Source organism: Actinoplanes awajinensis subsp. mycoplanecinus (assembly GCF_001509495.1).
GTDB lineage: Bacteria > Actinomycetota > Actinomycetes > Mycobacteriales > Micromonosporaceae > Actinoplanes > Actinoplanes palleronii.
In genome coordinates, this window is sequence record NZ_LLZH01000319.1 from 1 (window position 1) to 50,693 (window position 50,693).

The following is a 50,693-nucleotide window of genomic DNA, read 5'->3' on the forward strand; positions in this document are numbered from 1 at the left end:
GCGAAGTCCGCGAAGTCCCGCAGGTAGACCCCGACCCGGACGGCGTCGTCCAGGCTGGCACCGGCTGCCTCGGCGACCGCCGCCAGATTGCGGAACGCGGCGTGGGCCTGCTCGGCGAAGCTCCCGGTCACCCAGGAGCCGTCCGGCAGGGCCGGGACCGCGCCGGCCAGATAGATGGTGTCGCCGGCCACGACCGCGTGCGAATACGGGCCGCCGGCCGGCGCCGCCTTGTCGGTTGTCACAGCGCGCTTCGGCATCAGGAACTCCTCGGTTGCTCTCGTGGAATCGGTCGGTCTCGGGGGAACTGCTCGTCCAGCCCGTCCACTCCCACCAGCGGAGTGGCGAGCAGGTCACGGAGGTGGCGCGCCCGGCTGTCCAGAGCGGCGCGCTGTGTGTCGGTGAGCGGGATCCACGGCGCCGGCGGGGACGGCAGGCGTGGAGCGAGCAACCGCCCGCCCACGTAGGTCGCCTCGTTGACCAGCCGTACCGGCGAGACACGGACCTGCCGGTGTGCGTCGGCGACCGGGAACTCTTCCGCTCGTACCTCAAAGATCGCCAAGTCGGCCGGAGCGCCCACCGCAAGCGTTCCGGCGGTCAGGCCCAACGCCCGGGCCGGATGTGTGGTGACCGCCGCGATCACCTCGGCCAGCGGGACGCCGACGGCCAGCAGCTTGGCCATGGTCGTGGGCAGGTCGAAGACCGGCCCGTGCAGGGACCGGGCGTGCAGATCGGTGGAGATCGTGTGGGGCCGCAATCCCGCCCCCAGCTGTGCCTCGAGCACGTCGAAGGCGAACCCGCCGGAACCGTGCCCGAGATCCAGCAGCACCCCTCGTTCGGCCGCCGCGTGCACCGCCGGGCCGGTCGGGACGGCTATCCCGCTCGCGCAGTGCGTGATGATGTCGCCGGGCCGCAGCAGGTCGAGCACGTCGTCGAGCTCCGGCGGGGCGGACCCGATGTGGACCATGACCGGCACCCCGCAGGCCGCTGCGGCGGCCAGACCCCGGCGCAGGGGCTCGACCCCGTTGTCGCCGACCGTCTCGCGGTCGATGCGGACCTTGACGCCGTGGATCAGCTCGCGGTTGGCCTGGATCGTGTCGATAGCCAGCGCGACGTCGCAGTTGTCCAGATCCCGGCTCTCGCCGGTGCGCCCGGCCAGACCGATCGCGGAGATGTTCAGCAGCGCGGGCACCCGGACGGCCGCCGCGGCGGCGACCCGGCGCAGGCCGTCCAGCGTGTACGCCCCGGCGGACCCGGCGTCGACCCACGTGGTCACCCCGGAGTGCCAGGCCACCGGGTCGGGGTCGATGCCCCAGTAACCGGGGCCGACGTGGGTGTGCAGGTCGATCAGACCCGGCGTGACCAGGCGTCCGGCGACGTCCACCACCCGGCGCGCGTCGCGGGGCAGATCCGGCCCGACCGCGGCGATCCGCCCGTCACGGACCGCGACATCCGCAAGCCGTCCGGCGGACGGTCCCGCGCCGGAATCGCCGCCGCTGGACGGCCTGGTGCCCGAGTCACCGCCGCTGGACGGCCTGGTGCCCGAGTCGCCGCCGGCCGGCGGTCTGGTCCCGGCGCCGGCGGACCGCCCGGTGCTGGAATGTCCGCCGGTCAGGAGCCGGCCGCCGGTCAGCAACAGGTCGAAGGTCATCGGTTGTCGGCTGTCGTCAGGGCGGTGTGGATCGCCAGCCGGTAGAGGCGGGTGGGGCGGCCCTTGTGATGCGGCTGGGCGCTGCCCTCGTCGGCGACCAGCCCGGCGTCGCTGAGTTTCCTGATCAGGCGGCGCCCGCTCGGATCGGTGATCCCGAGGGCCCGGGCCAGCTCTCCCGGGGTGATCGGCCGCCCGGTCAGCGACCGCTCCAGGGCGGCGAGCCGGGACATCGTGGCGGCGCTCAGCCCGGCCCGGCCGGCGAGGTCTTCGAGGCCGCCGTGCCCCCGGTAGGTATAGGTCAGCGGCGGACCGGCCACGCCGATCGGGCCGATCATCACGCCGTCATCGGTGATCAGGTAGCCGGCCGTGGCGCCGTCCCGCTCGGCGCGGTCTGCGGCCTGCTCGGCCAGCGCCACACTGCCCCGCGCGGACGTGCCGATGCCGAAGCCGATCGCCGCGTCACCCATCGCCGCGGGCGCCCGCTGGTCGTCCGGTCCGGAGATCTCCTCGTCGATCAGGGCGCCGGTGGTGGGGGCGCCGTGGAAGCCGGTGATCCCGTCGACCGGCAGGCTGACCCAGTGCCGGGTCATGGTCTCGAACACGGCCGCCGGTGCGAAAGCGATCACCGCGCGTGGCCCGTGCTCGTCGATCCACGCGTCGGCCAGCTCGGGAACCGCGGACAGCGCCTCACGCAGGGCGGCCCTGGCGCCGGACTCGGGGGCCCGGAAAACCGCGGCGGCGAACCGCTGCCCGTCGGCCTGCCGCCCGCGCACCCGCAGGACCAGCTCATGCAGGTCGGCCCGGATCGTGCCGGGAGTGGGCAGCGCCGGCAGCACCGCCGTCCGCCCGTCCAGCGCGGCGGCCACGCCGGTACGCGCGGTGATCACGTAGGGCGAACCCGTCCGGTCCAGGTGCTCCCGGTGGAACGCGACCACCTCGGCGATCGGCTGCTCGGGCCGGAACGGCAGGGTGGCGATCGCCGAGCGGTCGAGGCCGAGCGCGGCGGCCACCTCGGCGACCGTCTCGTCGGGGAAGGTGTCGATGCTGACCGGGGTGGCCGGCCAGCCGTTGCCGCGGGCTCGCGCCCAGGCGAGGGCGAGGTCGAGCGCGGCCGAGCGGGTGATCGCGACGGGCAGGCCCTGTGGCAGCAGGTCACGGGCCCGCGCATACGGAACCAGCCCCAGCAGCAGGCCGGTCAGCGTGCCGCCGGCGAGCAGGTCGGTGACCCGGTCGCGGATCTCCTCCTCCCGCTCGTAGACCGCCCAGGAGAAGGAGACGCCGGTCAGCGTGCGTGCCGCCTCGGCGAACCGGCCACGTTGACCGGAGTGGACCACGACTCCGATGACCATCTCGCCTCCTCTGGTGGTTCGTATGTGGTTCGTAGTAGCCTCCTGGAAAACGCCTGCCAGGTCAAGGAGGCAAGATGAGCGAGCTACTTACGAACCTTATCCCTCGGCCCGTACGGGTGGTGGCGGGCGGCGACGGCTTTCCCCTCGGCCCGGCGACCGCACTGGACGCGGCTCCCGGCCTCACCGAGGTGGCTGCCGTGCTGCGTGGCGCGCTGGGCCCGGCCACCGGATGCGACTTCCCACCCGGGCCCGGCGGCATCCGCCTGCGGATCGCCCCGGAGCTTCCGGCGGAGGGCTACCAGCTGGACATCCGCCCCAGCGGCGTCAACATCCGGGGCGGGTCCGCGGCCGGTGCCTTCTATGCCGTGCAGACCCTGCGGCAGCTGCTGCCACCGGCCACGTTACGCCGCGCCCGGCTGCCCGGCGGCCCGTGGACGCTGCCCGGCATCCGGATCGAGGACGCGCCACGATTCGGCTGGCGCGGCGTGATGCTCGACGTCGCCCGGCACTTCATGCCGGTCTCCGACGTGCTGCGCCTGCTCGACCTGATCGCCTTCCACAAGCTCAACGTGCTGCATCTGCACCTCACGGACGACCAGGGCTGGCGGCTCGACGTGCCGGGCCGGCCCCGGCTCACCTCGATCGGCGCCTGGCGGCCGGCCACCATGCTCGGCTCCCGCCAGCACGAGCGTTATGACGAGCGCCCGCACGGTGGCTTCTACTCCGACGACGACCTGCGGGAGATCGTGGCCTATGCGGCTCAGCGCCACATCACCGTCGTCCCCGAGGTCGACATGCCAGGGCACATGCAGGCCGCGATCGCGGCCTACCCGGAGCTCGGCAACGGGTTCGCCGGCCCGGTCCGGAGCTCGTGGGGCATCTCGCCACACGTGCTCAACCTGGGGCCGGAGGCGCTCCAGTTCTGTCGCGACGTGCTCGATCACCTCTGTGACCTGTTCCCCAGTGAGCTGATCGGGATCGGCGGCGACGAGTGCCCGTCCGTCGAGTGGCGGGACAGCCCGGTCGCGCAGGCCCGCATCCGCGACGAGGGCCTGGCCGGCCCGCACCGCCTGCAGTCCTGGTTCACCGCCCGGCTGGCCGAGCACCTGGCCGGCCGCGGCCGCCGGGTCTTCGGGTGGGACGAGATCCTGGCCGGCGGGGCGCCACCCGGCGCGGTGATCGCCGCCTGGCGTGGCGCCGGGCCGGCCGCCCACGCGGCCCGGGCCGGTCACGCGGTGGTGTCCTGCCCGGACACCTCGGTCTATCTGGACTACCGCCAGTCCGACGACCCCGGCGAGCCGACCCCGGTGGGCACCTGCCTCACGCTCGCCGACGTCTACGCGTTCGACCCGGTCCCGCCGGGCCTCACCCCGGCCGAGGCGGGCCTGGTCCTCGGCGGGCAGGCCAATCTCTGGACCGAGCACATGGAGTCCGCGCGGCAGGTCGACTACCAGGCGTTCCCCCGGCTCTGCGGGTTCGCCGAAACGGTCTGGGGCCCGCCCGGGCGTGACTTCGACGCATTCGCCGCGCGACTCCCGGCCCATCTGACCCGGCTGGACGCGCTCGGCGTCAACTACCGGCCGATGACCGGGCCGCGGCCGTGGGATGCCCGGCCGGACGCGCCCGGCAACCCTCGTACGATCGAGGATCGTCTCGCCGAACTGCGCGAGATGACCGCGGACCTGGACCAGGCATCGGCATGATCGCCGCAGGCCGTGACAGCGAGCGGCGGGAGCGCCCCGGCTCAGGCCAGCCGGGGCAGCAGCAGGTGCGCCAGGCGCAACGGCCGCCCGGCGACGAGACCGTCACCGCCGGCGTTCCACACCTCGGAGAGCACCGCCTGCACGAACCCCCAGGCCACCACCCGCTCGATCGGCAGGCCCAGGCCGTCCGCGAGCTGCTCGATCCGGGCGGGAACCAGGGCCAGCACGGTGTCGTCGTCACCCATCGGGTCCGGGTTGTAGAGCATCGCCCCGATCTCGTAACCGGGATCGCCCACCACGCCGTGCGGGTCGATCGCCAGCCACGGTTCCCGGCCGGCGGTGAGCACGTTGTCGTGGTGCAGGTCGCCGTGCAGCACGACCCGCTCGGTCGCGGTCACGCACAGCTCGGTGAGCAGCTCCGCGGCCCGCTCGACCAGGCGCCGGGGGAGCGGATCGTCGCCCGGGAAACGACGCAGGTGCTCGTCGAAGGAGGCGCGTCGAGCGGCCAGTTCGGGGAGCGCGACGCCGGGTGGCGCCGGCCGGTGCAGGCGGCGGATCACCCCGATCAGGGCGGCCGTGGCGGCCTCGTCCCGCTCCGGCACCTGCGAGCGGGCCGGAACGCCCGGGTGGGCCTGCTCCAGCAACAGGGCGCCGCGCGCGGTGTCACGGGCGAGCACCGAGATCGCGCCGTGCCCGCCGAAGTGATCCAGCGCGGCGGCCTCCTGCACGAGGTGCTCCGATTCCGGCACACCCATCTTCAGCACCGCGGCGCAGCCGTCCGCCCGGCGGACCCGGGTCACCCAGTTCAGGCTCAGCGGATAGGCCCGGTCCAGGCGGAGATCCCACTCCCGCAGCACCTGTCCCGCGGTCTCCGGCAGTCCGGCCACCCACCGGGTCCCGGCGGCTCCCCAGACCTCCGTCACGTGCTCGGCGAAAGCGTCCGGCACCGCGATCTCCACCATGTGTGCAGTCTGGCAATCGGCGACAAGAGCGGAACCGAGGGAGGCCGGGAATGACGATCGACTGGCGCAGCAAGGGTTTCTGGCTGCCGGAGGCGGCCCGGACCTCCGAGCAGTTCGCCGCCGACCCGCCGAGCATCTTCGCCGGTGGCTTCACCTGGCCGCTGCTGACCGTGCGGCGTGTGGCGGTGGAGGCGAACATCGCCACCATGGCCGCCTACTGCCGGCGGCACGGTTTCGACTTCGCCCCGCACGCCAAGACGGCCATGGCGCCCGGCCTGGTCGAGGCGCAACTGCGGGCCGGCGCCTGGGGGATGACCGTGGCCACGCCCAACCAGGCCCTGGTGATGCGGCGCTTGGGCGTGCCACGGGTGCTGATCGCGAACCAGGTGCTCGATCACACGGCGCTGCGCTGGCTGGCCGCGCAGAGCGCTGCCGGGTGGGAGGTGTATTTCCAGGTCGACTCGGTGGCCGGAGTGCGGGCGGCGGCCGCGGCGGGCGGCGCCCGGGTCCTGGTCGAGCTCGGCCACCCCGGTGGCCGGACCGGGGTGCGGACCCTGGACCAGTTGGAGGAGGTGGCCCGAGCCGCGGTCGCCGCTTCCGGGGTCGACCTCGCCGGCCTGACCGGTTACGAGGGTCAGCTCGCCGACCAGCCCGGTGTGGACGCCTACCTGGACCTGCTGGTCGAGGGGTTCGAGCGGTTGTCGCGCGCCGGACTGCTGCCCGATCAGCCGCTCGTCTCGGCCGGCGGCAGCGCCTGGTTCGACCGGGTGACCGACCGGCTCGCCGGGTTGGGCTCCCGGGCGCGGCTTCTCCTGCGCAGCGGGGCCTCGGTCACCCACGACGACGGGTTCTACCGCGAGCGGACACCGTTCACCCGGGTGCCCGACGAGGGACCGCTCGCCGCGGCCCTGGAGATCTGGGCGCAGGTGCTGTCGACGCCGGAACCCGGGCTGGCGCTGGCCGGGATGGGCAAGCGGGACGCTCCGTTCGACGAGGGTCTGCCGGTGCCGCTGGAGGTCCGGCGCACCGACGGTTCCCCGGTATCGGCCGAGGGACTGCGGGTGACCCGGCTCAACGATCACCACACATATCTCGAGGTGGCCGACGGGTTCGTCGTCGAGCCCGGTGACCTGATCCGATTCGGCATTTCGCACCCGTGCACCGCCTTCGACAAGTGGCGGGACATCCCGGTGGTGGACGAGGAACGGCGCGTGGTGGACGTGTTGCACACCTATTTCTGAGCCGGCTCCGGCGCGAGAGAAAGTGTCGTACCCGTGCGGGAAGGTGAGGGCATGGCGGGATTCCGGTTGGTGGAGTGGGACGCACGAGGGCTGGCCTTCGAACGGCGCGCCAACGCTCCGGAGATGCAGACGTTCCTCGGCGGGGTCGAGCCCGACGAGGCGACAGTGGCCCGGCACGAGCGGATCAGCCAGGGCATCCGCGACGGGACCACCAGCATGTTCCTGATCCTGGTCGAGGAGCAGCCCGACCCGGTCGGCTCGGTCGGCTTCTGGGAGAAACAGTGGCGCGGTGAGCCGGTGTTCGAGCTGGGCTGGAAGGTGCTTCCCGGGTTCCAGGGGCGCGGCCTCGCGGGCGGCGCCGTCACCGAGGCGCTGTCCCGGGCCGCTGCGACCGGGCGGCGCCGGTGGGGTCACGCCTACCCGCGAATCGACAACACCGGGTCGAACGCGGTGTGCCGCAGAACCGGGTTCGAGTTGCTCGGCGAGGTGGACTTCGAGTATCCGAAGGGCAACCCGATCCGCTGCAACGACTGGCGCTTCGACCTGTCAGCTCATCCCGACGCCGGTTCGCTTGACGCCGGTTGGGCTGACGCCGGTCCGGCCGGCCCTGGTCAGCTCGCTGCCGGTTGCGCCGGCCCCGGTCAGTTCGGCGCCGGTTCGCCCGACTCCGGTTCGACCAGCAGGCGGGCGTAATTCGCCATGGACCGCTGGTAGCGGGGCAGGTGCCGGGCGAGAGCGCCGACCGCGATGGCGACGGCCTCGCGCTCCCGGCCCACGTCGGTCAGCGCCAGGGCGAGCACTGTGGTCACCGCGTCGTCGAGATGGTCGGAGCCGGTCTGCAGTTCGGCGGTGAGCAGGGTGACGCTCTCCGGTGAGCGGCCCAGGTTCCGCAGCGAGCTGGCCATCTGGATCACCGCGCGACGGCGGCGTTCCCCGGTCAGGCCGGCGGCGAGGGCCTCCTGGTAGAGCGGCACCGCGAGATCGGACCTGCCGGTGGAGTCGAGGGAGGCGGCTCGCTCGAAGGTCCCGTCCGGGTCGCCGGCGGGGAGTTCCGCGGCGAGGGCGGCGATCGCCTGGCGGAAATCGGCGGGCTCCCGCTCGTCGATGGAGGCCCAGGCTGCGGCCAGTCGCGTGTCCCACTCCGATGTGCTCATCGGCCGAGCCTCGCACAGTCGCTCATGAGCACGGCGATACCCCTCTCGGCTTCCACGAACGCCGCCGCGACCATGTGCGGTGGACCCGGACCCGGACCCGGACCCGGACCCGGACCCGGACCCGGACCCGGACCCGGACCCGGACCCGGACCCGGACCCGGTTTCGGTTTCGGGCGAACGGCCGTGACAACCGGCGAAATCGGGGCGACCAGGGATCGCAGCGACGAGAAATCGGGCGACGAGAGGAGTTGATGTTGAAAGACTGCGCGGCATGACAGAGACGCTGACGCTGTGGCGGCCGACCGGGCCGACCGAGCTCGCGCTGGTGGAGGCCTCAGGATGGCGGCGATGGCCACCCCGGCTGCCGGACCAGCCGATCTTCTATCCGGTGCTCAACGAGGACTACGCGATCCGGATCGCCCGGGACTGGAACGTGCCGGCGTCCGGCGCGGGCTTCGTGACCCGGTTCGAGGTGGACGCGGCGTTCGCGGCCCGGTATCCGGTGCGGCAGGCCGGCGGGGACACGATCCTGGAGCTCTGGGTGCCGGCCGAGGAACTGGACGAGTTCAACGACCATATCGTCGGCGTCATCGAGGTAGTCCGCGAGTTCCGGTGACCGCGGCCTGACAGCCACGGTGGACTGGCCGCCGGCTGATGGCCACAGTGAAGTGACCGCGGCCTGACGACCAGGGTGAATTGGCCGCCGGCTGACGGCCACAGTGAGGGGTGACGGGGTGAAGCGGGTGTTCGGGCAGGAGCGGTACGCGGCGCGGTTCGAGTGGGGCCCGTCGGGAGCTGACGCGGTCGCGCCCGGTGCGGCGTTCGTGGCGGTGGTGGACGTCCTGTCGTTCACCACGGCGCTGAGCGTCGCTGTGGAGAACGACATCGCGGTGCTGCCCTACCCATGGCGGGACGGCACCGAGGTGGCGACGGCCGCACGGTACGGCGCCGAACTGGCGGTGGGGCGGTCGGCGGCCGGCCCGGACGAGATCAGCTTGTCGCCGGCGACCATCCGGCGGGTGGCAGCCGGACGCCGGATCGAGCGGCTGGTGCTGCCCTCGCCCAACGGCTCGGCCATCTGCGCGCGCCTCTCGGCAGCCAGTGGCCCCCGGCCGGCCGGTGATGCGGCGCACGGCGGCCCCCGGCCGGGCGATGATGCGGCGGCTGGCGGCCTCCGACCGGCCAGGGACACGGCAGTCAGCGGCACTCGACCGCCCGGCGATGGGGTGACCGTGCTCGGGGTCTGCCTGCGCAACGCGGCGCTCGCGGGGGAGTGGGTGCGAGCCCGGCTCGCCGGTCGGCCGGTCGCGGTGGTCGCGGCGGGGGAACGGTGGCCGGACGGTTCGCTCCGGCCGGCCGTGGAGGACCTCTGGGGTGCGGGAGCGTTTTTGGCCGGGTTCACCGACCTGTCCCCGGAGGCGGAGTCGGCGGTGGCCGCCTATCAGGCGGTGGCGAATCGCGTGCCTGCCGCCCTCGCCGCGACGGCCTCGGGTCGTGAGCTGGCCGCCCTCACCGCCCCGGCTCCGGGCCGAGAGCTGGCCGCCTTCACCGGCCCGGCTTCAGCCCGGGAACTGGCCGCTCTGGATCACCCCGGCACCGCGGCTCGTAGCTTCGCCGAGGATGTCGCGATCGCCGCCGAGGTCGACGCTTCCACGGCTGTTCCGGTGTTGCGGGACGGCTGGTTCCGCCGAGCCGAGCCCACCCCAACGGGTTGATCGCGGCGACAGATTCGCGCTGGTTGAGGCACGTCGCGAGCGGCACGGAAGTCGGCGATCACCGACGGACCACTGAAACGATCGCCAAACGGAACGACCGCGTTCGCGGCCCGGAACGACCGCGTTCGCCGACCGGGAAAACCGCGTTCGCCGACCGGAACGCCCGCGTTCGCGGCCCGGAACGACCGCGTTCGCCGACCGAGACGATCACCGACCGAACTGATCGCCGCGCCGCCCCGGAACCGGGCGGCGAGCGGCCCCACTGGCCCGTGACACGCGGCGCGCGGCGCTCCTGACAGAATGTCGGGTGCGCCCCGCGAACTCTGTTAGGAGACATTTCCGTGATCAGGACCCATGACGCCGGCAGTCTGCGTGCGAGCGACGCCGGCACGACGGTGACGCTCGCCGGGTGGGTGGCCCGCCGGCGCGACCACGGCGGTGTCATCTTCGTCGACCTGCGGGACGGCTCGGGCGTGGTGCAGGTGGTCTTCCGCGAGGAGGACGCGCACGCGCTGCGCAACGAGTTCTGCGTGAAGGTCGTCGGCGAGGTCAACGCCCGCCCGGCCGGCAACGAGAACCCGGATCTCGCCACCGGTGCGATCGAGGTCGTCGCCAGCGAGCTGACCGTGCTCTCCGAGGCGGCCCCGCTGCCGCTGCCGATCGACGACGCGGTCACCGCGTCCGACGACATCCGGCTCAAGTACCGCTACCTCGACCTGCGCCGTTCCGGCCCGTCGAAGGCGCTGCGCCTGCGCAGCCGGGCCAACCAGATCGCCCGCGAGGTGCTGCACGCCCGCGACTTCAACGAGATCGAGACGCCGACCCTGACCCGGTCGACGCCGGAGGGCGCGCGCGACTTCCTGGTCCCGGTTCGCCTGCAGCCCGGCGCCTGGTACGCGCTGCCGCAGTCCCCGCAGCTGTTCAAGCAGCTGCTGATGGTGGCCGGCATGGAGCGGTATTACCAGATCGCCCGCTGCTACCGCGACGAGGACTTCCGCGCCGACCGGCAGCCGGAGTTCACCCAGCTCGACATCGAGATGTCGTTCGTGACGCAGGACGACATCATCGCGCTCGGCGAGGAGATCGTCAGCAAGCTCTGGAGCGAGCTCGCCGACTACCAGGTGCAGCTGCCGATCCCGCGTATCACCTGGACCGACGCGATGAACCGCTACGGTTCCGACAAGCCCGACCTGCGCTACGGGGTCGAGCTGGTCGAGCTCACCGATTACCTGCGCGGCACGGCGTTCCGCGTCTTCGCCGGTGCGATCGACGCCGGTGGTTACGTCGGCGCGGTCGTGATGCCGGGCGGCGCCGCGCAGACCCGCAAGGAGCTGGACGGCTGGCAGGACTGGGCGAAGGCCCGGGGCGCCCGCGGCCTGGCCTACGTCGTCCTCGACGCCGAGACCGGCGAGCCGAAGGGCCCGGTGGCGAAGAACCTGTCGCCCGAGCACCTGTCCGGCCTGGCCGACGCGGTCGGCGCCAAGCCGGGTGACGCGGTCTTCTTCGCCGCGGCCAACGAGCGCCGGGACGCGCAGGAGCTGCTCGGCGCCGCGCGTATCGAGATCGCCAAGCGGGCCAAGCTGATCGACGAGTCGGCCTGGGCGTTCTGCTGGGTGGTCGACGCACCGATGTTCGAACGGACCTCGAATGAGGATGGGACAGCGGGCGGCTGGACCGCGGTCCATCACCCGTTCACCTCGCCGAACGACGAGTGGCTCGACAACTTCGAGTCCGCTCCGGACAAGGCGCTGGCGTACGCGTACGACATCGTCGTGAACGGCAACGAGATCGGCGGCGGCTCGGTCCGTATCCACCGCGGTGACGTGCAGAGCCGGGTCTTCGACCTGCTCGGCATCACCCCGGACGAGGCGCAGGACAAGTTCGGCTTCCTGCTCGAGGCGTTCAAGTACGGCCCGCCGCCGCACGCCGGCATCGCGCTGGGCTGGGACCGGACCTGCATGCTGCTCGGCGGGTTCGACTCGATCCGCGAGGTCATCTCGTTCCCGAAGAGCCGCGGCGGTTTCGACCCGCTGACCGGCGCGCCGACGCCGATCACCGCGCAGCAGCGTCTGGAGGCGGGCGTCGACGCCAAGCCGAAGGCCGCCGCCGGCACGCCCGGCACCGACGGCCAGGCCGCCCCGGTGGAACGCTCGAACTGATCCGGTCGCGCCGCCCGGCCGGGCTCCGTTCCGGCCGGGCGTGCGCGGGCGCGCTGTTCCTGTGAGACTGGTCGGCGTGGAGCCGACCATCGTCCAGTGCGCCGAGCAGCTCTATGTCGGCCGCCGCGAATCGATCACTATGACCGAGTTCGCCCGCATCGCCGACCACCTGCCGACCATGTTCTCCGGTCTGGCCCAGCGCGGCGTGGCCACCACCGGTGCGCCGTTCTTCCGCTACCGCATGATCGACATGGCGGCGGAGATGGTGGTCGAGGCCGGCATCCCGATCGCCGGCCCGGTCCCGGTCGACGCGCCCGACTTCCTCGACCGCCTCCCGGCCGGCCGCTACGCCACGGTCAGCCACGTCGGCCACCCCGATCAATTGATGAGCATCACCGCGCGCCTGCTCGACTGGGCCCAGCGCAACGGCCTGATCTGGGACATGACCCCGACCCCGACCGGCGAACTGTGGAACGCCCGCGTCGAGATGCTGATGACCAACCCCGCCGAGCAACCCGACATGCACAAATGGCAAACGGTGCTGCTCTTCAAACTCGCCGACTGACCGATTCCCATCACCGCCCGCCTTTCGCCGCCGGGCCGCGCATCACGATCCACCCCATCTGGTACGACTACGGAGCGCCCGTCCGCAGGCTACGAGCCGAGTCCCGCCCGTGAGGCCGCCGCGACACCGCGCCACCCCGGACCGCGGCCGCGCCACCAGCCCGCGCCACCAGCCCGCGCCACTCACCGCGCAAGGCCGTCACCACCCCGGACCGCAGCGCGCCTCGCGGTGGTTGGCTGGTCGTCAGGGGTGTCTCCGCGACGCGGAGACACCCCTGACAGCCAGCCGAAGACCTGGAGCGCGGCGGCGACCGTGATCCGGGACCGCCGGGCGCCCGCGTTCAGGAGGCGGGGCCGATCAGGCCGGTGGTGTGCACCGAAGCCGCCAGCAGCGCCGGATCACCGAACGCCTGCCAGGCCTCGACGGCAGCATCCGCAAACTTGATCGCATGCGCGTCCCCCGACACCACCGCCCGATCGAACACCTCCGCCGGATCGAGCGCGGAGGCCGGTTCGAGCCTGGCGGTCGGGTCGGGGGTGGTGGGGGAATAGGCCGCGGTCACCGCCGCCGCGGCGGCCCAGGCTGCGGCCAGGCTCGGACCGGCCAACGACGGCGGCAACGCGGGCAGCGTTCGCAGCACGGCGGCCGGTGCGGTCGCGGCGTGCACGAGCATGACCGGGTTGCCGTATCCGTACCGAAGATGGTGCCGGACCGCTGCCGCGACGATCTCTCGCAGGCGGTCCTCGGCCGCATCGCTCCCCGGCACCGCGCCGGCCGCCTGTGGCCACGTGGGCAGGTCGGCGAGCTGAGCGAGCCGGTTCCGGATGCCGAACCGCTGATCCGGCACCCGCGGCACGGCGTCCAGCGCGCTCCGCGGGTCGCTCGCCGGATACGCCCCGTGCCCGGCCGGCGCGAGCGGCTGCCACCGCGCGGCCCAGTATGCGAGCCCCTGACCGAGCTCCGCCACCCGCTCCGGCGTCTCCCGGTCGAGCAGCGCCCGCACCGCGTGCCCGACCCTGATCACCCCGTGCGTGGCACCCGCGGCGATACCCGGCAGCAGCCGCGGCCACCAGGTCGCCAGCACCGCCCGCCACGGCCCGGACCGGGTCTCCCGTTCGAAGAAGCCCAGCCAGTCCCCGGTTCGGGTCGGGTCGCCGAGGGGATCCCGCCAGCCCTCGGCGGAGATCGGCGCGATGCCGCGCGGCGCCTCGTCCAGACGATCCCGGTAGGCGTCGATCCACCGGTGCACATCGTCTGCGTGTCCGTTCCTGATCAACGCCTCGGTCGCCATCGGCGCGTGGTTGGAGAGCCAGCCGTCGTGCTCCGGCCCGGTCCCGTGGAGCCGGACCAGCGCTTCGTCAAGCGTGTCGTTTTCCATGCTCACGAGCCTGCAACTTCAACCTGGCTTGACCTCAAGTCCCGGAAGGCCCAGCTCACGGCACGTCGGCGACGGTGATACACAATTGCTTTGCATAACTTCTGTGCACAGTTATTGTGGATGCATGGCCGACGAACTCACACAGGTCCACCTCACCGGGGAGCAGATCCGCGCCCTGGCCCACCCGCTGCGGCTCCGGCTGCTCGGCCAGCTGCGGCTGGCCGGCCCGGCCACGGCCACCTCGCTCGCCACCGCCCTGGCCACCAACACCGGCGCGACCAGTTATCACCTGCGTCAGCTCGCCGAGGCCGGCCTGGTCATCGAGGAGCAGCGCGCGGGCAGTGGCCGGCAGCGCTGGTGGCGGGCCGCGCACGACATGTCCAGCTTCCGGCGCAGCTACTACGACGGCGACCCGGAGGCCACCGCGGCCGCCGAGTGGCTGCAGAAGCAACAGGTCAGCCGCTTCGCCGAGCTGGCGGAGAACTGGCGTCGTGCGCTGCCCGGCGAGACACCGGCCTGGCAGGACACCGCCGAGATCTCCGACTACATGCTCGAGCTGGGCTCGGCGCAGACCCAGGCGATGATGCGCGACATCGAGGACGTCATCGAGCGCTATCGCAAGCTCGGCCTGGACGAGCCCGCGCCGGACGCGCGCTCGGTCGCCCTCTACACGTCCGCCCTGCCCCGCATCGAAGGCGTGATGGAAGGCGGCGAAGGCGGGACCGGGGAAGACGACGCGACCGGGGACGAGGCTGACCGATGATGACGCTCTCCGTGCGGCAGGTCCGGTTCCGCTTCCTGCTCCTCATCACGCTGCGCTGGTTCCCGGTCGGCCTGACCATCCCGATGCTCGTGCTGCTCCCGCTCGAGCGCGGCCTCACCATCGCCCAGGCCGGCACGGTCGCCGCGGTGCAGGGTTTCACCGTGCTGGTCCTCGAGCTGCCCACCGGCGGGTTCGCCGACGCGTTCGGCCGGCGCCCGCTGCTGCTGATCGCCGGGGTGGTCAACGTTGCCGCGCTGGCCGTGATGAGTTTCGCCGACACGTTCGCGCTCTTCGCCCTGGCCTGGCTGCTGCAGGGGGTGTTCCGGGCGCTGGACAGCGGCCCGCTGGACTCCTGGTTCGTCGACGAGTCACTGGCCGCGGACGAGCACGCCGACATCGAGACCGGGCTGAGCCACGGTTCGGTCGCGCTCAGCCTCGGCATCGCGGGCGGGGCCCTGGTCAGCGGGGGACTGGTCTGGCTCGGGCCGGTCGGCCGGGTGAGCGCGCTGACCGTACCCATGCTTGTCGCTCTTGGTTTGAGCATGGTGAGCACGCTGGCGGTGGCGCTGCTGATGCATGAGGCCCGCCCGGCTCGCGGATGGGCGGCCGTGGCCGCCTCGCTCCGCGGCGTGCCGGTCGCGATCGGCTCCGCGCTGGGCCTGGCCCGCCGGTCCCGGGTGGTGTTCGCGTTGATCATGGTGGAGCTGCTGTGGAGCTTCGGCATGGTCACCTTCGAGAAGCTGATGCCGATCCGGCTCAGCGAGGTGCTGGCCGACAAAGACGGTGCGGCGGCGCTGATGGGCCCGGTCAGCTCGGTGGGATGGGCGGCCTCGGCGGCCGGCGCCGCGCTGGTGCCGCTGCTCATCCGGCGGGTCGGCGCGCCCTGGGCCGGTTTCACCCTGCGGATCGTGCAGGGTCTGACGATCGTCGCGATGGGCCTGCTGGCCGGCCCGGCCGGGGTGATCACCGGGTTCCTGCTGACCTACGCGGCGCACGGCGCGGCCAACCCGGTGCACGCCGGGCTGCTGCACCGGCAGGCCGAGGGGGAGTACCGCACCAGCCTGCTCTCGCTCAACTCGATGGTCGGCCAGCCGGGCTTCGCGATCGGGGCGATCGTGCTGACCGCGTTCGCGCAGAGTGCCGGCGTCAGTGCGGCCATGGTGGCGGGCGCCGTGGTGCTCGCCGCGGCCGCTCCGCTCTATCTGGTGAAACCCAAGTTTCGGGAACCCATTGATGTGGGTACTCCTTCAGCATCGGCTCTCACCCCCGGAGGAACCTGATGCTTGCGATCGCCGCAGCTGTCGTTTTCGGTATCTACCTGCTCGCTGACCTGCTCAATACGAACTTCGGCGCGCCCGACCTGTTCAACTTCTCCACGATGGCGTCGCTCGGCCTGCTGCTGCTCTCGCTCTACCTGGCCGGCGTGGGTCGTGGCCCGTCCACCGGTACCGGCAGTGGCCGTCGGTTCGCCGGCCGTCGCCCCGGCCGCGGCTGATCCACCTCGCTCCTCCGCCGGCCCGCGCGTGCACGCACAGTAGTGCCGCACTCGCGGGCCGGGAGCGTGTCCACACGTGGTGACGTGGCATTTCGGATCGGCCCCGGCGGGCCGGTACTGTCGGTTGTGATGGACACCGACGGGCTCTTCTCTCTCGCGCAACCGGGCTTCGGGCCAGCCGCCCCGAGCGGTCCGGCGGGTGTCGAGACCGCCGGATTCGGTGCGGCCGCGGCCGACGCCCCGCTCCCGGTCCGGATGCGCCCGGCGAGCCTGGACGAGTTGGTCGGGCAGCAGCATCTGCTCGCCCCCGGCGCCCCGTTGCGGCAGTTGGTGACGGGTTCCAGCCCGATGTCGGTGATCCTCTGGGGTCCGCCCGGCACCGGCAAGACCACCATCGCGCACCTGGTCGCGCACGCCACCGACCGCAAGTTCGTGGCGATGTCCGCGCTGACCGCCGGCGTGAAGGACGTCCGCGCCGTGATCGAGACGGCCCGCCGTGCCCGCCGCTCCGGCGGACCACCCACCGTGCTGTTCATCGACGAGGTGCACCGCTTCAGCAAGACCCAGCAGGACTCGCTGCTCGCCGCGGTCGAGGACCGCACCGTCACGCTGCTCGCCGCGACGACCGAGAACCCGTATTTCTCGGTGATCTCACCGCTGCTCTCCCGTTGCGTGCTGCTGACCCTGCAAGCCCTGCAGGAGGAGGACGTGCGCGGCCTGATCCGCCGGGCCGTCGCCGATCACCGCGGGCTGGGCGGCGCGGTGTCGCTGTCGCCCGAGGCGGAGACCCATCTGGTACGGCTGGCAGCCGGCGACGTGCGCAAGGCGCTGACCGCACTCGAAGCCGCCGCGGGGTCCGCGACCGCCCAGGGCGCGAAAGTGATCGACCTGGCCACCGCCGAGCGCGCGGTCGACGTGGCGGCGGTCCGCTACGACCGCGACGGCGACGCGCACTACGACGTGACGAGCGCGTTCATCAAGAGCATGCGGGGCAGCGACCCGGACGCCGCACTGCACTACCTGGCCCGGATGCTGGTGGCCGGCGAGGACCCGCGGTTCATCGCCCGGCGCATCGTGATCTTCTCGAGCGAGGACGTCGGGATGGCCGACCCGCAGGCGCTGCTGGTGGCGACCGCGGCGGCCCAGGCGGTGCAGCTCATCGGCATGCCCGAGGCCCAGCTCAACCTGGCCCAGGCGGTCGTGCACATGGCCACCGCCCCCAAGTCGAACAGCGTCACCACGGCGATCGGTGCCGCGATCGCCGACGTCCGGGCCGGTCGGGGCGGCGCCGTCCCCTCGCCGTTGCGCGACGCGCACTACTCGGGCTCACGTGGCCTTGGTCACGGTCTGGGCTATCGGTACCCGCATGACGACCCGAGAGGCGTTGTACGTCAGCAGTACGTTCCCGACGATCTCGTGGGCACCGACTACTATCGGCCGTCCGAACACGGGGCCGAGCGCGCCGTCGGCGAGCGGGTGCCGCGCCTGCGCCGGATCGTCCGGGGCCTCGGCGCCCGGCCCGGCGAATCGCGGCCGGTCGCCGCTTCGGCGAGCGGTGCGAACCGCGCGGCGGGTGGTGCGGCGGCCTCCGATGCGTCACAGTCGTCGGCGGACTTGGAACAGACGGGCACCACCGGCTCCGGACCGCAGGGTTCGGGGCCCGTCGAGCCGGCGGCATCCGGCGAGGCGGGGACACCGGCTGGTGAGCCGGGCAGGGTGGTGGAGACGGCGGATGAGGGCGTCCCGGACACGGCCGCGGACCATCCGGTAACGGTGACGGGATCGGGTACGGCGGCGGCCGGACCGGATGCCGAGGACGACGTGATGCGGTCAGAGCGGTCAGACAAGAGCGGCGTCGCAGCCGGGAAGGAACAGCCGTGACAGCGCGCGGTGCCGATCGGCCCGACGACGACCCCGGTCAGAGCGGCGGCAAGAAGGGCCGTCGTTTCGGGCGCGGCCGTGCCGAGCAGCCGGCCGAACCGGTCGAGGTCCCGCGCGAGGAGACCGGCTGGCTCGACGACCTGCGGACGGCGAAGCAGTCGGCTGTCGCGATCGGGCCCGGTACGGCGCCCGGCGAGGGCCGGACCAGCAAGTCCGGCCGTCGTGCGCCCACCGCCGAGGACCGTCCGGACGACGACGGCCCGGTCTTCGGCGGCGGTGAGCCCGCCGGTGACGGCCCGGCCGCCCGGCCCGCCGGTGCGCCCGCGCCCGGCTGGCAGGGTCCCTCGGGTGAGTTCTCCCCGGGACGCCCCGGTGCGCAGCAGCCCGGACCGGCCGCGGCCGGTCCCGGGCAGGCGCCGCCGGTCCGGCGGCCCGGTCAGGGTCCGCAGGGTGCTGCGCAGGCGCCCGGCCAGATGCCGCCCGGCCAAGGTCCCGGCCCCGGTATGTCCGGGCAGGGCCAGCGGTCCGGTCCGATCGCTCCCGGTCAGATGCCGCCCGGTGCGGTTCCGCCCGGTCAGCGCGGCGGGCCGCCTCCCGGTGCTCAGCCCGCCGGTCAGATGCCGCCCGGTCAGCGTGGCGGGCCGCCTCCCGGCGCTCAGCCCGCCGGTCCGGTCGCTCCCGGTCAGATGCCGCGCGGCGTCCCGGCCGGTCCGCGTGACGGTCAGGCGCCAGGTCAGATGCCGCGCGACGGTCAGCAGCAGCCCGGCCAGATGCCGCGTGGTGGTCAGCCGCCCGCCGGTCAGATGCCGCGCGGCATGGCGACCGGCCAGATTCCGCCGGGTGCCGCACCGGGCCGGGCGGTTCCGCCCGGTCAGCGTGGTGGCCCCGGCGGTCAGCCGGCCCCCAACCCGGTCTCGCCCGGTCAGGTGGGCGCGGGACCGGCCCGGCGTGGTGGGCCCGGCGCGCCGGTCTCCCCGCCCGGTCGTCCCGGCATGCCGCCCGAGCCGGGCAGCGGCCGCCGTCAGATCGACTCCGCCGCGCCGGGCTATCCGGAGCAGGGCGTTCCGCGGTCCGGCAACCCGCCGGAGATCCCCGGCGGGCGGGCCGTCGGCCCGGACCCGCGGGGCATGACGTCGGGCGTGCGCCCGGTCTCGCCTGGTGTCCGCCCGACCTCACCGGCCGGTCCGGCCCGGGACAGGTTCCGCGCCGAGGGCGGTCCGGCGCGCGCCGACGCACAGCAGTCCGGTCCGATCCCGCCGGCGGTCTACCAGACCGGCCCGATCCCGAACGGTGGCGCGGGCTTCGCCGCGGAGACCGTGCCGCCGATCGTCTACCAGGCCGACCCGGTGTCGCCGGCCGTCTACCAGACCGGCCCCGTGCCGGCCGCCGACGAACGTGGCGGCCGCGGCCGCCGGTCCCGCGCCGACGGCGCCGAGCCGGTCGACGGCTCACACTCCGCGCCGGACGGCGGCCGCGGGCCTCGTCCGGTCTCCGGTGTGCCGACACATGCCGCGCCGGACGGCGGCCGCGGGCCTCGTCCGGTCTCCGGTGTGCCCACACATGCCGCGCCGGACGGCTCCTACGGCGGTCGCGGGCCGCGCCCGGTCTCCGGTGCGCCCACGCACGCCGCGGCTGACGACGGCTACGGCTCGCACGCGACCGGTCCGGACGCGATGCGCGGCGGGTCGGCGCGACCGACGTCCGGAGCGCACGCGCAGCCGGAGGACCGGTTCGGACTGAGCACCGGAGCGCTGGACGGCTCGGCCGGTCGCCGTGCCGGGCACGCGGCCGCTCCGGATCCGCGCGAGCAGGGTACGGGCCGGCACGGGGCGCCGGACGGCGCCCCGGGCGGCGCCACCGGCCGTGGCGCCGGTCAGCGTGCCGCGGGTGGTCCCGGCAACGGTCAGCGTGGTCCTGGCGGCATGCCGGGTGGTCCGGGCGAGGGAACTGGCGCCGTGCAGCGCGGCCCGGGCAACGGTCCCGGCGGCCGGGACGGTGTGCCGAGTGTTCCCGGACCGCGCCGGGTCGGACCCGGTGACGGGCGGCCGGTCCGGGCTTCCGCGGCCGTGGTGCCGCCGGTCGTACCGGGCCGTCAGGGTGTGCGTGCTCCGGCGATACCCGGCCGGGCCGGTGCGATGGCGGACAGCCCCTCGGGTGTCATTCAGCGCCCGCCGCCGCGGGGCGGCAACGGTCAGCTCGCGCCGGACGAGGACGGTTTCACCACCGACCGGCGTTCGCAGGACGGTGGCCAGACCGGTGGTGTGACGCCGCCCGGCCAGGGGACTCGTGGCCCCGGTGGCGGCGTCTCGGTGCCCGGTCAGGCCGGTCCGGGTCGACGGGGGCGCGGCGAGGAGCAGGGCGTCCGGATCGCGGCCGACTCGCCGTTCGCCGACCTGGTCGGCGCGCAGCTCGAACCGGGCGCCGGCGAGCAGACCGCCGGTGAGCCGGGTCGTCCCGGTGAACCCGGTCGTGGCGGACGCCGCGCCGAGGGTGGTGGCCCGGCCCGAGCCGCGGGCGGGCGCCGCGCGCCGGTTCCGGAGCAGAGCCAGGCCTTCCCGGCCGGTATGGGCCACCCCGACCAGAGCCAGGGCTTCCGCGCGGGCACGGGTGGTCCCGACCAGAGCCAGGGCTTCCGCGCGGGTGCGGGCGGCCCGGAGCAGAGCCAGGGTTTCCGGGCAGGTGCGGGGAACCCGGAGCAGAGCCAGGGTTTCCGCGCGGGTATGGGCAGTCCGGACCAGAGCCAGGGTTTCCCGGCCGGTATGGGCCACCCCGACCAGAGCCAGGGTTTCCCGGCCGGTATGGGCGGCCCGGATCAGAGCCAGGGTTTCGCGGCCGGGACCGGTGGGCCGGACGCCAGCCAGGGTTTCCCGGCCGGCATGGGCGGACCGGAGCCGACCTCGCGGGGTCGCCGGCGTCGCGCCGCTCCGGACCAGGACCGTGGACCGGCCGATCAGGGCCGTGGCCCGGCCGGTCCGGAGCAGAGCCAGGGTTTCCCGGCCGGTGAGCAGGGGCCGCGAGGCCGCCGCCCGGCCGGTCCCGATCAGAGTCAGGGCTTCGCGGCCGGAACCGGCCAGCCGGAGCACGGCACGCCCAGCGGACCGGTCTCGCCGGCGCCGGGCCAGCGTGGCGGCGGGCCTAGGCCCCGTGGTGCCGGACCGGCCCGCGGTGGCGCGTCGGTACCCGGTTCGGCCGGTTCGGCCCGAGTGCCGGGCACCGGTTCTGCCAGCGTGCCCGGAAACGGTCCGAGCGGTCCCGGTGGCCCGGGTGGTCCCGGACGTCCCGGCGGGCCCGGTGGTCCGAACGGTCCCGGTGGTCCGAATGGTCCCGGTGGTCCGAATGGTCCCGGTGGTCCGAATGGTCCCGGTGGTCCGAATGGTCCCGGTGGTCCGAACGGGCCCGGTGGACCGGGTGGCCCCGGACGCGGAGCGGCATCGGTAGCGATGCCCGGAAACGGCCCCAACGGCCCCAACGGCCCCAACGGCCCCAACGGCCCCAACGGCCCCAACGGACAGGGCGGCCCGAGTGGCCTGCCCCGCGGCGCCGGTTCCGCCAGCGTGCCCGGGAACTCCCTTGAGCTGAGCGGCCCGCCCCGTGGCGCGGCCGGTGTCACCGGGAACGGCCCGGAAGCCGGCGGCCCGAGTGGCCTGCCGCGCGGCGCCGCCTCGGTAGCCGTGCCCGGCAACGGGCCCGGCGGTCCGGGACGTGGCGCTGCCGCGGTGCCCGGCAACGGGCCCGGTGGTCCGGGGCGTGGTGCTGCCGGTGTGCCCGGCAACGGCCCGGGACGCGGCACGGCCGGCGTCCCCGGCAACGGCACCAGGGCACCCGGCAACGGCAACGGCCCCGGAGGACCCGGCGGCCCCGGCAACGGCGGCCCGGGTAACGGCAACGGGCCGGGCGGACCCGGCACCGGCACCGGCACCGGGCAGGGTGGCCAGGCGCGGGGCACGGGAGCAGTCCAGGTGTCCGGAAACGCCGGTTCTGCGGCTGTCGGCGGGCGTGGCACGGGCTCGGCCTCGGTGCCGGGCACCGCATCCGTGCCGGGCACCGGCTCCGGGGACGGTCCGGGTGGCGGTGCCGGTGGACCCGGTGGGGCCAAGGGCAGCGCCGCGGCGGGATCCGCGGTCGTCCCGGTCGGTGCCGGGACCGGTAACGGCACGGGCACCGTCGTGGTGGCACGGGCCGGCGCGGCTTCCTCCGTACTATCGGGGTCTGTGCCCGGTGCGAAGAAAACCGGGAGTGGATCGCGGGCCGAGGGCGATGGCGCAGCCGAGCCGGAAGGTGGTCTGGCCGCCGAGTTGCGGCAGAAGCTGCGCACCCAGCGGCGGCTGCGAGTGATCACGCTGTCCACGCTGGCGACCGTGGTGCTGCTCCTGCTGCCGGCGTTCTTCGGGCTGCGGGCGATGAGCAGCGACCCGGTCTTCACGTCGCTGAACGCGCTGAACGTGCCGTCCTGGGCGGATCAGAAGCCGGACGACAAGGCCAGCAACAGCCGCTGGTGCTTCCTGGAGTGCCGGTTCTGGGAACGGACCGCCGAGTCGGGCGAGTCGTTCAAGGAGACCTCGCAGACCTACGTGACCGCGCTCAAGGAGGCCGGCTGGGCACCGTGGAAGGTCGCCGGCTGCCCGGAGAACAAGATCGACGCGGAGAACGGGATCTACACCTGCTGGACGCGGGACGAGTTCACTCTGGACCTGTTCGTCAGCCTGCCCGGTTGTGCGGTGGACCAGGTGGCGCAGGAAGCCGTGCCGCAAGCCGGCACACCGGAGGCCGAAGCCGGCGAGAGCGGCGCGAGGACGTGCGAGGGCTCGACGGTCAGCATCAAGGTGCGCACCGCGATCGCCGATGAACGCGGCAAGACCGACAAGAACCCGGGACCGGTCGGTGTGACGCCGGATCCGACGCTGGACCCGGATGAAATCCTCTTGGAGCCGACACCAGAGGCGTCGTGACGCGCGTAGTGGTCACGGACGGTAGGGTCTGCACGTTGTCCCAGCCGTACCGTGACCACCCGTAGAGGAGACGCGCAACATGAACGCCGGAGAAATCGCTGGTCTGATCGCGGCGGGCGCCTTCCTGATGCTCGTTCTGGTGCTCGCCGTGCCGATCCTGAAGCTGGGCCGCACCGTCGACGCCGCCACGCGCGCGATCAACGAGGTGACCGACCGCACCGGACCGTTGCTCGGCAACGTGAACACCACGGTGGAGAACGTGAACACCGCGCTCGGCCAGGTTCAGGTCTCTTTGGACGGCGTGAACCTGCAGCTGGCCAAGGTCGACACGATGACCGAGCACGCGCAGAACGTCACCGCGAACGTCGCGAACCTGGTCACCGTGGTCTCCGCCGCGGCCGCGAACCCGCTGGTCAAGGTGGCCTCGTTCGGGTACGGCCTGCGCAAGGCCGCCGCCGCGCGCCGCAGTGCCGAGGAGGACCGTGAGGTCCGCACCACGATCAAGCAGCGCCGCAAGGCCGGTCGCTGAGCATCCTGGGGAAGAGGGAATCGCCGTCATGAAACGCCTGCTCTGGCTCGGTGTCGGCCTGGCCGTCGGCGCCATCGTGGTCCGCAAGCTGACCCGTAAGGCCGAGGAGTTCACCCCGACCGGTATCGCCACCTCGCTCTCGCAATCCGCTGGCGGGCTGGTCGAGTCGATGCGTAGCTTCGTGGAGGACGTCCGCGACGGCATGGCCGAGCGGGAACAGCAGATCCACGAGGCATTCGCCGCCGGGGAGCTGTACGAGGACAAATTCGCCGAGCTGCGCGAGGACACGCAGCCCGGTTCGCAGGAGGAGAATCGATGAAGACCGCGGAGATCAAGCGGCGCTATCTGGCGCATTTCGAGGCGAACGGGCACACGGTGGTCCCGAGTGCCCCGCTGCCGGCCATCGAGGACCCGAACCTGCTGTTCATCAACGCCGGCATGGTGCAGTTCGTGCCGTATTTCCTGGGTCAGCAGACGCCGGCGTTCTCACGGGCGGTCAGCGTGCAGAAGTGTCTGCGCACGCCGGACATCGACGAGGTCGGCAAGACCAGCCGGCACGGCACGTTCTTCCAGATGAACGGCAACTTCTCGTTCGGCGACTACTTCAAGGAAGGCGCGATCAACCTCGCCTGGGAGCTGTCGACGAAGTCGGTGGCCGACGGAGGTTTCGGGCTGGACCCGTCGCGGATCTGGCCGACCGTCTACCTGGACGACGACGAGGCGTTCGAGCTGTGGCGCCGGATCGGTGTGCCGGTCGAGCACATCGTGCGCCGGGGCAAGAAGGACAACTACTGGTCGATGGGCATCCCGGGTCCGGCCGGCCCGTGCTCGGAGCTGTTCTACGACCGTGGCCCGGAGTACGGCAAGGACGGCGGCCCCGAGGCCGACGAGGACCGGTTCATGGAGTACTGGAACCTGGTCTTCATGCAGTACGAGATCACGAACGTGACCTCGAAGGAAGACTTCACGATCGTCGGGCCGCTGCCGAAGCAGAACATCGACACCGGCATGGGCCTGGAGCGCATCGCGTCGATCCTGCAGGGTGTCGACAACCTGTACGAGATCGACGAGGTCCGTCCGATCCTGGCCCGCGCGGCCGAGATGACCGGCAAGAAGTACGGCGTGCACTCCGGGCACGTCGCGGGTGAGTCGCACCCCGACGACGTACGCCTGCGGGTGATCGCCGACCACGTGCGGACCGCGCTGATGCTGATCGGTGACGGCGTGGTCCCGGCGAACGACGGCCGGGGTTACGTGCTGCGCCGGATCATGCGCCGGGCGATCCGGGCGATGCGCCTGCTCGGCTGGCAGGAGGCCGCGCTGCCGGAGCTGCTGCCGATCGCGCGCGACTGCATGGCCCCGTCCTACCCCGAGCTGGCCAAGGAGTTCGGCCGGATCTCCACGTACGCGTACGCGGAGGAGGACGCGTTCCTCGCCACGCTGCGCTCGGGCACCACGATCCTGGACACCGCGATCACCGAGACCAAGTCGTCCGGTGGACGGCAGCTGTCCGGTTCGCAGGCGTTCAAGCTGCACGACACGTACGGCTTCCCGATCGACCTGACCCTGGAGATCGCGCAGGAGCAGGGCCTCGAGGTCGACCAGACCGGGTTCCGCCGGCTGATGGCCGACCAGAAGAACGCGGCGAAGGCGGACGCGAAGGCGCGCAAGACCGGCCACGCGGACCTGTCGGCGTACCGGTCGGCGCTGGACGCCGGCGGCGCTGTCGAGTTCACCGGCTATCAGGAGGTCACCCGGGAGTCCCGGGTCCGTGCGCTGATCGGGGAGAAGGGCCGGATCGAGGTGGCCGGCGAGGGCGACTTCGTCGAGCTGGTCCTGGACACCACCCCGTTCTACGCCGAGGGCGGCGGCCAGCAGGCCGACACCGGCCTGATCAACGTGGGTGACGGCCGCGTCGAGGTGGTCGACGTGCAGCAGCCGATCCCCGGCCTGATCGTGCACAAGGTGCGGGTGGTCCGCGGCGAGGTGCGCGCCGGCGAGTCCGCCCTGGCCGAGATCGACGTGACCCGACGCAAGGCGATCTCCCGGTCGCACACCGCGACCCACCTGGTCCACCAGACCATGCGCAACTTCCTCGGCGAGTCGGCCACCCAGGCGGGTTCGCTGAACGCGCCGGGCCGGCTGCGGTTCGACTTCCACACCCCGGGCGCGGTCTCGCCGGCGGTGCTGCACGACGTCGAGCAGCAGATCAACGAGGTGCTGCTGCGCGACCTCGAGGTCAACGCGTTCATCACCTCGCAGGAGGAGGCGCGCCGGCTCGGTGCCATGGCGCTCTTCGGCGAGAAGTACGGCGACGAGGTCCGGGTCGTCGAGGTCGGGGACTACGCCCGCGAGCTGTGCGGTGGCACCCACGTGGCCCGTTCCGGTCAGCTCGGGCTCGTGAAGATCCTGGCCGAGGCGTCGATCGGCTCCGGCGTGCGCCGGGTCGAGGCGCTGGTCGGCATCGACGCGTTCAGCTTCCTGGCCAAGGAGCACCTGCTGGTGTCCCGCCTGGCCGACATGTTCCGGGTGCCCGGCGACCAGGTCGCCGACCGGGTCGAGCAGACCGTCTCGGCGCTGCGCGACGCGGAGAAGGAGCTGGAGAAGCTCAAGGCGCAGATGGTGATGGGCGGCGCGAGCGCGCTCGCCGACGGCGCCAAGGATCTGCGCGGCGTGGCCTACGTGGGGACCGAGGCGCCGGAGGGCGCGGCGGTCAACGACGTGCGCACGCTGGCCCAGGAGATCCGGGGCCGGATCGACCAGGCGCGTCCCGCGGTGGTCGCGGTGACCTCCCGGGCCAACGGCAAGGCGTCGCTGATCGTGGCGGTGAACGCGGCCGCGAAGAGCCGGGGCCTGTCCGCGCAGGATCTGGTCAAGGGTGCGCTCTCCGGCCGGGGTGGCGGCAACGCCGATCTGGCGCAGGGCGGCGGCGTTCCGGCGGCCGAGGCCGCGAACCTGCTGGCGTCGATCGAGAAGTCGCTCGCCGAGGCGAACTGACGGTAATGGTGATGGCCGCTCCGGGTATCCGGAGCGGCCGGATTGGTAACGGATCCGTCGCCCACCGCGACGGATCCTTTTGTTTTCCTTGGGTACGCCTAGCTCGTGCACAGGGGGGCGTCGTTTTGGCGGGCGAAGCGGTTAAGCTTTGCGCGCGATCGAGATCCGGTATCGATATTTCTTGATATCGGCTCTCTTCGCCTTTCGAAACGGCTTGTTCGCAGGACTTGGAGAAGCGGCTTGCTGGTGTGCAGGGAGAGAGCGTGACACACGGCTTCACCCGAGGGGTGCGCCTCGGGGTGGACGTCGGCCAGGTGCGCGTCGGGGTCGCCAAGTGCGACCCGGACGGGATCCTGGCCAGCCCGGTGGTGACCGTGGCACGGGATCAGCTGGCCGGCGAGGACAAGGTCCCCGCCGACATCGCCGAGCTGGCCCGGCTGGCGGAGGAGCACGAGGCCGTCGAGGTCGTCGTGGGGCTCCCGGTTGCCCTGAACGGGCGCGAGGGCGTGGCGGCCGGCCACGTCCGGGCGTACGTGGAACGGCTGAGCGCGGCTGTCGCGCCTCGGCCGGTCGTGCTCTCCGACGAGCGGATGTCGACCGTGGTAGCCAGCCGTAGGCTGAGTGAGCGGGGCGTTCGCGGGCGTCGGCAGCGTGCCGTCGTCGACCAGGCGGCCGCCGTGGAGATCCTGCAGTGCTGGCTGGACGCGCAGCGGAGGCAGACTTAATTGAACGACGACGACGACCTGGATCTTTCGTTCGAGGGAGCCGAGGACCGAGGCCGGTGGAAACATCGCAAGAAGGAGGGCAGCGGTCGCACGCTGATGGCCTTCGCCATGGTCATTCTGCTGCTCGGCGCACTCGGCGGCGGTGTTTACGTCGGCTACGACAAGGTGAAGGGCTACTTCAGCGCTGAGGACTTCCCCGGTCCGGGCGCCGGTGAGGCCGTCATCGAGGTCAAGTCCGGCAACACCGCGACCGACATCGCCAACACCCTGTTCAAAGCGGGTGTGGTGAAGAGCGCCGCGGCGTTCGTCGACGCTGCCAAGGACAACCCGAAGAGCACCGAGGTGCAGGTCGGGTCGTATCTCCTGAAGAAGGAGATGAAGGCCAGCGAGGCGCTGACCATGCTGCTGGACCTGAAGAACAAGAACGTCAACAAGGTGACCATCCCCGAGGGGATCATCTCGCTGCAGATCTTCGACCGGCTGTCGAAGGCGTCCGGCATCCCGGTCGCCGAGTTCAAGAAGGCCGCTCGGGACCCGCAGAAGCTCGGGGTGCCGGCGCTCTGGTTCACCCGTCTGGACGGCAAGAAGGTCGTCAAGACGGACATCGAGGGCTTCCTCTACCCGGCGACGTACGAGATCCCGAAGAAGAGCACCGCCACCGACATCCTCAAGATGATCATTGCGAACTTCAACGCCGAGATGGACAAGCTCGACTTCGTCGCGAAGGTGAAGAAGCTCGACGTCAAGATCTCGCCGTACGAGGCGCTGGTGGCCGCGTCGATCGCTCAGGTCGAGGGGTTGCTCGCGGTGGACATGGGTCCGATCGCGCGGGTGCTGTACAACCGCTCGTACACCGGCGAGTTCCCGTGCGGCTGTCTGCAGCTGGACAGCACGGTCAACTACTGGCTGCGGATCAGTGGAAAGGACGCGAAGGCGTCCGAGAAGCTGCTCGCCAAGGAGTTGCACGACCCGAAGAACCCGTACAACTACGACGTCAAGGGTATGGCGGTCGGGCCGATCAGCAGCCCCGGAGAAGTCGCCCTCAAGGGTGCTATCAATCCCCCGAAGAGCAATTACTACTTCTTTGTGACGATCGACCAAAAGGGCACGACGGCGTACGGCGTGACCAACGACGACCATGAGAAGAACAAGCTGACGGCCTGCAAGAACGGCATTCCGATCTGCGGGTGATCACCAGTGGCCGGTCGGTTTCCACACCGGCCGGCCACTGAGGTGAGGTAGCGCCGATTGTCGATCCGTGGCACCCTCCCTTTCGTGGTTCCGGCCGGGGGCTTGGTGGCTGGACGGGTAGCGGAGGCGGTCATGCTCGACGATCTGGACGCGGTACTGGAGGAAGAGGATCAGCCGGCGAAGTCCGATTCGCCACGGCTGAGCCCACGCGGGCGGGGTGGCCGCTCGGCCATCGCCCTCTTCCTCACCCTGCTGCTGTTCGGCCTGCTGGCCGGGGGCGGGTGGTACGGGTACACCAAGGTCAAGGGCCTGTTCACCGACGAGGACTATTCCGGTCCCGGCGGCGCCGAGGCGATCGTGCAGATCAAGACCGGTCAGTCGGCCACCGAGATCGGCACCATGCTGTTCGGCCAGAAGGTCGTCGCCTCGCCGGACGCGTTCGTGGCGGCCGCCAAGGAGAACGCGCGCAGTAAGAACATCCAGGCCGGCTGGTACAAGCTCAAGGTCGAGATGAAGGCGAGCGACGCGCTCACTCTGCTGCTCGACCCGAAGAGCCGCTGGGTCACCAAGGTCACCCTGCCCGAGGGCCTCACCTACCAGCAGACCTTCCAGGCGCTGTCGAAAGCCACCAAGATCCCGGTGGCCGCGTTCGAGAAGGCCGGCAAGAACCCGGTCGGGCTCGGGATCGACGCGTCCTGGTTCACCCGCAGCGACGGCAAGAAGATCGACAAGACCGACATCGAGGGCTTCCTCTACCCGGCGACGTACGAGCTGTCGCCGAAGGCGGACGCCACCGAGGTGCTCAAGACGATCGTCGCGAACTTCAACACGCAGATGGAGCAGATGGAGTTCGCCGCCACCGTGCGCAAGTCGCGGGGCGGGGTCACGCCGTACGAGGCCCTGATCGTGGCGTCGATCGCGCAGGCCGAGGCGCTCAAGGACGTCGACATGGCGAAGGTGTCCCGGGTGATCTACAACCGGGCGTACGGCGACTTCGACTGCAAGTGCCTGGGCCTGGACAGCACGGTCAACTACTGGCTCCGGATCACCGGCAAGGGCTCGAAGGCGTCCGAGCACCTGACGAACGCGGATCTGCACAATCCGAAGAACCCGTACAACACGCACGACAAGAAGGGCCTGCCGCCCGGCCCGATCGGCAACCCCGGCCAGGTTGCGATCAAGGGCGCCATGAACCCGACGAACAACTTCCCGTACTACTACTTCATCAGCGTCGACACGGCCGGGACGATGGCCTACGGCAAAACCGGCGAGGACCACGCCAAGAACGTCCTGATCGCCTGCCAGAACGGCATTCCGCTCTGCTGACGTCGTCCCCTGTGGGCGGACTCCGTAAAATACGACGGCGACCCTTCGCCGACGACAAGGACGGACCGCTGTGCAGACGAACAGCTCGCGACGGGCGGCCGTCCTCGGCAAGCCGATCGCCCACTCGCTCTCCCCGGTGATCCATCGTGCCGGGTTCGCCGCCGCCGGCCTGACCGGCTGGAGCTACGAGGCGATCGAGTGCGCCGAGTCGGAGCTTCCCGCCCTGGTGGCCGGCTTCGGCCCGGAGTGGGCCGGCCTGTCGCTGACCATGCCGCTCAAGGAGGCCGCGCTCAAGCTGGCCGCCGTGGCGACACCGGCCGCGCTCGCCGTCGGTGTCGCGAACACTCTGGTCCGCCAGCCGGACGGCGCCTGGCACGCCGACAACACCGACATCTCCGGCATGGTCCGGGTGCTGCGCGAGGCCGGTCTGGGCCGTGGCACCGGCCGGCACGCCGTCCCGGAGGCGCCGCCGCGGGTGACCATTCTCGGTAACGGCGGGACCGCCCGCGCCGCACTGGCCACCGCGGCCGAGCTGGGCGCCGAGGTGGTCACGCTGATCACCCGCCGCCCCGAGGCCCGCGACGAGCTGGAACCGATCGCCGGCGAGCTCGGCATCAAGCTGGACGGCGTGGCCTGGGCCGACGCCCCGTCCGCGTTCGACGCCGACGCGGTGATCGCCACGGTGCCCAAGGGTGCCGCCGACGAGCTGGCCGCCGTGGCCACCTGGCGGCCCGGGACGGTGCTCTTCGACGCGCTCTACGACCCGTGGCCGACACCGCTCGCCGCGTCGGCGTCCGCGGCCGGGCTGGCCGTGGTCTCCGGGCTGGACCTGCTGCTGGCCCAGGCGCTGAGCCAGTTCGAGCAGTTCACCGGGGTGCCCGACGCCCCGGAGGCGGAGATGCGGGCCGCTCTCGACGAGGCGGTCCGCGCCCGCTCGGCCTAGTTCTTCGGCGAGGCGGGGGCCGCGCGGGTCAGGACCGCTGTCACGATCAGGGCCGCTGCGGCAAAACCGAAAATCACCACCGCCATCGGTACGCCGTGACCGGCCGCGCCCAGTCCCACCAGCGGCGCGGCCACCGCGCCGATCACCGACTGGACCCCGCCGAGCAGCGCGGCGGCCGCCCCGGCGTGCGCCGGATAGCGGTCCAGGGCCAGCGCGGCGGTGTTCGGCAGGATCAGTCCCATCGCCGTGACCAGCAGGAACAGCCCCGCGAGGAGCACCAGCAGGCTCTGCAGCCCGGCGCCGAGCAGGGCCAGCGCGCCCGCGACGGTCAGCAGCACCAGCCCGGCGCCGAGCATGGTGCGCAGGCTCCACCGGCCCAGCAGCGCGCCGTTGGCCTGGCTCAGCACGGTCAGGCCGATCGCGTTCGCGCCGAAGAGCAGGCTGAACACGGTGGGGGACAGGCCGTACCCGTCCTGCAGCACAAAACTCGACCCGGAGATGTAGGCGAACAGGGCGGCGAACGCGAACGCCTGGGCCAGCGCGTACCCGAGGAAGACCCGATCGGTGAAGAGCGTCCGCGCGATGCCGGCCAGCGAACCCAGCCCGCCCGCGCTGCGCCGCTCCGGCGGCAGCGTCTCCGGCAGGCCGACCAGCACCAGCAGGGTGAGCAGCAGGCCGATCACGCCGAGCGCCACGAAGATCCCCTGCCAGGAGGCGGCCCGCAGCACCGCGCTGCCCAGGCTGGGCGCCGCGATCGGCGCCACCCCGAAGATCAGTGTCAGCGTGCCGAACAGCCGCGCCGCACCCACCCCGGAACTCAGGTCGCGGACCACCGCCCGGGCCACCACGACACCGACCCCACCGGCAACCCCCCCCTGCAGGAAGCGGAGGCCGGTCAGCACCGGCGCCGTCGGGGCCAGGGCGATCAAGAACGAGACGATCGCGTACGCCAGCACGCCCAGCAACGCCGGTCGCCGCCGTCCCCAGCGGTCGCTGAGCGGGCCGAACACGAACTGGCCCAGCGCCAGCCCGATCAGGCACGCGGTGAGCGACAGCTGCACCTGCCCGGCCGGCACCCGCAGCTCGGCGGTGATCTCCGGCAGCGCCGGTAGGTACATGTCGAGCGAGAGCGGCCCGATCGCGGTGATCAGCCCGAGCACCACGACGAGCAGGGCCCGGGGCCGCGGGGCCGGTGACTCGGGCGGGGCGTCTGCTGCGGCGGTGCTGGGTGCGGTCACGCCGCCGAAGTTACGGCGGCGCGATGTCCGGCCGGTGTCCGCGCACACCAGGTGTGACCAGCACCGCTCGCCGTTCCCGGTCCGGAGTGCGGGATCGGCGTGCCTCCCGTCGGCGCGTGCGGGCCGCATATCTAGACTTCTCCCATGCTGCGCTGGCTTACTGCAGGTGAATCGCACGGTCCGGCTCTCGTCGCGCTTCTGGAGGGTGTTCCCGCCGGGGTGGAGGTGACGAGCGCGGACATCACCCGTGACCTCGTGCGCCGACGCCTGGGCTACGGCCGCGGCGCCCGGATGAAGTTCGAGCAGGACGAGGTCGAGTTCATCGGCGGTGTCCGGCACGGCCTGACCCTGGGCAGCCCGGTCGCGATCCGGGTCGGCAACACCGAGTGGCCGAAGTGGGAGACGGTGATGTCACCCGACCCGGTCGACCCCGAGGTGCTCGCCGCGCAGACCCGCAACGCCCCGCTGACCCGCCCGCGCCCCGGTCACGCCGACCTGGCCGGCATGCAGAAGTACGGGCACACCGACGCCCGCCCGATCCTGGAGCGCGCCAGCGCCCGGGAGACCGCGGCCCGGGTCGCCGTCGGCGTGGTCGCCAAGCAGCTGATCAAGCAGGCCCTGGGCATCGAGATCGTCTCGCACGTGATCGAGCTGGGTTCGGTCGCCGCCAAGTCCGGCCTGATCCCCACGCCTGACGACGCCGACCGGATCGACGCCGACCCGCTGCGCTGCCTCGACCCGGAGGCCAGCGCCCGGATGGTGGCCGAGGTCGACGCCGCCAAGCGGGACGCCGACACGCTCGGTGGCATCGTCGAGGTGCTGGCCTACCACGTCCCGCCGGGCCTCGGCTCGCACGTGCAGTGGGACCGCAAGCTCGACGCACGCCTCGCGACCGCGCTGATGTCCATCCAGTCGGTCAAGGGCGTCGAGATCGGCGACGGTTTCACCCAGGCCCGTTCGCGCGGCTCGGTCGCGCACGACGAGATCATCCCCACGCCGGACGGCGTGAAGCGGGTCACCGACCGCGCCGGCGGCCTCGAGGGCGGCATCACCAACGGTGAGCCGCTGCGGGTGCGTGCCGCCCTGAAGCCGATCTCGTCGCTGAACCGGGCCCTGCAGACCGTCGACATCCTCACCGGCGAGGCCACCACCGCGATCAACCAGCGCTCCGACGTCTGCGCGGTCCCGGCCGGCGCGGTCGTCGCCGAGGCGATGGTCGCGCTGGTCCTGGCCGAGGCCGCCACCGAGAAGTTCGGCGGCGACTCGGTCCCGGAGATCCGCCGCAACCTGCAGTCCTACCTGGACAACCTGGTGATCCGCTGATGGCGCCGGTCGCAGTCCTGGTCGGCCCGCCGGGCGCCGGCAAGACCACCATCGGCGAGGCGGTCGCGGCTGCCCTGGGCCTGACGTTCGTCGACACCGACGCCCTCATCGAGGCCCGCGCCGGCAAGCCCATCCCGGACATCTTCATCGACGAGGGTGAGCCCGTCTTCCGCGCCCTGGAACGCGAGGTCGTCGCGGAGGCCCTCACGTCGTTCCCGGGCGTCCTGGCCCTGGGCGGCGGCGCCATCCTCGACGAGGCCACCCGCAAACTCCTCCACGACCACACGGTCGTCTTCCTCTCGGTCGAGCTCTCCGACGCCATCAAGCGGGTCGGCCTCGGCGGCGGCCGCCCCCTGCTGGCCATGAACCCGCGCGCGACGATGAAGTACCTGTTGGAGCAGCGCCGCCCGCTCTACACCGAGATCGCCACCCACACCATCACCACCGACGCCCGCGACCCCGCCGAGATCGCCACCGAGGTCGCCACCCTCCTCCGCTGACCCCGGACCCGTCCGCCCCAAGCACTGTGTGGGGAGTTTGGGTGCGGAGCGCACCGCAACTCCCCACACACGTCTGTTGCAAGCGTTGTGTGGGGAGTTCGGGTGTGGAGCGCACCGTTACTCCCCACACATGTCGGGGGTGGGTGCCCACCTGGCGGACCGATGGCTGCGTGCGACGACTGCGGGCGGGGGCACCGATAGGCTCAGCGTCGTGGTGACGCGAATTCCGGTGGCGGGTGACCGTCCGTATGACGTGATCGTCGGGCGAGGCCTTGACGACGAGCTTCCGAGGCTGATCGAGGGGGCCGCGCGGGTCGCAGTGCTGTATCCGCCGACGCTGCGTGAGCGGGCGGCGGCGGTGGCCGAGGCGGCACGGGCCAAGACGGTGCTGATCGAGGTGCCGGACGCCGAGCGGGGCAAGACCGTCGAGGTGGCCGCGCACTGCTGGGACGAGCTGGGCGCGGCGGGCTTCACCCGTACCGATGTGGTGGTCGGTGTCGGTGGCGGAGCGACCACCGACCTGGCCGGCTACGTCGCCGCGGCCTGGTTGCGCGGGGTGCGCTGGGTGCCGGTCTCCACCTCGGTGGCCGGCATGGTCGACGCCGCGGTCGGCGGGAAGACCGCGGTGAACATCGGGGCCGGCAAGAACCTGGTCGGCGCGTTCCACCCGCCCGCCGGTGTCCTCTGTGACCTGGACGCGCTGGACACGCTGCCGGCCGAGGACATCGCCGCCGGGCTGGCCGAGGTGGTCAAGGGCGGGTTCATCGCCGACCCGCGGATCCTGGAGCTGGTCGAGGCCGACCCGAAGGCCGCGCTGGACCCGCGCAGTGACGTGCTGCGGGAGCTGATCGAGCGCAAGATCCAGGTGAAGGCCGACGTGGTCGGGGTGGACCTGCGGGAGTCCGGGCTGCGGGAGATCCTGAACTACGGGCACACGCTGGGTCACGCCATCGAGCGCCGGGAGAAGTACACCTGGAAGCACGGGCACGCGGTCGCCGTCGGCATGATTTTCGCGGCCGAGCTGGGCCGGTTGTCCGGGCGGCTGGACGAGGACACCGCCGCGCGGCACCGGCGGATCCTCGAGCTGCTCGGCCTGCCCACCTCGTACGACAAAGATGCCTGGACCGACCTCGAGGCCGGGATGCGCGTCGACAAGAAGACCCGGGCCGCGACCTTGCGGTTCGTGGTCCTGGACGGCCTGGCGAAGCCGGGCATCCTGGCCGGGCCGGACGACGACCTGCTGCGGCGGGCCTACGCGGCGGTGGCCCGATGATCTACGTGCTGAACGGGCCGAACCTGAACCGGCTGGGCACCCGGGAACCGGACATCTACGGCAAGACGACCTACCAGGACCTGGTCGACATGTGCCTGAGCGTGGCCGAGGACCTGGGCGTGACGGTCCAGGTGGAGCAGACGAACGCCGAGCACCAGATGATCGAGTGGCTGCACCGGGCCGTCGACGAGGGCGCCGACGTGGTGCTGAACCCGGCCGCCTGGACGCATTACAACATCGCGATCCGCGATGCCTGCGCGTTGCTGCGTGGCAAGCTGGTCGAGGTGCACATCTCCAACATCCATCAGCGGGAGGAGTGGCGGCACCACTCAGTGATCTCGGCGGTGGCGACCGGAGTGATCGCGGGGCTCGGTATAGACGGGTACCGGCTGGCTTTGGAACACATCTGCCGGTAGGCCCGATTCGCCCTCACCAGCCAATCATCGGTAAAGTGGTTCGGTCACCGATTCGCGTCAAGATCAAGGCAGGACATGGCTTCCACCAACGACCTGAAGAACGGCCTGGTTCTCAACCTCGACAAGGAGCTGTGGTCCGTCGTTGAGTTCCAGCACGTCAAGCCCGGTAAGGGTCCCGCCTTCGTGCGGACCACGCTGAAGCACGTGCTGTCCGGCAAGGTCGTCGACAAGACCTTCAACGCGGGCACCAAGGTCGAAACCGCGACCGTGGACAAGCGCACGATGCAGTATCTGTACAAGGACGGCGACGACTACGTCTTCATGGACCTGGACACGTTCGACCAGATCCACGTCCCCGGCGTGACGGTTGGCGACAATGCCAACTACCTGCTCCCGGAGGCTGAGGCCACGGTCGCGCTGCACGAGGGTGTGCCGCTCTACATCGAGCTGGCGACCAGCGTGTTCCTCGAGGTCACCTACACCGAGCCGGGCCTGCAGGGCGACCGCTCGACCGGTGGCACCAAGCCGGCGACCGTCGAGACCGGCGCCACGGTTCAGGTTCCGCTCTTCATCACCACCGGTGAGAAGATCAAGGTCGACACCCGCGACGGCCGCTACCTCGGCCGCAGCTGATGGCGGAAGGTCCCAAGAAGGAACGGCTGGCGCGCCGCAAGGCTCGCAAGCGGGCGCTGGACGTCCTCTTCGAGGCTGACCTGCGTAATCTGGCGCCGGGCGAGGTGCTCGTCACCTATCTCGAGCGGATCGCCAAGCCGCACCCCGAGCACCTCGGGTATGCGATCACCCTGATCGAGGGTGTCGCCAAGAACCTCGATCGGGTCGACGAGCTGATCGCGAGCTACGCCGAGGGCTGGACGATCGACCGGATGCCGGCCGTTGACCGGAACCTGGCGCGGATCGCGGTCTACGAGCTGCTCTACGAGCCCGAGGTCGACGACCCGGTGGCGATCACCGAGGCGGTGGAGCTGGCGAAGGAGATGTCGACCGACGACAGCCCGCGGTTCCTCAACGGTCTGCTGGACCGGATCGCGGCGTTCGCCACGCGCTGAGCGTCACCGGAAAGCAGGGAACGGCCTGGACCAGTCGGTCCGGGCCGTTTTTTCAGATATTGCACTTTTCCGAAGAGAGTTCCGCAATGTGGACATCCGGAAAAGGATATGGAGAAGCCCGCGTCGATCTTGGGGGGCCGACGCGGGCTCTTTTTGCGTTCCGGAGTGACCCGGCTACCAGAAAATCAGCTGGCGAAGAACGCCCGGGGGTCGGCGACCAGAACACCCTGCTCGGTCAGCCGCTCGATCAAGCCCGAGGGCGAGATGTCGTAGACGATGGCGAGGGCACGCAGGTCGTCGGCGCGGATCGAGAGAACCCGGCCGTTGTAGTCGCCGCGCTGCTGCTGGATGGCCCGGGCGTACCGCGCCACGTAGGCGAGGTCCTCACCGGTGGTGTCGTACAGCTTCTCGAGGTCCAACACGATCTTGTTGGTCGCCTCGAGGCGGATGCCACTGCCGTCGGGCAGCAGCTCGGAGACGGGTACTCGGTAGAAGTCGGCCAGTTCGGCCAGACGCGATACGGTTACCGCGCGGTCGCCACGCTCGTACGAGCCGACCACGACGGCCTTCCATCGACCGTTGGACTTCTCTTCGACGCCCTGCAGGGACAGGCCCTGCTGCTGGCGGATGGAGCGCAGGCGAGCGCCTAGCGACTTCGCGTACTCAGACGGCATTCGGACACTCCCAGTACTGTGCTCGGCCCGGAGGGTTCTTCCTCACGGATCGCTACGCTGCGTGACGGTACGGAGTTTGCGACCGCCGGTCAAGTGTTGGTTACCGATGAGTCGCGCGGGCCCTTCCAAAGTTACCGGCTGTATCCCTAGTTGCTGGATTTGTCCGGGTTGTTCGTGGGTCAGGCACGTCACCATGGTCAACGCTTGGTCCACTGGTAACGTAGCGTCAGCCATCGCGCCGGTTCCTACAGGGGCCGGACCGATCCCGACATCCTTTAACGACCCGTCCCGTGAGGCGGGGAAGGAGGTCCGCCGTGGCGCAGCCACGCGCAGACGCGCCCAGCAAGATCATTCTCGAGGGGTCCGACCTGTCCCGGGTCGTCGACCGGATCGCCCATCAGATCCTGGAGAAGACCTCCGGCGCCACCGGCACCGTTCTTCTCGGCATCCCCACCCGCGGCGTTCCCCTCGCCCATCGCCTGGCCGCCCGGATCCACGCCTTCGAAGGCGTCGACGTCCCGGTCGGCTCGCTGGACATCACGCTCTACCGCGACGACCTGCGCCTGCAGGCCACCCGCGCGCTCGGCAAGACCGAGCTGCCGCCCGGCGGCATCGACGGCCTGCGGGTGATCCTGGTCGACGACGTGCTCTTCTCCGGCCGCTCGGTGCGCGCCGCCCTGGACGCGCTCAAGGACCTCGGCCGGCCCAGCTCGGTGCAGCTCGCCGTGCTCGTCGACCGCGGTCACCGGCAGTTGCCGATCCGGGCCGACTACGTCGGCAAGAACATCCCGACCGCGCTCAGCGAGAGCGTCAAGGTGGCGCTGACCGAGATCGACGGCGCCGACGAGGTCAAACTGATCGGGGGCCTCCAATGATCAAGCACCTGCGCTCCGCGGCCGACCTGGACGCCGCGACCGCCACCCTGATCCTGGACACCGCCGCCGAGATGGCCGCGCTCTCCGGCCGTGAGGTCAAGAAGCTGCCCGCGCTGCGTGGCCGTACCGTGGTGAACCTCTTCTACGAGGACTCCACCCGGACCCGGATCTCCTTCGAGGCGGCCGCCAAGCGGCTCTCCGCGGACGTCATCAACTTCTCCGCCAAGGGTTCCAGCGTCTCCAAGGGCGAGAGTCTCAAGGACACCGCGCTCACCCTGCAGGCGATGGGCGCCGACGCCGTGGTGATCCGGCACCCGGCCAGCGGCGCGCCGCACCGGCTGGCGAACTGGGTGGAGGGCTCGGTGGTCAACGCCGGCGACGGCACCCACGAGCACCCGACCCAGGCGCTGCTGGACGCGTACACGATGCGGTCCCGGCTGGGCCGCCTCGACGGGCTGCGGGTGGCGATCGTCGGCGACGTGCTGCACAGCCGGGTGGCCCGCTCCAACGTGCTGCTGCTCACCACGCTGGGTGCCCAGGTCACCGTCGTCGGCCCCCCGACCCTCATCCCGCTGAACGTCGCGGCGGCGCTCTCCGCATCGACGAAGGTGAGCTACGACCTCGACAGCGTCATCCCGGACAGTGACGTGGTGATGATGCTGCGGGTGCAGACCGAGCGGATGCAGGACTCCTACTTCCCCTCGTCCCGGGAGTACAGCCGGCGCTACGGCCTCGATCTGCGGCGGATGAAGCAGATGCAGGAGCACGCGATCGTCATGCACCCCGGCCCGATGAACCGCGGGATGGAGATCGCCCCCGAGGTGGCCGACTCACCCCGCTCCACGATCGTCGAACAGGTCGCCAACGGCGTCAGCGTCCGGATGGCCGTCCTCTACCTGCTTTTGGGAGGCAAGTGATGGCGTACCTGCTCAAGGGCGTCTCGATCCTCGGCGCCGCGCCGGTCGATCTATATATCGAAAAAGGCGTTATTTCCGACAAGCCGGTGGACGGTGCGACCGTCGTCGACGCTACCGGGCTGATCGCGCTCCCCGGCCTGGTGGACGTGCACACCCACCTGCGCGAGCCGGGCCGCGAGGACGCCGAGACGGTCGAGACCGGATCCCGGGCCGCCGCGCTCGGCGGGTACACCGCGGTCTGCGCGATGGCGAACACCTCGCCGGTCGCCGACACCGCCGGCGTGGTCGAGCAGGTCTGGCGGCTGGGCCGGGAGGCCGGGCTGGTCGACGTGCAGCCGATCGGCGCGGTCACGGTCGGGCTGGCCGGCAAGCAGATGGCCGAGCTGGGAGCGATGGCCACCTCGGCCGCGAACGTACGGATCTTCTCCGACGACGGTTTCTGCGTCGCCGACCCGAAGCTGATGCGCCGCGCCCTGGAGTACGTGAAGGCGTTCGACGGCGTGATCGCCCAGCACGCCGAGGAGCCCCGGCTCACCGAGGGCGCGCAGATGCACGAGGGCGAGGTCAGCACCCGGCTCGGGCTGACCGGCTGGCCCGCGGTCGCCGAGGAGGCGATCATCGCCCGGGACGTGCTGCTGGCCGAGCACGTCGGCAGCCGCCTGCACGTCTGCCACGTCTCCACCGCCGGTTCGGTCGAGGTGCTGCGCCAGGCCAAGGCCCGCGGGGTCCGGGTGACCGCCGAGGTCACCCCGCACCACCTCCTGCTCACCGACGAGCTCGCCGCGGGTTACGACCCGGTTTTCAAGGTCAACCCCCCTTTGCGTACGGCCTCGGACGTCGCCGCGCTGCGCCAGGCGGTGCTGGACGGCGTGATCGACGTGGTCGCCACCGATCACGCCCCGCACGCGGTGCAGGACAAGGAATGCGAGTGGTCGTACGCCCGGCCCGGCATGCTCGGCCTGGAGACCGCCCTGCCGATCGTGCTGAGCGTCTTCGGCCCGCAGTGGGACCTGATCGCCGACCGGATGTCGATCGCGCCGGCCCGGATCGCCGGGCTGGACGGGCACGGCGGTGACCTCACGCAGGCCGGTACGCCGGCCAACCTCACGCTGGTGGACCCGGCGGCCAGCTGGGTCGTCGACCCGGCCGGGCTGGCGAGCCGCAGCCGGAACACGCCGTACGCGGGGATGACCCTGCCCGGTCGCATCGTGGCGACCTTCCTGCGGGGCGAAGCGACAGTGCTTGACGGGAAGGTAACGAAGTGACTTTCGTCAATGGTTTGTCGGGAGTGCGGCGTAGCCGCCTGGCCAGCCCAGCAATTCTGGTGCTCGAGGACGGGCGCAGTTTCGCCGGCACGGCGTACGGCGCCGTGGGCGAGACGTTCGGCGAGGCGGTGTTCACCACCGGCATGACCGGGTACCAGGAGACGCTGACCGACCCGTCGTTCCACCGGCAGGTCGTGGTGCAGACCGCGCCGCAGATCGGCAACACCGGCGTCAACGACGAGGACGACGAGTCGGACCGGATCTGGGTGGCCGGCTACGTGGTCCGCGACCCGGCCCGCCGCCCGTCCAACTGGCGCGCCACCGGTGACCTGGGCGAGCGCCTGGCCGCCGAGGGTGTCGTCGGGATCAGCGGCATCGACACCCGCGCCCTGACCCGGCACCTGCGCGACCGCGGCGCGATGCGGGTCGGCATCTCGTCGCTCGACCTCGACCCGGCGGCGCTTGCCGAACGGGTCCGCAGCCAGCCGCAGATGCTCGGCGCGGACCTCTCCGCGCAGGTCAGCACCGGCGAGCGGTACATCGCGAAGGCTGACGGCGAGCACCGCTACACGGTCGCGGCCCTGGACCTGGGGATCAAGCGCAACGTGGCCCGCCGGCTCGCCGCCCGCGGCGTGACCACGCACGTCTTCCCGGCCTCCGCCTCGATCGAGGAGCTGCTGTCGGTGAGCCCGGACGCGGTCTTCTTCTCGCCCGGCCCGGGTGACCCGGCCACCGCGGACGGCCCGGTCGCGCTGGCACAGGAGGTGATGCGCCGCCGGGTGCCGCTGTTCGGCATCTGCTTCGGCAGCCAGATCCTCGGCCGCGCGCTCGGCTTCGGCACCTACAAGCTCGGCTACGGCCACCGCGGCATCAACCAGCCGGTGCTCGACAAGACCACCGGCAAGGTCGAGGTGACCAGCCACAACCACGGCTTCGCGGTCGACGCCCCGATCGGCGAGGTGACCGACACCGAGTTCGGTGGTGTCGAGGTCTCGCACGTCTGCCTCAACGACAACGTGGTCGAGGGCCTGCGTGGCCTCGACGTGCCCGCGTTCACCGTCCAGTACCACCCCGAGGCCGCTGCCGGCCCGCACGACGCCGACTACCTGTTCGACAGGTTCGTCGAGCTCGTCGAGAAGAAGGGCTGAGCCCCGTGCCGAAACGTGAAGATCTCAAGCACATCATGGTGATCGGCTCCGGCCCGATCGTCATCGGGCAGGCCTGCGAGTTCGACTACTCCGGCACCCAGGCGTGCCAGGTGCTGCGCGCCGAGGGGCTGCGCGTCTCGCTGGTCAACTCCAACCCGGCCACGATCATGACCGACCCGGAGTTCGCCGACGCCACCTACGTCGAGCCGATCACCCCGGAGTTCGTCGAGCTGGTCATCGCGAAGGAGCGCCCGGACGCGATCCTGGCGACCCTGGGCGGCCAGACCGCGCTGAACACCGCGATCGCCCTGCACGAGAACGGCGTGCTGGAGAAGTACGGCGTCGAGCTGATCGGCGCCAACGTCGAGGCCATCCGCAAGGGTGAGGACCGGCAGCTGTTCAAGGACGTGGTCGCGAAGGCGGGCGGTGAGACCCCTCGCTCGCGGGTCTGCCACTCGATGGACGAGGTCCGGGCGACCGTCGCCGAGATCGGTCTGCCGGTCGTGGTGCGCCCGTCGTTCACCATGGGCGGGCTCGGCTCCGGCATGGCGCACAACGACGCGGACCTGGAGCGGATCGCCGGTTCCGGCCTGGCCGCCTCCCCGGTGACCGAGGTCCTGATCGAGGAGAGCGTGCTCGGCTGGAAGGAGTACGAGCTCGAGCTGATGCGCGACAAGCACGACAACGTCGTGGTGGTCTGCTCGATCGAGAACATCGATCCGATGGGCGTGCACACCGGCGACAGCGTCACCGTGGCGCCGGCCATGACGCTCACCGACCGTGAGTACCAGAAGCTGCGTGACCTGGGCATCGCGGTGCTCCGCGAGGTCGGCGTGGACACCGGCGGCTGCAACATCCAGTTCGCGATCAACCCGGACGACGGCCGGATGATCGTGATCGAGATGAACCCGCGGGTCTCCCGCTCCTCGGCGCTGGCGTCGAAGGCCACCGGCTTCCCGATCGCCAAGATCGCCGCGAAGCTGGCCATCGGTTACACCCTCGACGAGATCCCGAACGACATCACGCTCAAGACGCCCGCCGCGTTCGAGCCGGCGCTCGACTACGTGGTCGTCAAGATCCCGCGGTTCGCGTTCGAGAAGTTCCCCGGTGCCGACCCCGAGCTCACCACCACGATGAAGTCGGTCGGCGAGGCGATGAGCCTGGGCCGCAACTTCTCCGAGGCGCTGAACAAGGCGATGCGCTCGATGGAGACCAAGGCGGCCGGTTTCTGGACCGCGCCGACCTTCACCGACGTGGACGAGGCCCTGGCCGCGCTGCGGGTGCCGCACGACGGCCGGCTCTACACGGTCGAGGCCGCGCTGCGGCTGGGCGCCACCGTCGAGCAGGTGCACCAGGCGAGCGGCCGGATCGACCCGTGGTTCCTGGACGAGATCCAGGCGCTCGTCGACCTGCGCGCCGAGATCCTGGCCGCGCCGGTGCTCGACGAGGAGCTGCTGCGCAAGGCCAAGCGCGCCGGGCTCTCCGACAAGCAGCTCGCGGCGCTGCGGCCGGAGCTGGCCGGCGAGGACGGCGTCCGCTCGCTGCGGCACCGCCTCAACGTGCGCCCGGTCTACAAGACCGTGGACACCTGCGCGGCCGAGTTCCAGGCGGACACCCCGTACCACTACTCCACGTACGACGAGGAGACCGAGGTCGCGCCGAGCGACCGGCCCAAGGTGCTGATCCTGGGCTCCGGCCCGAACCGGATCGGCCAGGGCATCGAGTTCGACTACTCGTGTGTGCACGCGGTCATGGCGCTGCGCGCGGTCGACTACGAGACCGTCATGGTCAACTGCAACCCGGAGACGGTCTCCACCGACTACGACACCGCCGACCGGCTCTACTTCGAGCCGCTCACCTTCGAGGACGTCCTCGAGGTGTTCCACGCCGAGGACACCTCCGGCAAGGCGGCCGGCGGTCCCGGTGTGGTCGGCGTGATCGTCCAGCTCGGCGGACAGACCCCGCTCGGGCTGGCGAACCGGCTCAAGGCGGCCGGCCTGCCGATCGTCGGCACCTCTCCGGAGTCGATCGACCTGGCCGAGGACCGCGGGCTGTTCGGCACGCTGCTGGCCGAGAACGGGCTGCGCTCGCCGGACCACGGCACCGCCACCTCGTTCACCGAGGCCAAGGCGATCGCCGACACGATCGGTTACCCGGTGCTGGTCCGGCCGTCCTACGTGCTCGGCGGCCGGGGCATGGAGATCGTTTACGACGAGCCCACGCTGCGCGGCTACATCGAGCGGGCCACCGAGATCTCCCCGGACCACCCGGTGCTCGTCGACCGGTTCCTGGACGACGCCATCGAGATCGACGTGGACGCGCTCTGCGACGCCACCGGCGAGGTCTACCTGGGCGGCGTGATGGAGCACATCGAGGAGGCCGGCATCCACTCCGGCGACTCGGCCTGCTCGCTGCCGCCGATCACGCTCGCGGCCTCGCACATCGCCGAGGTACGCCGGTACACCGAGTCGCTGGCCCGGTCGATCGGCGTGCGCGGCCTGATGAACGTCCAGTACGCGCTCAAGGACGAGAGCCTCTACGTCCTGGAGGCGAACCCGCGCGCCTCGCGGACCGTGCCGTTCGTCTCCAAGGCCACCGGCGTGCAGCTCGCCAAGGCGGCCGCCCGGATCATGCTCGGCGCCACCATCGCCGAGCTGCGCGCCGAGGGCATGCTGATCGCGGACCGCGACGGCGGCTCCACCCCGCCGCACGCCCCGATCGCCATCAAGGAGGCGGTGCTGCCGTTCAAGCGGTTCCGTACCCCGACCGGCAAGGGGATGGACAGCCTGCTCAGCCCGGAGATGAAGTCGACCGGCGAGGTGATGGGCATCGACGCCGGGTTCGGCCAGGCGTTCGCCAAGTCGCAGGCCGCCGCGTACGGCTCGCTGCCGACCAGCGGCAAGATCTTCGTGTCGGTGGCGAACCGGGACAAGCGGGCGATGATCTTCCCGGTCAAGCGCCTCGCCGATCTGGGCTTCACCATCGTCACCACGGCCGGCACCGGCGAGGTGCTCAGCCGGTACGGCATCGACTGCGAGGTCGTGCCGAAGCACTACGAGAGCCCGGGGCAGAACGCCGTCGAGCTGATCCTGGCCGGCCAGATCGCCCTGATCATCAACACCCCGCAGGGCTCCGGCGCCAGCGCCCGCCAGGACGGGTACGAGATCCGCAGCGCCGCGGTCACCGCCGACATCCCGTGCATCACCACGGTGCCCGGTGTGGCCGCCGCGGTGATGGGCATCGAGGCCCTGATGCGCGGCGACATGCAGGTCCGGCCGCTGCAGGAGTTGCACAAGCTGCTGCGGGGCACCGCATGAGTCTGTTCGCGCGCGCCGTCCGGCCGGTGCTGTTCCGGCTGGGCGGCGGTGACGCCGAGAGCGCGCACGAGTGGACTCTGCACCGGCTCGCGTCGATGCCGCCGGCCGCCCGTGAGGTGATGCGCCGCCGGTACGCGTTCTCCGCACCGGTCGAGGCGTTCGGCGTCCGGTTCCCGAACCGGGTCGGCCTGGCCGCCGGGATGGACAAGAACGGTCTGGCGCTGCCCGCCTGGCCGGCCCTCGGGTTCGGCTTCGTCGAGGTGGGCACGGTCACCGCCAAGGCGCAGCCGGGCAACGACCGGCCGCGGCTGTTCCGCCTCCGCGAGAGCGAGGCGATCATCAACCGGATGGGCTTCAACAACGCCGGCGCGGCCGCCCTGGCCGCGCGGCTGGCGGAGCTGGGTCCGATCGGGGTGCCGCTCGGCATCTCGCTGGGCAAGTCCAAGGTCACCCCGCTGGACGAGGCGGTCGAGGACTACCTGGAGTCGTACCGGCTGCTGCACCCGTACGCCGACTACATCGCGGTGAACGTCTCCTCGCCGAACACGCCCGGCCTGCGCAGCCTGCAGGACCGGGACTTCCTGAGCACGCTGCTCAAGGAGCTCAGCGGCCCGGTCCCGGTGCTCGTGAAGATCGCCCCGGACCTGACCGAGCCGGCCATCGCCGAGCTGCTCGAGGTCTGTCTGGAGCACGGCGCGGCCGGCCTGATCGCCACCAACACCACGCTGGCCCGGGACGATCTCGCTCCGGGTGACCGGCACCTGGCCACCGAGACCGGCGGGCTGTCCGGCAAGCCGCTCACCGAGCGGGCCCGCGCGGTGGTGCAGTTCGTGCACGACGAGACCGGTGGCCGGCTGCCGGTGATCGGGGTCGGCGGGATCCTGTCCGCCGACGACGCCACCCGGATGCTGGACGCCGGCGCCACCCTGGTGCAGCTCTACTCCGGCTTCATCTACAAGGGGCCGGACCTGGTCAAGGCGGTCGCGCAGAGCGCCCGCCCGTCCCGGGCGGCCGCGGCGCGATGACCCCGGCCGGGCGCGATCTGCTTGCGCTCGACCGGGCGCACGTCTGGCACCCGTACGGCCCGATGCCCGGCCGCAACGATCCCTATCTGGTCCAGAGCGCGGCCGGGGTCCGGTTGCGGCTGGCCGACGGCCGGGAGCTGGTCGACGGGATGTCGTCCTGGTGGGCGGCCGTGCACGGGTACCGGCACCCGGTCCTGGACGCCGCGCTGACCGACCAGGCCGGCCGGATGAGCCACGTGATGTTCGGCGGGCTGACCCACGAGCCGGCGATCCGGCTGGCCGCCACGCTCGTCGAGCTCACCCCGCCCGGCCTGGAGCACGTCTTCCTCTGCGACTCCGGCTCGATCGGGGTCGAGGTGGCGATCAAGATGGCGCTGCAGGCGCAGCGGGCGCTCGGCCGGCCCGGGCGGCAGAAGCTGGCCACCTGGCGCGGCGGGTACCACGGCGACACGTTCCACCCGATGAGCGTCTGCGACCCGGAGGGCGGCATGCACGCGCTCTGGACCGGGGTGCTGCCCGCCCAGGTCTTCGCGGATCCGCCGCCCGCGGCGTTCGAGCAGGCTTACGCCGACTCGTTGACGGATCTCATCGCACGGCACGAGGGCGAACTGGCCGCGGTGATCGTCGAGCCGGTGGTCCAGGGGGCCGGCGGGATGCGCTTCCACGACCCGGAGTACCTGCGCGTGCTGCGGGAGGTGACCGCCGAGCACGGGATCTTCCTGATCTTCGACGAGATCGCCACCGGCTTCGGCCGGACCGGGCGGTTCTTCGCCGCCGACCACGCCGGCGTGAGCCCGGACATCATGTGCCTGGGCAAGGCGCTCACCGGCGGCTACCTGACCCTCGCCGCCACGCTCTGCACGCCCGAGGTGGCCGCGGCGATCTCGGCCGGCGAGGGTGGCGGGCTGATGCACGGGCCGACGTTCATGGGCAACCCCCTGGCCTGCGCGGTGGCCAGCGCGTCGCTCGGGTTGTTGAGCGACGGCCGGTGGGCTCACCGCGTACGAGATATCGAAAGCTCTCTGCGAAGCGGCCTGGAACCGCTCCGCGGCGCGCAAGGGGTCGCGGACGTGCGGGTCCTGGGCGCCATCGGCGTCGTCCAGTTGGACCATCCGGTGGACATGGCGCGGGCGACGGCCGCCGCGGTGGCCGCGGGCGTCTGGCTGCGGCCGTTCCGGGACCTGATCTACACCATGCCGCCGTATGTCACGGACGACGCCGATATGGCCCGCATTACCGCGGGAATCGCCGCCGCGGTGGCGGCTAGCTGACACGGGAGAGGGAACTGCCGCATGGAAACCTTCGGAGAACGACTGCACGCCGCTATCACTGAGCGGGGACCGCTGTGTGTCGGCATCGATCCGCACGCCGCTCTGCTCGCTCGCTGGGGCCTCTCCGACGATGTCGCCGGCCTGGAACGCTTCGCCCGTACGGTGGTCGAGGCGCTGGCCGATCGGGTGGCTGTGCTGAAGCCGCAGTCGGCGTTTTTTGAGAGATTTGGGTCACGTGGCATCGCTATTCTTGAGTCAACTATCCGACAGTCTCGCGAGGCCGGAGCGCTTGTCCTGCTCGACGTGAAGCGGGGCGACATCGGGTCGACCATGGCCGCTTATGCGGCCGCATATCTCGATTCGGGCAGTACTCTGCGCTCCGACGCGATTACTGTGAGTCCCTATCTCGGCGTCGGTTCTTTGCGGCCGGCGTTCGATCTCGCGACCGCCACCGGCGCCGGAATTTTCGTTCTCGCGCTGACTTCCAACCCGGAGGGCGCCTCGGTGCAGCACGCCGTCGGTCCTGGTGGGACGACCGTGGCGCAATCCGTGATCGACGAGATTTCCCAGCTCAACGCGGGTGTGAGCCCGCTCGGAAGTTTCGGTCTGGTGGTGGGCGCGACGATCGGAAAGACCGGCCACGACCTGTCCGCGGTGAACGGCCCGCTGCTCGCTCCGGGCCTCGGAGCGCAGGGCGGAACCCCCGACGACCTGCGCGCGGTCTTCGGCGAGAGCCTGCACAACGTGTTGCCCTCGTACTCACGGGAAGTTCTGTCGGCGGGACCCGGTATCGGCGATCTTCGGGCTGCCGCGGAGCGTGTTCTGGAGGACGTCCGAACTGCTCTCGGGTGAAAGAGCCTGCGTATTGCGGTGCGAGTCGGGGTACCCCCACGTTGCCGAAAGCGCCGCTGACCGCTAGTTTTCCCGGCGCCGGGAACCACATGCCCCTTTGGTTCCCTGGCACACCACGTTTCACAGAAGCGCCGGTATTGAACCACCGCCGCGATAGGGACCTGAGGAGAACTGGTGCCGCTCCCGTCACTGAGCCCCGAACAGCGCGCTGCCGCGCTCGAGAAGGCTGCGGAAGTTCGCAAGGCTCGGGCTGAGCTGAAGGAACAGCTCAAGTCCGGCAAGACCACCCTCGCCGCCGTGCTTGACCGCGCGGAGGGCGACGAGGTCGTCGGCAAGCTGAAGGTCTCGGCCGTGCTTCAGGCGCTGCCGGGCATCGGCAAGATCCGGGCGACCCAGATCATGGAGAAGCTGAAGATCGCTGAGAGCCGTCGGCTCCGTGGTCTCGGCGACCAGCAGCGGAAGGCCCTCCTGGGGGAGTTCGCTGCGAACTGACTCATCGGCTCGTGTAGGAATGAGCCGTGAGCATGGATGACGACGCGCGCCCGGCAGCACGACTCACTGTTCTTTCCGGCCCTTCCGGGGTCGGGAAGGACAGTGTGATCGAGCTGATCCGGGCGCGCTCGCCTTGGATCAGGTTGTCGGTGTCGGTCACGACACGGAAGAAACGCGACTACGAGACCGACGGCGAGCACTATCACTTCGTGACCCGGTCCGAGTTCCAGCGCCTGATCGATGGTGATCAGCTACTGGAGTGGGCGGAATTCGCGGGCAACCTCTACGGGACGCCCCGCGCGCAGGTCGAGGGCTGGCTCCAACAGGGCCGGCCCGTTTTGTTGAAGATCGACCTGCAGGGCGCCCGCCAGGTGCGGTCCGCCATGCCGGAGGCCCGCTTGGTCTTCCTGGCCCCACCCAGCGTCGAAGAACTCCAGCGCCGGCTGATCGGCCGGGGCACCGACGACGAGGAGACCATCCGGCGCCGGCTGGCCCACGCGGACGAGGAGCTCGCCGCGGAAGCCGAGTTCGACAACACGGTGGTGAACGACTTCGTCGAACGGGCCGCCGATGAGCTGGTAAGCTTGCTCGGTTCGTCATACTTAGCGCCCGTGTCACTTCTCGGGCCAGCCTCAGCAAACGAGCATTAAGGAATTCTCAACGTGGGAACTGTCGCCAACCCCGAGGGCATCACCAACCCGCCGATCGACGAGCTGCTGGACAAGACCTCGTCGAAGTACTCGCTGGTGATCTTCGCGGCCAAGCGCGCCCGCCAGGTCAACGCCTACTACAGCCAGCTCGGCGAGGGTCTGCTGGAATACGTCGGCCCGCTGGTCGAGACCACCCCGCAGGAGAAGCCGCTCTCCATCGCGATGCGGGAGATCAACGCCGGCCTGCTGACCGCAGAGCCGACCGACCACCCCTGATCCACATCATGCGATCCCGCGTCCCAGCATCATGGGCGCGGGATCGACTTGTTTCTACGAGGTGAGGCGCGGTGACCGAGGTCGTCCTGGGGGTGTGCGGCGGGATCGCCGCGTACAAGGCCTGTGAGCTGCTGCGGCTGTTCACCGAGTCGGGCCACGGGGTGCGGGTGGTGCCGACCGCCTCGGCGCTGCAATTCGTCGGCGCGCCGACCTGGGCCGCGCTCTCCGGCCGCCCGGTCACCACCGAGGTGTGGGACGACGTCCACGAGGTGCCGCACGTGCGCATCGGCCGGGCCGCCGAGCTGGTCGTGGTCGCGCCGGCCACCGCCGACATCCTGGCCAAGGCCGCGCACGGCATCGCCGACGACCTGCTCACCAACACCCTGCTGACCGCGACGTGCCCGGTGGTCTACGCGCCGGCGATGCACACCGAGATGTGGGAGAACGCCGCGACCAGGGCGAACGTGGCGACGCTGCGGTCCCGGGGCGCGATCGTCATCGAGCCGGCCGTCGGCCGCCTCACCGGCAAGGACACCGGCAAGGGCCGTCTTCCGGATCCTGCGGAGATTTTTTCGTACGCGGTGCGCGTGCTGCGCGCCGCCGCCCAGGACCTGGCCGGCCGGCACGTGGTGGTGACCGCGGGCGGCACCCGCGAACCGCTCGACCCGGTCCGGTTCCTCGGCAACCGCTCGTCCGGCAAGCAGGGTTACGCCCTGGCCCGCGCGGCCCTGGCCCGCGGCGCGAAAGTGACGTTGATCGCGGCGAACGTGGCGCTGCCCGACCCGGCCGGTGCCGATCTGATCCAGGTGGGCACCACCGAGGAACTGCGTAAGGCGACCGTCGACGCGGCCGCCTCGGCCGACGTGGTCGTGATGGCGGCCGCCCCGGCCGACTTCCGCCCGGCCACCGTCGCCGAGCAGAAGATCAAGAAGACCGACGACGGCCTGCCCGCCCCGATCGTCCTGGTCACCAACCCGGACATCGCCGCCGAGCTGGGCGCCGCCAAGCGGCCCGGCCAGGTGCTCGTGGCGTTCGCCGCCGAGACGCACGACGCCCTCGAACACGCCCGGGCGAAATTGCGCAAAAAACGGGCGGACCTGATCGTCGTTAACGAGGTGGGCGTCGACCGCGTCTTCGGCCAGGACCGGAACACCGTGACTGTGCTGGGCGCGGACGGTTCCACCGACGAACTCGAGGAACTCTCTAAAGACGATGTGGCGGATAGGATTTTTGACCACGTCGTGGTCCGCCTGGATGCCCAGGTAGGCCACGTCGGTCACCCTGATTACACTTCCGCGAAACCTGTATTCGACAACTGAGGAGCACCGTGGCACGCCGTCTGTTCACTTCCGAGTCGGTCACGGAAGGCCACCCGGACAAGATCGCTGACCAGATCAGCGACGGGATTCTCGACGCCCTGCTCGCACAGGACCCGCGCAGC

The 50,693-nt window shown here is 71.4% G+C and carries 46 protein-coding genes; 38 read left to right on the forward strand and 8 right to left on the reverse strand.

The window, feature by feature from the left end; all coding sequences use genetic code 11:
- From ADL15_RS43040 to ADL15_RS43050, 3 genes are all read right to left on the reverse strand, one after another.
- On the reverse strand, window positions 1–257 hold a 257-nt coding region (locus ADL15_RS43040; RefSeq protein ID WP_067704971.1), incomplete at its 3' end, for a RidA family protein.
- Window positions 257–1,648, reverse strand: coding sequence for an amidohydrolase family protein (locus ADL15_RS43045; protein ID WP_083972459.1), 1,392 nt, complete (start codon window positions 1,646–1,648; stop codon window positions 257–259). The genes ADL15_RS43045 and ADL15_RS43040, both read right to left, overlap by 1 nt.
- A complete protein-coding gene (locus ADL15_RS43050) occupies window positions 1,645–2,997 on the reverse strand; it encodes a helix-turn-helix domain-containing protein (protein ID WP_067704974.1) in 1,353 nt (450 codons plus the stop codon). Before ADL15_RS43050 ends, ADL15_RS43045 begins: the two co-directional genes overlap by 4 nt.
- A gap of 74 nt (window positions 2,998–3,071) precedes the next feature.
- Here ADL15_RS43050 and ADL15_RS43055 point away from each other — a divergent pair, with 74 nt between their 5' ends.
- Window positions 3,072–4,700, forward strand: coding sequence for a beta-N-acetylhexosaminidase (locus tag ADL15_RS43055; RefSeq protein WP_083972460.1), 1,629 nt, complete (start codon window positions 3,072–3,074; stop codon window positions 4,698–4,700).
- A gap of 41 nt (window positions 4,701–4,741) precedes the next feature.
- Here the strand turns inward: ADL15_RS43055 and ADL15_RS43060 are convergent, their stop codons facing one another.
- Window positions 4,742–5,662 (reverse strand): aminoglycoside phosphotransferase family protein, encoded by a 921-nt coding sequence (locus ADL15_RS43060; RefSeq protein WP_067704977.1) that lies wholly within the window; start codon window positions 5,660–5,662, stop codon window positions 4,742–4,744.
- A 50-nt stretch (window positions 5,663–5,712) separates the two neighbouring features.
- Here ADL15_RS43060 and ADL15_RS43065 point away from each other — a divergent pair, with 50 nt between their 5' ends.
- On the forward strand, window positions 5,713–6,903 hold the full coding sequence (locus ADL15_RS43065) for an alanine racemase (protein ID WP_067704979.1): 1,191 nt from the start codon (window positions 5,713–5,715) through the stop codon (window positions 6,901–6,903).
- 51 nt (window positions 6,904–6,954) lie between these two features.
- Window positions 6,955–7,596, forward strand: coding sequence for a GNAT family N-acetyltransferase (locus ADL15_RS43070; RefSeq protein WP_067704984.1), 642 nt, complete (start codon window positions 6,955–6,957; stop codon window positions 7,594–7,596).
- Here the strand turns inward: ADL15_RS43070 and ADL15_RS43075 are convergent.
- Window positions 7,545–8,057 (reverse strand): tetratricopeptide repeat protein, encoded by a 513-nt coding sequence (locus tag ADL15_RS43075; RefSeq protein WP_067704985.1) that lies wholly within the window; start codon window positions 8,055–8,057, stop codon window positions 7,545–7,547. The two genes, ADL15_RS43070 and ADL15_RS43075, sit on opposite strands and share 52 nt — an antisense overlap.
- A 271-nt stretch (window positions 8,058–8,328) precedes the next feature.
- On the opposite strand from ADL15_RS43075, the gene ADL15_RS43080 reads away from it, so the two are divergent.
- From ADL15_RS43080 to ADL15_RS43095, 4 genes are all read left to right on the forward strand, one after another.
- Entirely contained in the window at window positions 8,329–8,673 is a 345-nt protein-coding gene (locus tag ADL15_RS43080; RefSeq protein ID WP_067704986.1) for a hypothetical protein, read from the forward strand.
- Window positions 8,674–8,791: 118 nt separating this feature from the next.
- Entirely contained in the window at window positions 8,792–9,772 is a 981-nt protein-coding gene (locus ADL15_RS43085; protein WP_067704987.1) for a 2-phosphosulfolactate phosphatase, read from the forward strand.
- 341 nt (window positions 9,773–10,113) lie between these two features.
- Window positions 10,114–11,931: an aspartate--tRNA ligase gene (gene aspS / locus ADL15_RS43090; RefSeq protein WP_067704989.1), complete on the forward strand. Its 1,818-nt coding sequence runs from the start codon at window positions 10,114–10,116 to the stop codon at window positions 11,929–11,931.
- A 76-nt stretch (window positions 11,932–12,007) separates the two neighbouring features.
- Window positions 12,008–12,496: a GyrI-like domain-containing protein gene (locus tag ADL15_RS43095; protein WP_232344909.1), complete on the forward strand. Its 489-nt coding sequence runs from the start codon at window positions 12,008–12,010 to the stop codon at window positions 12,494–12,496.
- A gap of 340 nt (window positions 12,497–12,836) precedes the next feature.
- On the opposite strand, the gene ADL15_RS43100 is transcribed toward ADL15_RS43095, so the two are convergent.
- Entirely contained in the window at window positions 12,837–13,874 is a 1,038-nt protein-coding gene (locus ADL15_RS43100) for a questin oxidase family protein (protein ID WP_067704996.1), read from the reverse strand.
- Between the two features lie 124 nt (window positions 13,875–13,998).
- Here ADL15_RS43100 and ADL15_RS43105 point away from each other — a divergent pair, with 124 nt between their 5' ends.
- The 12 genes from ADL15_RS43105 (at window position 13,999) to ADL15_RS43170 (ending at window position 30,673) form a co-directional block, all read left to right on the forward strand.
- Complete coding sequence (locus ADL15_RS43105) at window positions 13,999–14,637, forward strand: winged helix-turn-helix domain-containing protein (RefSeq protein ID WP_083972463.1); 639 nt, start codon at window positions 13,999–14,001, stop codon at window positions 14,635–14,637.
- Window positions 14,634–15,917: an MFS transporter gene (locus ADL15_RS43110; RefSeq protein WP_232344910.1), complete on the forward strand. Its 1,284-nt coding sequence runs from the start codon at window positions 14,634–14,636 to the stop codon at window positions 15,915–15,917. Before ADL15_RS43105 ends, ADL15_RS43110 begins: the two co-directional genes overlap by 4 nt.
- Complete coding sequence (locus tag ADL15_RS43115) at window positions 15,917–16,132, forward strand: hypothetical protein (RefSeq protein WP_067704999.1); 216 nt, start codon at window positions 15,917–15,919, stop codon at window positions 16,130–16,132. Before ADL15_RS43110 ends, ADL15_RS43115 begins: the two co-directional genes overlap by 1 nt.
- Window positions 16,133–16,261: 129 nt before the next feature.
- A complete protein-coding gene (locus ADL15_RS43120; RefSeq protein WP_067705002.1) occupies window positions 16,262–18,013 on the forward strand; it encodes a replication-associated recombination protein A in 1,752 nt (583 codons plus the stop codon).
- On the forward strand, window positions 18,010–22,962 hold the full coding sequence (locus tag ADL15_RS56710) for a hypothetical protein (RefSeq protein WP_157441963.1): 4,953 nt from the start codon (window positions 18,010–18,012) through the stop codon (window positions 22,960–22,962). Before ADL15_RS43120 ends, ADL15_RS56710 begins: the two co-directional genes overlap by 4 nt.
- Before the next feature lie 79 nt (window positions 22,963–23,041).
- A complete protein-coding gene (locus ADL15_RS43140; protein WP_067705015.1) occupies window positions 23,042–23,491 on the forward strand; it encodes a DUF948 domain-containing protein in 450 nt (149 codons plus the stop codon).
- A 28-nt stretch (window positions 23,492–23,519) separates the two neighbouring features.
- The gene (locus ADL15_RS43145) at window positions 23,520–23,810 is read left to right on the forward strand and encodes a hypothetical protein (protein ID WP_067705018.1); all 291 of its coding nucleotides are present in this window, start codon (window positions 23,520–23,522) and stop codon (window positions 23,808–23,810) included.
- Entirely contained in the window at window positions 23,807–26,488 is a 2,682-nt protein-coding gene (gene alaS, locus ADL15_RS43150; protein WP_067705022.1) for an alanine--tRNA ligase, read from the forward strand. Before ADL15_RS43145 ends, alaS begins: the two co-directional genes overlap by 4 nt.
- Before the next feature lie 263 nt (window positions 26,489–26,751).
- Window positions 26,752–27,213 (forward strand): Holliday junction resolvase RuvX, encoded by a 462-nt coding sequence (gene ruvX, locus ADL15_RS43155; protein WP_067705092.1) that lies wholly within the window; start codon window positions 26,752–26,754, stop codon window positions 27,211–27,213.
- Entirely contained in the window at window positions 27,214–28,404 is a 1,191-nt protein-coding gene (gene mltG / locus ADL15_RS43160; RefSeq protein ID WP_067705024.1) for an endolytic transglycosylase MltG, read from the forward strand. It abuts the gene before it with no gap.
- Between the two features lie 132 nt (window positions 28,405–28,536).
- The gene (mltG, locus tag ADL15_RS43165; protein ID WP_067705026.1) at window positions 28,537–29,730 is read left to right on the forward strand and encodes an endolytic transglycosylase MltG; all 1,194 of its coding nucleotides are present in this window, start codon (window positions 28,537–28,539) and stop codon (window positions 29,728–29,730) included.
- A 70-nt stretch (window positions 29,731–29,800) separates the two neighbouring features.
- Entirely contained in the window at window positions 29,801–30,673 is an 873-nt protein-coding gene (locus ADL15_RS43170) for a shikimate dehydrogenase (protein ID WP_067705029.1), read from the forward strand.
- Here ADL15_RS43170 and ADL15_RS43175 read toward each other — a convergent pair.
- Entirely contained in the window at window positions 30,670–31,911 is a 1,242-nt protein-coding gene (locus ADL15_RS43175) for a Bcr/CflA family efflux MFS transporter (protein ID WP_067705095.1), read from the reverse strand. The two genes, ADL15_RS43170 and ADL15_RS43175, sit on opposite strands and share 4 nt — an antisense overlap.
- A gap of 144 nt (window positions 31,912–32,055) precedes the next feature.
- Between ADL15_RS43175 and aroC the strand changes: the two genes are divergently transcribed.
- The 6 genes from aroC (at window position 32,056) to nusB (ending at window position 36,490) form a co-directional block, all read left to right on the forward strand.
- A complete protein-coding gene (gene aroC, locus ADL15_RS43180) occupies window positions 32,056–33,234 on the forward strand; it encodes a chorismate synthase (protein ID WP_067705032.1) in 1,179 nt (392 codons plus the stop codon).
- A complete protein-coding gene (locus ADL15_RS43185) occupies window positions 33,234–33,734 on the forward strand; it encodes a shikimate kinase (RefSeq protein ID WP_067705038.1) in 501 nt (166 codons plus the stop codon). The genes aroC and ADL15_RS43185 overlap by 1 nt, the downstream gene beginning before the upstream one ends.
- Before the next feature lie 130 nt (window positions 33,735–33,864).
- Window positions 33,865–35,007, forward strand: a complete 1,143-nt coding sequence (gene aroB, locus ADL15_RS43190) for a 3-dehydroquinate synthase (RefSeq protein WP_067705040.1) — start codon at window positions 33,865–33,867, stop codon at window positions 35,005–35,007.
- Window positions 35,004–35,423, forward strand: a complete 420-nt coding sequence (gene aroQ, locus ADL15_RS43195) for a type II 3-dehydroquinate dehydratase (RefSeq protein ID WP_067705050.1) — start codon at window positions 35,004–35,006, stop codon at window positions 35,421–35,423. The genes aroB and aroQ overlap by 4 nt, the downstream gene beginning before the upstream one ends.
- A gap of 75 nt (window positions 35,424–35,498) precedes the next feature.
- The gene (gene efp / locus ADL15_RS43200; RefSeq protein WP_067705057.1) at window positions 35,499–36,056 is read left to right on the forward strand and encodes an elongation factor P; all 558 of its coding nucleotides are present in this window, start codon (window positions 35,499–35,501) and stop codon (window positions 36,054–36,056) included.
- The gene (nusB, locus tag ADL15_RS43205) at window positions 36,056–36,490 is read left to right on the forward strand and encodes a transcription antitermination factor NusB (RefSeq protein ID WP_067705058.1); all 435 of its coding nucleotides are present in this window, start codon (window positions 36,056–36,058) and stop codon (window positions 36,488–36,490) included. Before efp ends, nusB begins: the two co-directional genes overlap by 1 nt.
- A gap of 185 nt (window positions 36,491–36,675) precedes the next feature.
- Here nusB and bldD read toward each other — a convergent pair whose 3' ends face one another.
- On the reverse strand, window positions 36,676–37,164 hold the full coding sequence (bldD, locus tag ADL15_RS43210; protein ID WP_014446326.1) for a transcriptional regulator BldD: 489 nt from the start codon (window positions 37,162–37,164) through the stop codon (window positions 36,676–36,678).
- Between the two features lie 314 nt (window positions 37,165–37,478).
- Here bldD and pyrR point away from each other — a divergent pair, with 314 nt between their 5' ends.
- The 13 genes from pyrR to ADL15_RS52220 all read left to right on the forward strand — a co-directional run.
- A complete protein-coding gene (pyrR, locus tag ADL15_RS43215; RefSeq protein WP_067705059.1) occupies window positions 37,479–38,039 on the forward strand; it encodes a bifunctional pyr operon transcriptional regulator/uracil phosphoribosyltransferase PyrR in 561 nt (186 codons plus the stop codon).
- Complete coding sequence (locus ADL15_RS43220) at window positions 38,036–38,956, forward strand: aspartate carbamoyltransferase catalytic subunit (protein ID WP_067705061.1); 921 nt, start codon at window positions 38,036–38,038, stop codon at window positions 38,954–38,956. The genes pyrR and ADL15_RS43220 overlap by 4 nt, the downstream gene beginning before the upstream one ends.
- Window positions 38,953–40,221 carry a dihydroorotase gene (locus ADL15_RS43225; protein ID WP_067705064.1) on the forward strand — a complete coding sequence of 423 codons (1,269 nt, stop codon included), beginning with the start codon at window positions 38,953–38,955 and terminating at the stop codon, window positions 40,219–40,221. Before ADL15_RS43220 ends, ADL15_RS43225 begins: the two co-directional genes overlap by 4 nt.
- Before the next feature lie 23 nt (window positions 40,222–40,244).
- Window positions 40,245–41,369, forward strand: coding sequence for a glutamine-hydrolyzing carbamoyl-phosphate synthase small subunit (gene carA, locus ADL15_RS43230; RefSeq protein WP_232344911.1), 1,125 nt, complete (start codon window positions 40,245–40,247; stop codon window positions 41,367–41,369).
- Between the two features lie 5 nt (window positions 41,370–41,374).
- A complete protein-coding gene (gene carB / locus ADL15_RS43235) occupies window positions 41,375–44,686 on the forward strand; it encodes a carbamoyl-phosphate synthase large subunit (protein WP_067705067.1) in 3,312 nt (1,103 codons plus the stop codon).
- Window positions 44,683–45,711, forward strand: coding sequence for a quinone-dependent dihydroorotate dehydrogenase (locus tag ADL15_RS43240; protein WP_067705070.1), 1,029 nt, complete (start codon window positions 44,683–44,685; stop codon window positions 45,709–45,711). Before carB ends, ADL15_RS43240 begins: the two co-directional genes overlap by 4 nt.
- The gene (locus ADL15_RS43245) at window positions 45,708–46,982 is read left to right on the forward strand and encodes an adenosylmethionine--8-amino-7-oxononanoate transaminase (RefSeq protein WP_067705073.1); all 1,275 of its coding nucleotides are present in this window, start codon (window positions 45,708–45,710) and stop codon (window positions 46,980–46,982) included. Before ADL15_RS43240 ends, ADL15_RS43245 begins: the two co-directional genes overlap by 4 nt.
- Window positions 46,983–47,003: 21 nt before the next feature.
- Window positions 47,004–47,834: an orotidine-5'-phosphate decarboxylase gene (gene pyrF / locus ADL15_RS43250; protein WP_067705075.1), complete on the forward strand. Its 831-nt coding sequence runs from the start codon at window positions 47,004–47,006 to the stop codon at window positions 47,832–47,834.
- A gap of 174 nt (window positions 47,835–48,008) precedes the next feature.
- Window positions 48,009–48,326 (forward strand): integration host factor, actinobacterial type, encoded by a 318-nt coding sequence (mihF, locus tag ADL15_RS43255; RefSeq protein WP_067705076.1) that lies wholly within the window; start codon window positions 48,009–48,011, stop codon window positions 48,324–48,326.
- A 32-nt stretch (window positions 48,327–48,358) separates the two neighbouring features.
- On the forward strand, window positions 48,359–48,976 hold the full coding sequence (gene gmk / locus ADL15_RS43260; protein ID WP_067705099.1) for a guanylate kinase: 618 nt from the start codon (window positions 48,359–48,361) through the stop codon (window positions 48,974–48,976).
- A 12-nt stretch (window positions 48,977–48,988) separates the two neighbouring features.
- Entirely contained in the window at window positions 48,989–49,252 is a 264-nt protein-coding gene (rpoZ, locus tag ADL15_RS43265; protein WP_067705078.1) for a DNA-directed RNA polymerase subunit omega, read from the forward strand.
- A 71-nt stretch (window positions 49,253–49,323) separates the two neighbouring features.
- Window positions 49,324–50,571: a bifunctional phosphopantothenoylcysteine decarboxylase/phosphopantothenate--cysteine ligase CoaBC gene (coaBC, locus tag ADL15_RS43270; protein ID WP_067705081.1), complete on the forward strand. Its 1,248-nt coding sequence runs from the start codon at window positions 49,324–49,326 to the stop codon at window positions 50,569–50,571.
- A gap of 8 nt (window positions 50,572–50,579) precedes the next feature.
- Window positions 50,580–50,693: S-adenosylmethionine synthetase N-terminal domain-containing protein (locus ADL15_RS52220; protein ID WP_157441224.1), on the forward strand; the 114-nt coding region annotated here is incomplete at its 3' end.

Bases quoted from the DNA above. Each gene is read 5' to 3' on its own strand.
- ADL15_RS43045 (WP_083972459.1), bottom strand. From the start codon at position 1,648: ATGACCTTCGACCTGTTGCTGACCGGCGGCCGGCTCCTGACCGGCGGA.
- ADL15_RS43050 (WP_067704974.1), bottom strand. From the start codon at position 2,997: ATGGTCATCGGAGTCGTGGTCCACTCCGGTCAACGTGGCCGGTTCGCC.
- ADL15_RS43055 (WP_083972460.1), top strand. From the start codon at position 3,072: ATGAGCGAGCTACTTACGAACCTTATCCCTCGGCCCGTACGGGTGGTG.
- ADL15_RS43060 (WP_067704977.1), bottom strand. From the start codon at position 5,662: ATGGTGGAGATCGCGGTGCCGGACGCTTTCGCCGAGCACGTGACGGAG.
- ADL15_RS43065 (WP_067704979.1), top strand. From the start codon at position 5,713: ATGACGATCGACTGGCGCAGCAAGGGTTTCTGGCTGCCGGAGGCGGCC.
- ADL15_RS43070 (WP_067704984.1), top strand. From the start codon at position 6,955: ATGGCGGGATTCCGGTTGGTGGAGTGGGACGCACGAGGGCTGGCCTTC.
- ADL15_RS43075 (WP_067704985.1), bottom strand. From the start codon at position 8,057: ATGAGCACATCGGAGTGGGACACGCGACTGGCCGCAGCCTGGGCCTCC.
- ADL15_RS43080 (WP_067704986.1), top strand. From the start codon at position 8,329: ATGACAGAGACGCTGACGCTGTGGCGGCCGACCGGGCCGACCGAGCTC.
- ADL15_RS43100 (WP_067704996.1), bottom strand. From the start codon at position 13,874: ATGGAAAACGACACGCTTGACGAAGCGCTGGTCCGGCTCCACGGGACC.
- ADL15_RS43105 (WP_083972463.1), top strand. From the start codon at position 13,999: ATGGCCGACGAACTCACACAGGTCCACCTCACCGGGGAGCAGATCCGC.
- ADL15_RS43110 (WP_232344910.1), top strand. From the start codon at position 14,634: ATGATGACGCTCTCCGTGCGGCAGGTCCGGTTCCGCTTCCTGCTCCTC.
- ADL15_RS43115 (WP_067704999.1), top strand. From the start codon at position 15,917: ATGCTTGCGATCGCCGCAGCTGTCGTTTTCGGTATCTACCTGCTCGCT.
- ADL15_RS43120 (WP_067705002.1), top strand. From the start codon at position 16,262: ATGGACACCGACGGGCTCTTCTCTCTCGCGCAACCGGGCTTCGGGCCA.
- ADL15_RS43140 (WP_067705015.1), top strand. From the start codon at position 23,042: ATGAACGCCGGAGAAATCGCTGGTCTGATCGCGGCGGGCGCCTTCCTG.
- ADL15_RS43145 (WP_067705018.1), top strand. From the start codon at position 23,520: ATGAAACGCCTGCTCTGGCTCGGTGTCGGCCTGGCCGTCGGCGCCATC.
- alaS (WP_067705022.1), top strand. From the start codon at position 23,807: ATGAAGACCGCGGAGATCAAGCGGCGCTATCTGGCGCATTTCGAGGCG.
- mltG (WP_067705026.1), top strand. From the start codon at position 28,537: ATGCTCGACGATCTGGACGCGGTACTGGAGGAAGAGGATCAGCCGGCG.
- aroC (WP_067705032.1), top strand. From the start codon at position 32,056: ATGCTGCGCTGGCTTACTGCAGGTGAATCGCACGGTCCGGCTCTCGTC.
- ADL15_RS43185 (WP_067705038.1), top strand. From the start codon at position 33,234: ATGGCGCCGGTCGCAGTCCTGGTCGGCCCGCCGGGCGCCGGCAAGACC.
- aroB (WP_067705040.1), top strand. From the start codon at position 33,865: ATGTCGGGGGTGGGTGCCCACCTGGCGGACCGATGGCTGCGTGCGACG.
- aroQ (WP_067705050.1), top strand. From the start codon at position 35,004: ATGATCTACGTGCTGAACGGGCCGAACCTGAACCGGCTGGGCACCCGG.
- efp (WP_067705057.1), top strand. From the start codon at position 35,499: ATGGCTTCCACCAACGACCTGAAGAACGGCCTGGTTCTCAACCTCGAC.
- nusB (WP_067705058.1), top strand. From the start codon at position 36,056: ATGGCGGAAGGTCCCAAGAAGGAACGGCTGGCGCGCCGCAAGGCTCGC.
- bldD (WP_014446326.1), bottom strand. From the start codon at position 37,164: ATGCCGTCTGAGTACGCGAAGTCGCTAGGCGCTCGCCTGCGCTCCATC.
- ADL15_RS43220 (WP_067705061.1), top strand. From the start codon at position 38,036: ATGATCAAGCACCTGCGCTCCGCGGCCGACCTGGACGCCGCGACCGCC.
- ADL15_RS43240 (WP_067705070.1), top strand. From the start codon at position 44,683: ATGAGTCTGTTCGCGCGCGCCGTCCGGCCGGTGCTGTTCCGGCTGGGC.
- ADL15_RS43245 (WP_067705073.1), top strand. From the start codon at position 45,708: ATGACCCCGGCCGGGCGCGATCTGCTTGCGCTCGACCGGGCGCACGTC.
- pyrF (WP_067705075.1), top strand. From the start codon at position 47,004: ATGGAAACCTTCGGAGAACGACTGCACGCCGCTATCACTGAGCGGGGA.
- gmk (WP_067705099.1), top strand. From the start codon at position 48,359: ATGGATGACGACGCGCGCCCGGCAGCACGACTCACTGTTCTTTCCGGC.